50 protein-coding genes (2 of these 50 running past the window's edge) are annotated in these 57267 nt (G+C 65.6%); 21 read left to right on the top strand and 29 right to left on the bottom strand.

Going from position 1 to position 57267, the window contains the following annotated elements; all coding sequences use genetic code 11:
* Positions 1-720, bottom strand: the 5' portion of a protein-coding gene (locus QM741_RS04135) for a helix-turn-helix transcriptional regulator (protein ID WP_415206475.1). The gene continues 267 nt to the left of window position 1, outside the view; only the first 720 of its 987 coding nucleotides appear in the window; the start codon lies at positions 718-720; the stop codon falls past the left edge of the window.
* A gap of 280 nt (positions 721-1000) precedes the next feature.
* Between QM741_RS04135 and QM741_RS04130 the strand changes: the two genes are divergently transcribed.
* From QM741_RS04130 to QM741_RS04120, 3 genes are all read left to right on the top strand, one after another.
* On the top strand, positions 1001-1837 hold the full coding sequence (locus QM741_RS04130; protein WP_415206474.1) for a YdiY family protein: 837 nt from the start codon (positions 1001-1003) through the stop codon (positions 1835-1837).
* A 61-nt stretch (positions 1838-1898) separates the two neighbouring features.
* The gene (locus QM741_RS04125) at positions 1899-2666 is read left to right on the top strand and encodes a type 1 glutamine amidotransferase (RefSeq protein WP_415206473.1); all 768 of its coding nucleotides are present in this window, start codon (positions 1899-1901) and stop codon (positions 2664-2666) included.
* A 33-nt stretch (positions 2667-2699) separates the two neighbouring features.
* Positions 2700-4244 (top strand): ArnT family glycosyltransferase, encoded by a 1545-nt coding sequence (locus QM741_RS04120; RefSeq protein ID WP_415206472.1) that lies wholly within the window; start codon positions 2700-2702, stop codon positions 4242-4244.
* A gap of 129 nt (positions 4245-4373) precedes the next feature.
* On the opposite strand, the gene QM741_RS04115 is transcribed toward QM741_RS04120, so the two are convergent.
* Positions 4374-6008: an FMN-binding glutamate synthase family protein gene (locus QM741_RS04115; RefSeq protein ID WP_415206471.1), complete on the bottom strand. Its 1635-nt coding sequence runs from the start codon at positions 6006-6008 to the stop codon at positions 4374-4376.
* Between the two features lie 349 nt (positions 6009-6357).
* On the opposite strand from QM741_RS04115, the gene ubiA reads away from it, so the two are divergent.
* The 4 genes from ubiA to QM741_RS04095 all read left to right on the top strand — a co-directional run bounded on the left by ubiA (position 6358) and on the right by QM741_RS04095 (position 9674).
* Positions 6358-7215 carry a 4-hydroxybenzoate octaprenyltransferase gene (gene ubiA / locus QM741_RS04110; RefSeq protein WP_415209072.1) on the top strand — a complete coding sequence of 286 codons (858 nt, stop codon included), beginning with the start codon at positions 6358-6360 and terminating at the stop codon, positions 7213-7215.
* Positions 7216-7223: 8 nt separating this feature from the next.
* Positions 7224-8177 carry a PhzF family phenazine biosynthesis protein gene (locus QM741_RS04105; RefSeq protein WP_415209071.1) on the top strand — a complete coding sequence of 318 codons (954 nt, stop codon included), beginning with the start codon at positions 7224-7226 and terminating at the stop codon, positions 8175-8177.
* A gap of 117 nt (positions 8178-8294) precedes the next feature.
* Entirely contained in the window at positions 8295-9176 is an 882-nt protein-coding gene (locus QM741_RS04100) for a hypothetical protein (RefSeq protein ID WP_415206470.1), read from the top strand.
* A gap of 9 nt (positions 9177-9185) precedes the next feature.
* Positions 9186-9674 (top strand): DUF456 domain-containing protein, encoded by a 489-nt coding sequence (locus QM741_RS04095; RefSeq protein WP_415206469.1) that lies wholly within the window; start codon positions 9186-9188, stop codon positions 9672-9674.
* Positions 9675-9682: 8 nt separating this feature from the next.
* Here the strand turns inward: QM741_RS04095 and QM741_RS04090 are convergent, their stop codons facing one another.
* The 15 genes from QM741_RS04090 to QM741_RS04020 all read right to left on the bottom strand — a co-directional run bounded on the left by QM741_RS04090 (position 9683) and on the right by QM741_RS04020 (position 28252).
* On the bottom strand, positions 9683-10075 hold the full coding sequence (locus tag QM741_RS04090; protein ID WP_415206468.1) for a GFA family protein: 393 nt from the start codon (positions 10073-10075) through the stop codon (positions 9683-9685).
* Entirely contained in the window at positions 10072-10746 is a 675-nt protein-coding gene (gene trhA / locus QM741_RS04085) for a PAQR family membrane homeostasis protein TrhA (protein ID WP_415206467.1), read from the bottom strand. The genes QM741_RS04090 and trhA overlap by 4 nt, the downstream gene beginning before the upstream one ends.
* Positions 10747-10958: 212 nt before the next feature.
* A complete protein-coding gene (locus tag QM741_RS04080) occupies positions 10959-12161 on the bottom strand; it encodes an efflux RND transporter periplasmic adaptor subunit (protein ID WP_415206466.1) in 1203 nt (400 codons plus the stop codon).
* A 147-nt stretch (positions 12162-12308) separates the two neighbouring features.
* Positions 12309-15557, bottom strand: a complete 3249-nt coding sequence (locus QM741_RS04075; RefSeq protein WP_415206465.1) for an efflux RND transporter permease subunit — start codon at positions 15555-15557, stop codon at positions 12309-12311.
* A gap of 185 nt (positions 15558-15742) precedes the next feature.
* A complete protein-coding gene (locus tag QM741_RS04070; RefSeq protein ID WP_415206464.1) occupies positions 15743-15967 on the bottom strand; it encodes a hypothetical protein in 225 nt (74 codons plus the stop codon).
* Between the two features lie 41 nt (positions 15968-16008).
* Positions 16009-16425, bottom strand: a complete 417-nt coding sequence (locus QM741_RS04065; RefSeq protein WP_415206463.1) for a putative toxin-antitoxin system toxin component, PIN family — start codon at positions 16423-16425, stop codon at positions 16009-16011.
* A 93-nt stretch (positions 16426-16518) separates the two neighbouring features.
* Complete coding sequence (locus QM741_RS04060) at positions 16519-16926, bottom strand: PIN domain-containing protein (protein ID WP_415206462.1); 408 nt, start codon at positions 16924-16926, stop codon at positions 16519-16521.
* Positions 16919-17146, bottom strand: coding sequence for a hypothetical protein (locus tag QM741_RS04055; RefSeq protein WP_415206461.1), 228 nt, complete (start codon positions 17144-17146; stop codon positions 16919-16921). The genes QM741_RS04060 and QM741_RS04055 overlap by 8 nt, the downstream gene beginning before the upstream one ends.
* A 226-nt stretch (positions 17147-17372) precedes the next feature.
* Positions 17373-20396, bottom strand: a complete 3024-nt coding sequence (locus QM741_RS04050) for a TonB-dependent receptor domain-containing protein (RefSeq protein ID WP_415206460.1) — start codon at positions 20394-20396, stop codon at positions 17373-17375.
* Between the two features lie 96 nt (positions 20397-20492).
* Entirely contained in the window at positions 20493-21500 is a 1008-nt protein-coding gene (locus QM741_RS04045; RefSeq protein ID WP_415206459.1) for a LacI family DNA-binding transcriptional regulator, read from the bottom strand.
* 290 nt (positions 21501-21790) lie between these two features.
* The gene (gene msrA, locus QM741_RS04040; protein WP_415206458.1) at positions 21791-22372 is read right to left on the bottom strand and encodes a peptide-methionine (S)-S-oxide reductase MsrA; all 582 of its coding nucleotides are present in this window, start codon (positions 22370-22372) and stop codon (positions 21791-21793) included.
* A gap of 115 nt (positions 22373-22487) precedes the next feature.
* Positions 22488-24269: an acyl-CoA dehydrogenase gene (locus tag QM741_RS04035; protein WP_415206457.1), complete on the bottom strand. Its 1782-nt coding sequence runs from the start codon at positions 24267-24269 to the stop codon at positions 22488-22490.
* Positions 24270-24395: 126 nt separating this feature from the next.
* On the bottom strand, positions 24396-25226 hold the full coding sequence (locus QM741_RS04030; RefSeq protein ID WP_415206456.1) for an NrdJb: 831 nt from the start codon (positions 25224-25226) through the stop codon (positions 24396-24398).
* Positions 25227-25349: 123 nt separating this feature from the next.
* Positions 25350-25955 carry a hypothetical protein gene (locus tag QM741_RS04025; RefSeq protein WP_415206455.1) on the bottom strand — a complete coding sequence of 202 codons (606 nt, stop codon included), beginning with the start codon at positions 25953-25955 and terminating at the stop codon, positions 25350-25352.
* 149 nt (positions 25956-26104) lie between these two features.
* Positions 26105-28252, bottom strand: a complete 2148-nt coding sequence (locus QM741_RS04020; protein ID WP_415206454.1) for an adenosylcobalamin-dependent ribonucleoside-diphosphate reductase — start codon at positions 28250-28252, stop codon at positions 26105-26107.
* A gap of 561 nt (positions 28253-28813) precedes the next feature.
* Here QM741_RS04020 and QM741_RS04015 point away from each other — a divergent pair.
* From QM741_RS04015 to QM741_RS04005, 3 genes are all read left to right on the top strand, one after another.
* Positions 28814-30187 (top strand): DegQ family serine endoprotease, encoded by a 1374-nt coding sequence (locus QM741_RS04015; protein ID WP_415206453.1) that lies wholly within the window; start codon positions 28814-28816, stop codon positions 30185-30187.
* A 65-nt stretch (positions 30188-30252) separates the two neighbouring features.
* Positions 30253-31497 carry a substrate-binding domain-containing protein gene (locus tag QM741_RS04010; RefSeq protein WP_415206452.1) on the top strand — a complete coding sequence of 415 codons (1245 nt, stop codon included), beginning with the start codon at positions 30253-30255 and terminating at the stop codon, positions 31495-31497.
* 18 nt (positions 31498-31515) lie between these two features.
* Positions 31516-32220 (top strand): HAD family hydrolase, encoded by a 705-nt coding sequence (locus tag QM741_RS04005; protein ID WP_415206451.1) that lies wholly within the window; start codon positions 31516-31518, stop codon positions 32218-32220.
* A gap of 23 nt (positions 32221-32243) precedes the next feature.
* Here the strand turns inward: QM741_RS04005 and QM741_RS04000 are convergent, their stop codons facing one another.
* Both QM741_RS04000 and QM741_RS03995 read right to left on the bottom strand, forming a co-directional pair.
* Positions 32244-34418 (bottom strand): S9 family peptidase, encoded by a 2175-nt coding sequence (locus tag QM741_RS04000; RefSeq protein WP_415206450.1) that lies wholly within the window; start codon positions 34416-34418, stop codon positions 32244-32246.
* A 125-nt stretch (positions 34419-34543) separates the two neighbouring features.
* Positions 34544-35008 carry a GNAT family N-acetyltransferase gene (locus QM741_RS03995; protein WP_415206449.1) on the bottom strand — a complete coding sequence of 155 codons (465 nt, stop codon included), beginning with the start codon at positions 35006-35008 and terminating at the stop codon, positions 34544-34546.
* A 183-nt stretch (positions 35009-35191) separates the two neighbouring features.
* Between QM741_RS03995 and QM741_RS03990 the strand changes: the two genes are divergently transcribed.
* The 3 genes from QM741_RS03990 to QM741_RS03980 are packed head-to-tail and all read left to right on the top strand — an operon-like array spanning position 35192 to position 37511.
* Positions 35192-36676, top strand: coding sequence for a RimK family protein (locus QM741_RS03990; protein WP_415206448.1), 1485 nt, complete (start codon positions 35192-35194; stop codon positions 36674-36676).
* Positions 36677-36736: 60 nt separating this feature from the next.
* Positions 36737-37006, top strand: coding sequence for a DUF1778 domain-containing protein (locus tag QM741_RS03985; protein ID WP_415206447.1), 270 nt, complete (start codon positions 36737-36739; stop codon positions 37004-37006).
* A 10-nt stretch (positions 37007-37016) separates the two neighbouring features.
* A complete protein-coding gene (locus tag QM741_RS03980) occupies positions 37017-37511 on the top strand; it encodes a GNAT family N-acetyltransferase (RefSeq protein ID WP_415206446.1) in 495 nt (164 codons plus the stop codon).
* A gap of 59 nt (positions 37512-37570) precedes the next feature.
* On the opposite strand, the gene QM741_RS03975 is transcribed toward QM741_RS03980, so the two are convergent.
* Complete coding sequence (locus tag QM741_RS03975) at positions 37571-37930, bottom strand: hypothetical protein (RefSeq protein WP_415206445.1); 360 nt, start codon at positions 37928-37930, stop codon at positions 37571-37573.
* A gap of 148 nt (positions 37931-38078) precedes the next feature.
* On the opposite strand from QM741_RS03975, the gene QM741_RS03970 reads away from it, so the two are divergent.
* Entirely contained in the window at positions 38079-39917 is a 1839-nt protein-coding gene (locus QM741_RS03970) for a monovalent cation:proton antiporter-2 (CPA2) family protein (RefSeq protein ID WP_415206444.1), read from the top strand.
* Between the two features lie 135 nt (positions 39918-40052).
* Complete coding sequence (locus QM741_RS03965) at positions 40053-40256, top strand: hypothetical protein (RefSeq protein WP_415206443.1); 204 nt, start codon at positions 40053-40055, stop codon at positions 40254-40256.
* 119 nt (positions 40257-40375) lie between these two features.
* On the opposite strand, the gene QM741_RS03960 is transcribed toward QM741_RS03965, so the two are convergent.
* From QM741_RS03960 to QM741_RS03950, 3 genes are all read right to left on the bottom strand, one after another.
* Positions 40376-41137: a response regulator gene (locus tag QM741_RS03960; RefSeq protein WP_415206442.1), complete on the bottom strand. Its 762-nt coding sequence runs from the start codon at positions 41135-41137 to the stop codon at positions 40376-40378.
* Positions 41134-42651 carry an ATP-binding protein gene (locus tag QM741_RS03955; protein WP_415206441.1) on the bottom strand — a complete coding sequence of 506 codons (1518 nt, stop codon included), beginning with the start codon at positions 42649-42651 and terminating at the stop codon, positions 41134-41136. Before QM741_RS03955 ends, QM741_RS03960 begins: the two co-directional genes overlap by 4 nt.
* Positions 42652-42744: 93 nt before the next feature.
* A complete protein-coding gene (locus tag QM741_RS03950; protein ID WP_415206440.1) occupies positions 42745-43794 on the bottom strand; it encodes a LysR family transcriptional regulator in 1050 nt (349 codons plus the stop codon).
* A 129-nt stretch (positions 43795-43923) separates the two neighbouring features.
* On the opposite strand from QM741_RS03950, the gene QM741_RS03945 reads away from it, so the two are divergent.
* From QM741_RS03945 to QM741_RS03925, 5 genes are all read left to right on the top strand, one after another.
* Positions 43924-44268 (top strand): hypothetical protein, encoded by a 345-nt coding sequence (locus tag QM741_RS03945; RefSeq protein WP_415206439.1) that lies wholly within the window; start codon positions 43924-43926, stop codon positions 44266-44268.
* A 67-nt stretch (positions 44269-44335) separates the two neighbouring features.
* Positions 44336-45631: an isocitrate lyase gene (gene aceA / locus QM741_RS03940; RefSeq protein WP_415206438.1), complete on the top strand. Its 1296-nt coding sequence runs from the start codon at positions 44336-44338 to the stop codon at positions 45629-45631.
* A gap of 289 nt (positions 45632-45920) precedes the next feature.
* Positions 45921-46460, top strand: a complete 540-nt coding sequence (gene hslV, locus QM741_RS03935) for an ATP-dependent protease subunit HslV (protein WP_415206437.1) — start codon at positions 45921-45923, stop codon at positions 46458-46460.
* Between the two features lie 181 nt (positions 46461-46641).
* Positions 46642-47970 carry an ATP-dependent protease ATPase subunit HslU gene (gene hslU / locus QM741_RS03930; protein ID WP_415206436.1) on the top strand — a complete coding sequence of 443 codons (1329 nt, stop codon included), beginning with the start codon at positions 46642-46644 and terminating at the stop codon, positions 47968-47970.
* 66 nt (positions 47971-48036) lie between these two features.
* Positions 48037-48672 carry a hypothetical protein gene (locus QM741_RS03925; protein ID WP_415206435.1) on the top strand — a complete coding sequence of 212 codons (636 nt, stop codon included), beginning with the start codon at positions 48037-48039 and terminating at the stop codon, positions 48670-48672.
* 34 nt (positions 48673-48706) lie between these two features.
* Here QM741_RS03925 and accC read toward each other — a convergent pair whose 3' ends face one another.
* The 6 genes from accC to QM741_RS03895 form a co-directional block, all read right to left on the bottom strand.
* On the bottom strand, positions 48707-50068 hold the full coding sequence (accC, locus tag QM741_RS03920) for an acetyl-CoA carboxylase biotin carboxylase subunit (RefSeq protein WP_415206434.1): 1362 nt from the start codon (positions 50066-50068) through the stop codon (positions 48707-48709).
* A gap of 10 nt (positions 50069-50078) precedes the next feature.
* Positions 50079-50546, bottom strand: coding sequence for an acetyl-CoA carboxylase biotin carboxyl carrier protein (gene accB, locus QM741_RS03915; protein ID WP_415206433.1), 468 nt, complete (start codon positions 50544-50546; stop codon positions 50079-50081).
* A gap of 24 nt (positions 50547-50570) precedes the next feature.
* A complete protein-coding gene (aroQ, locus tag QM741_RS03910) occupies positions 50571-51041 on the bottom strand; it encodes a type II 3-dehydroquinate dehydratase (protein WP_415206432.1) in 471 nt (156 codons plus the stop codon).
* A gap of 175 nt (positions 51042-51216) precedes the next feature.
* Complete coding sequence (locus QM741_RS03905) at positions 51217-51768, bottom strand: TlpA family protein disulfide reductase (RefSeq protein WP_415206431.1); 552 nt, start codon at positions 51766-51768, stop codon at positions 51217-51219.
* The gene (locus QM741_RS03900; RefSeq protein ID WP_415206430.1) at positions 51765-53882 is read right to left on the bottom strand and encodes a protein-disulfide reductase DsbD family protein; all 2118 of its coding nucleotides are present in this window, start codon (positions 53880-53882) and stop codon (positions 51765-51767) included. The genes QM741_RS03905 and QM741_RS03900 overlap by 4 nt, the downstream gene beginning before the upstream one ends.
* A gap of 88 nt (positions 53883-53970) precedes the next feature.
* The gene (locus QM741_RS03895; protein WP_415206429.1) at positions 53971-54813 is read right to left on the bottom strand and encodes a 2OG-Fe(II) oxygenase; all 843 of its coding nucleotides are present in this window, start codon (positions 54811-54813) and stop codon (positions 53971-53973) included.
* Between the two features lie 322 nt (positions 54814-55135).
* Between QM741_RS03895 and glnE the strand changes: the two genes are divergently transcribed.
* On the top strand, positions 55136-57267 hold the 5' portion of the coding sequence (glnE, locus tag QM741_RS03890; RefSeq protein ID WP_415206428.1) for a bifunctional [glutamate--ammonia ligase]-adenylyl-L-tyrosine phosphorylase/[glutamate--ammonia-ligase] adenylyltransferase. Its footprint extends 700 nt past the window's final position; 2132 of the gene's 2832 nt are visible here — the first part of the coding sequence; its start codon is at positions 55136-55138; its stop codon lies off the right edge, out of view.

Below are 57267 nucleotides of genomic sequence, written 5' to 3'. Positions count from 1 at the left end.
GCCGGAGAAAATGCCGTAGCTCGAAGCGAGATGCCGGTTCAGTTCTTCCTCGTCGCGATCGGTCGCGGCCGCATCGAGCACCTGCGCGTCCTTGATGCGGTCGACCGCGAAGCTGCGCAGCGCCTCGCGGCTCTCGTCCCAGGCGTCGAGATACCAGTTGTCGCGATAATGGGTCAGGCGCTGCGGCGAGACGTCGCGCTGCGTGGCCTGGTCGGTTGAGCGCGCGCGGTATTGGAATTTCAGCCGCTTGCGTTCGAGCACGGCGCTGGCGACATGTCGAAACGTCGCCTCGTCGATCTTGCGCGTGCCGTAGCCGATCACGCGGATGCGTTCGAGCGGCGCCTTGCGCGCGGCGCCGTCGGCCTGGCTCGTCAGCAGCTTGTCGATGCGCGAACGGAACGGCGCAAGCGCGGAAGCGAGCACGCCGGGTCCGGTGCGGCCGACCAGTTCGTTGAGCGCGAGCAGGGCCTGCAGTTCCTCGCTCGTCAACCACAGCCCGGGCAGTTCGAAACGCTCGCCCTCCTCGACGGCGTAGCTGTAGGCCGCGCTCTCGCCGTCGCTCTCGATCGGCGCGCCGAGCGCGTCGCGCAGGAAGGCGATGTCGCGATAGGCCGTCGCGCGCGAGCATTCGAGCTCGTCGAGCAGGCGCGCCAGCGGCACCGGCCGGCGCGACGCCTTGAGGATGCGGTGCAGGGTCAGAATGCGTTCGTAGCGATCCATGCGGCTATGGTACGCGAACTCGCCGCCGGCGCGGGTTGCCGGTCCACGAACGGCTTCGCCTGTCCGCCGTTTCGCGTCCGGCGCCCGGGTCGGGGTTGTTCGGAAAAACAGGTAAAAAGCAACAAATATAAATTGCGAATTTGCGACAAAGAGTACTTGTTAACCTTTTTCTGATTCTTTCCTGAATGAACGGACGCTGACGTAGAGGTGGGCGCGGAATCGTGGGACATAATGCGCCGCCCTTTGCGAATGAATCGCAAAACCCACAAGGAGACCCGACATGAACAAGACCATTCTCGCCTGCGCGCTGGCGCTGGCGCTCCCCGTCGCCGTGTACGCCGCCGACCCCGCTCCGACGCCCGCAGACGGCCAGTGGCATGGCTCGGGCGAAGCCGGCCTCGCGCTCGCGAGCGGCAACGCCAAGTCGCAGAACGTCAACGCCAAGCTGACGCTGAAAAAAGAGGACGATCTCTGGAAGTACGACTTCTTCCTCGAAGCCCAACGCAACAAAGCCAACGTCACCACTGCGACGGTCGGTTACGACGCTTCCGGCAATCCGGTGGTCCAGAACACGACCCAGTACAACCTGACCGCCAACCGCTACGACGCAGGCGCCTCCGCCGGCTACAAGTTCGACGACCGCAGCTACATCGTCGGCGCGCTGCGTTACGAGCACGATGCGTTCTCGCCGTACCAGTACCAGTACACCGCCTCGATCGGCTACGGCTATCAGGTGCTGAAGAACGCTTCCGACGAGCTTTCGCTCGAAATCGGCCCGGGCTACAAGGTGCAGCAGCCCAAGGGCGCGTACGACTACAGCGTCGATCCGCCGGTCTATTTCAAGGCCGACTCGGACAGCTACGTCGTCGCGCGCGGCCTCGTCAACTACAAGCACAATTTCAACGAGACCACCTCGCTGGTCGACACCCTTCTCGTCGAAGCGGGCAGCGAAAATACCTTCATCCAGAACGACCTCGGCCTGCAGGTGAAGATGAGCGACCGTCTGGCGCTCAAGGCCGGCTACCAGGTTCGCCACAACACGGACATCCCGCCGGGTTCCGCGTACACCAAGAAGACTGACCAGTTGCTGACCACCAACCTCGTCTACGGCTTCTGATCGCCATCGACAGCGTGGCGTGATTGAAGTAAAACGGGCTCTTCCACGAGCCCGTTTTTTTATGTCCCGGATTCTTGTTTTTCAACATGTCGCCGCTGAGCCGCTGGGCACGCTCGATCCGCTGATCCGCCGGCGCGGGCATCGGGTCAAGTTCGTCAATTTCGAGCGTCAGCCCGATGCGCGGCCGCGGCTCGACCGCTACAAGGGCCTGATCGTGCTCGGTGGACCGATGAACGTCGAGGACCGGGGCGAACGTACGCACCTGCAAACCGAGATCGACGTGATTCGGCAGGCGCTCGACGAAGACAAGCCCGTGCTCGGCATCTGCCTCGGTGCGCAACTGCTCGCGCACGCGCTCGGCGGCGAAGTACGGCGCCATCGCGTCAGCGAGATCGGCTGGTACGACCTGGCCACGACCGATGCGGGCCGCGGCGATCCCGTGCTCGCGCCGCTCGGCGATGCCGCGCCGGTATTCCAGTGGCACGGCTATACCTTCGACATTCCCGCCGGCGCCACGCACCTCGCGCGCACGGGTACCTGCGAGAACCAGGCGTTCCGCCACGGCAGCAACGCCTACGGTTTCCAGTTCCATCTCGAGATGGACAAACCGCTGATCGAACGCTGGCTCGCGTTGCCGGACTATCGCGACGAACTGATCGCCGCCGGCCTCGGCCGCGACGCCGAGTCGATTCGCGCCGACACGTTCGCTCATATCGATGCGATGCAAGGCAAGGCGTTTGATGTCTTCAACAACTTCCTCGACATGCTCGGGGCGCCACGTAAACATCGACAACGGGCCGGCGCCGTAACTGCGGTCGACCTGCGATAGACTGCGGAATTCCAGCGAAGGCATGGGGAATCGATGACCGCGTTGCGCAAGACCTCGGCGCTCGAATGGATATTCCTGCTGCTCGCGCTTGGCGTCGGCGCTGCCGTCAATTTCGTCGGACTGGGTCGGTCCAGTTTGTGGAGCGATGAGGCGATTTACGCTGTGGCTGCGCACAATGCCGTGGCGAACGGAAATTGGTACCCGCTGAAGTTCCAAGGGCGGCGCTATTCGTGGAAACCGCCGCTGGCGGTGTGGCCAGTCGCCGTGTCGTTTGCGGCGTTCGGCGAAAGCGAGTTTTCGGATCGTCTTCCCAGCGCCGTGTTCGCCACGCTGACCGTCGCGATGGTGTTCATCGTCAGTGCCTGGATGCTCGATGTGTGGTCGGGGCTGTTTGCGGCGCTGTTGCTTGCGACGATCAGCCCGTGGCTCGATATTCACGGTGCGAGAGCTGGAGTGACCGAGCCGTTGCTCTGTTTCTGCCTGATCTGCGCGCTTGCTTCGTATCATCTCTACCGGATCGAACATGCCAGGCGATGGTTGGTCGTGGCATGTGGGGCGGCCTGCCTGAGCGGTTTGTACAAAGGCTTGCTCGGGCCGACACTCCTGTTTCTCGCAACGCTTGCCGACGAGTTGACCGGTTTCGTCTGCTCGATGAAAAAGAGCGGCGAAAGCAGATCTGCGCCGCTCGATTCATGGGCATCATGCTTCAAGGCCCCATCTTTGTTGCTGTTGTCCGGGCTATCCGCCTATCTGCTGTGGGTCATCGAAAACCTCCTGCACGCCCCCGGATTTCTGCATCAGCTGTTCCGGGACGTGGTGGTTCGCATGACGAGCGGTGTCGATGCCGGTCATTTGCAAGGGCACGTCTATTATCTGCAGTTGCTTTACCGTGGCATGGGATATTTGTGGGTGCCCTTGGCCATCGGCACGGTCGTCGCGTTGACCACAGGACAGGGCGCACGCGGCCAGGCCCTGCGACTCACGGCCGTTTTCGCGATTGTGGCAATGGCACTGATACATTGCTCCGTTTCCAAGCTGCCGTGGTACATCACGCCGGCGCTGCCGGCCCTCGCCGTTCTCGTCGCGGCCGGCGTGCGCTGGATCATCTTCCGCCCGGTGTCGGTCCAATGGATGCACGCATCGGCATATGCGCTATTCGGGCTTGTCGTCCTGGTGCCGCGCATATCCGCTGCCTGGGCGATTGCCAACAAGCCGCCGGTCACGATCGATATGCAGCGCATAGCCCGGGTGATCCGGAATACTCCGGAAGCACGTTTTCATCTGGATATTCCGAGTGAACATCACCCCATCGCCGCGGGGGACTGGAACTGGAAAGTGCGTGAGTGGAACGAATACTACTTACTGCAAACGGAGGCCGTGGCGGTTCCTTTGCCTGCGGATTTTCAATCTTCCGGATGCGATGTCGTGCTGACGGACCAAGCGCCGGATTTGATTTCCCGCCCGGCTTTTGCCGGAGCCGAGGTCTTCAAGTTGAGGAAGTACGAACCGAGGGAATCCGATCTGGCCGTTCTGGATCTCTGCAAGGGCCGCATCCGAAGCCAGCTTCAGTCCGGTTGAGCTGGATTGCGCTGCGCGGGATCGGACTTGCTCGGCACATCGAGCTGCTTCCAGCGCCGCGGATCCTGGGTTGCGACGCCGGCCGGGCAGCGGTCGGTGCGGCAGTTCTGCTTTGTGCCAACAATGTATCTAACGTGACTTGGTTTGCCGCCGGTCGCGCAACGCACTTGGCGCCGCGAACGTGTCGGAGCGCGCGTCGTTCCAGAACGACTGGAACACGGCATGGTTCGGAATGCCGCCGTTCAACAGTGCGCCCGGCTCGACGTATTGATAGAGCGCAGCGAGCGAGCGCACTTCGGTCGAGGACACGCGGCGGATGATGTGTTCCGGGCCGAGCTGCGCAGGATGGGTCAGGCCGGCCGCGGCGATGAGTTCCTTGAGCGCCTTCAACGTGTTGTCGTGGAAGTTCTTCACGCGCTCGGCCTTGTCGGGCACGTCGAGTTTCTTCCAGCGCCCCGGATCCTGCGTGGCGATGCCGGTCGGACAGCGGTCGGTGTGGCAGTGCTGCGACTGGATGCAACCCAGAGCGAACATGAAGCCGCGCGCGGCGTTGCACCAGTCGGCGCCGAGCGCGAGCGTGCGCGCGAGGTCGAATGCGGTGATCACCTTGCCGCTGGCGCCGAGGCTGATCTTGTCGCGCAGGTTTAGGCCCACGAGCGTGTTGTGGATCAGCAGTAACGCTTCGCGCAGCGGCACGCCGACGTGGTCGGTGAATTCGAGCGGTGCCGCGCCGGTGCCGCCTTCGCCGCCGTCGACGACGATGAAGTCGGGCAGGATGCCGGATTCCTGCATTGCCTTGGCGATGCCGAACCATTCCCAAGGATGGCCCAGCGCCAGCTTGAAGCCGGTCGGCTTGCCGCCGGACTTCTCGCGCAGCAGGGCGACGAACTCGAGCAGGCCGAGCGGCGTCGAGAACGCCGAATGCGCGGCCGGCGAGACGCAGTCCTGGCCGACCGGCACGCCGCGCGCCTCAGCGATCTCGGGGCTGACCTTAACGCCCGGCAGCACGCCGCCATGGCCCGGCTTGGCGCCCTGCGAGAGCTTGATCTCGACCATTTTCACTTGTGGATTTTTTGCATTTTCCACAAATTTATCGAGGCTGAAGCTGCCGTCGCCGTTGCGGCAGCCGAAATAGCCGGAGCCGATTTCCCAGCAGATGTCCCCGCCCATCTCGCGGTGGTAGCGCGACATCGAGCCCTCGCCCGTGTCGTGGTAGAAGTCGCCGCGGCGCGCGCCTTCGTTGAGCGCGCGGATCGCGTTCGCGCTCAGCGCGCCGAAGCTCATCGCCGAGATGTTGAACACGCTGGCCGAGTACGGCTGCGCGCACTGCGCGCCGCCGATCGTGATGCGGAAGTCGTGGCTGGTTATCTTCGCCGGCGCGAGCGAGTGGTTGATCCATTCGTACTGGGTGCGGTAGACGTCTTGCTCCGTGCCGAACGGGCGCTTGTCCTCGACGTTCTTCGCGCGCTGGTAGACGATCGAACGCTGCGCGTACGAGAACGGCACCTCGTCGGTGTCGGACTCGACCACGTACTGGCGCAGCATCGGCCGGAAGAACTCGAAGAAGCTGCGGATGTGGGCCGTGATCGGAAAATTCCGCCACAGCGTGTGCCGGGTTTGCGCCATGTCGCAAACGCCGACCAGCGAAAGCGCGCCGAAGACCGCCGTGGCCCAGCGCCACAGCGGACCATCCCAGAGCATCGCGACCGAGAGAACGAGCAGCAGCAGGCAAACGGCGAACGGCACGTAGCGCGAAGGCAGCATGATCGGGCGTCCCGGCAAGGAAATCCGCGCGAGCATACGCCGGGCGCGATGACGAATGCGAGCGGCAACGCGGCTGGCGTACACTTGGCGGGTGGATCAGGAAATCACGCCGCAAAAACCCCGCCGTCCGCGCACCAGGCCGAATCCCGTCGAACAGGGTTCGCTGCCGCTCGCCGCGCCGAAACGGAAGTCGACGAAAACGGCGGCATCGACGCCCGCGGCGAAGGCCGGGCGCGCCGACCTCACCGCGCGCCCGAAGATTTCGGTGCCGCCGGTCGGCGCGGTCAAGCGGCCGCCCGGCAAGGCGAAGGTCGAGCAGAAATCGCCGCCGCGCTTCGACTGGCCGCGCTTGCGCGATCGCTTGATCGAATACGCCAAACTTGCGCGCATGCACCGGCCGATCGGCGCGGCGTTGCTGCTGTGGCCGACCTGGTGGGCGCTGTGGCTTGCGGCGGGCGATTTCCCGCCGTGGAGCGCACTCGTGATCTTCACGCTCGGCGTGTTCCTGACGCGCTCGGCCGGCTGCGCGATCAACGACTATGCCGACCGCAAGCTCGATCCCCAAGTGAAGCGCACGCGCGAACGTCCGCTCGCGGCCGGCAAGGTATCGCCGCACGAAGCGCTGGCCGTATTTTTCGTCTTGCTCGCGCTGGCATTCGTGCTCGTGCTGTTCACCAACCGGCTGACGATCGAGCTGTCGTTCGTCGGCGCTTTCCTCGCCGCGACGTATCCGTTCACCAAACGTTACACGCATCTGCCGCAGGTCTACCTCGGTGCCGCGTTCGGCTGGGGCATCCCGATGGCGTTCGCCGCGGTGACGAATGCGACGCCGCCGCTGTGCTGGCTGCTGTTCCTCGCCAACGTGCTGTTCTCGACGATCTACGACACCGAATACGCAATGGTCGACCGCGACGACGACCTGCGCGTCGGCGCCAAGTCGACCGCGATCCTGTTCGGCGACGCGGACCTGCCCATCCTCGGCGTGCTGATGGCCACGTTTCTCGGCGCGATGGCGCTGGTCGCGCAGCGTGGCCATCTGCACTGGCCCTACTTCGCCGGCGTTGCCGTCGCCGCGTCGCTGTTCGCCTGGCAGCTATGGATCATGCGCGGCCGCGGCCGCGACGCGTGCTTCGCCGCGTTCCGCAACAACAACTGGGTCGGCATGGCGCTGTGGGTGGGCATGGTCGTGTCGCTGGCGATGAAGTGATCGAATACATGACCGACGACCACGGCGACGCAGACGCCATTCGCTATTTGCAAGTCGATGTATTCGCCGAACGCGCCGGCGGCGGCAACCCGCTCGGCGTGGTGTTCGGCGCGGATGCGTGGAGCGAGGCCGACATGCAGCGCTTCGCGAAATGGACCAACCTCGTCGAAACGACATTCGTGCTCGCGCCGGGCGACGCGCGCGCGAGCTACCGCCTGCGCATCTTCACGCCGACCAGGGAAATCCCGTTCGCCGGACATCCGTCGATAGGCAGCGCGCATGCGGCGCTCGAAACCGGCCGTGCATGCGCGCGCGCCGGCGAGTTGCTGCAGGAATGCGGCGCGGGCCTGTTGCCGATCCGCGTCGGGGGCGAAGGGACGTGCAGACGTCTATTCGTCCGATCGCCCGCTGCGCGCGTGGTGCGCGAAGGCGGCGACGATGCCCTGCTACGCGCCGCACTCGGCGGCATGAGACTCGGCGCACTGCCGCCGGCCTTCATCGACGGCGGCCGGCGCTGGTGGGTGGCCGAACTCGCGGACGAGGCATCGCTGCGCGCGTGGAAGCCCGACCATGCCGCGATCCTCGCGCTGGCGCGCGCGGGCGACGGCATGGGCCTGTGCGTATTCGCCCGTGCGGACACGGCCGCCGTGCCACCGCCGCCCAATCCCGAATCTCCCGGCTACGATCTCGTCGTGCGCGCGTTCCCGGCCGGTGTCGGCATCGGCGAAGACCCTGCTTCGGGTGCGGCCAACGGTTTGATCGCGGCGTATATCGCGCAGCGCGAACCGCATGGCGCGCTCGCGCGGGGTTATCGCGTCAGCCAGGGCCGCGAGACCGGCCACGACGCCACGCTCGACGTGCGCATCGACGGCAGCTCCGCCGCCGCCGTCATCTGGGTCGGCGGACGTTCGCACACGATCGTCGACGGCACGATCAGGTGCCGCATCGGCGACGCACGCTGATGTGAGAAATGTGGGTTAAGGAATCGTCGGCCTTGCGCGAATCCGGCGGGAATCGTGGAACGGCATGGACGCAGCGACTACACTGGCAGCCATCGAGTCCGTGTCCGTGCCGTATCCATGAAGTCCATTCCGAATTTTCGCGCCCTGCCGCGCGACCGGCGACTGTTGTCGGCATTCGTCCTTGCGCTGATCTGCGCGGCCTGCGGCGAAGCGCCGCCGCCGGCTGCGCCGGCTCTCCCGACGCCTTCGATCCCGCGCATCAGCGACAAGGTCGAGGCCGCGGGCACCGACGGCGTCGAAGTCGCTGCGCGCTATCCGGCCATGCGCAGCGAACTGGCGCCGCTCGACGCGGCGATGCACGCCTACACCGAGACGCAACAGGCCGCGCTCGCCGCACGCATTAAGAAACTCAAACTCGAAGCCGAGCGCGCCGAGCGGCCCGGCAAGCTCGATCTCGACTTCACCATCGCCACGCAGACCGTCGCCTTCGTCAGCGCGCTGGCGCAAGGGCAGGCCGACGTCGGCGACGGCAAGCCGACGCCGCTGCGCGCCGCGTTCAACCTGCATCTGGCCAGCGGTCGCATCGTCGCTTTGGGCGACCTGTTCACCGATGCCGACGCGGTGCTGAAACTGTTCAGCGACGAGGCGCGCCGCCGCCTTTACGCCGAATACGAGGCGCGCCTGTACAACCAGAACTTGGCGCAGGCCGAACTCACCGCACGCATGAAAGCGATGCACGCGCTCGTCGACAAGGGCACCGAGCCCACAGCGGAGAACTTCGCCTCGTTCCTGGTCGACGGCGTCGACGGCAAGGCGATCGGCATTACCCTGATCTTTCCGCCCGGCCAGGTTGCGGACGAAACCGAGGGTGCGCAGCAGGTCGAAGTGCCGGTCAAACTGTTCGCCGACAAGATCAAGTCCGAATACGGCGATGCGTTCGACCAGGACAGCGCCGCGCCTAATGCGCAGCCGACCTCCGATTCTCCGAGCTCGCGCTGAGCGCAGCGGATGGCCACCGGGCAGATCCTGTATTTCGTCCTCAGCGCGGCGCTGATCCTCGCCGGCCTCGCCGGCACCGTGCTGCCCGCGCTGCCCGGCGTGCCGCTGGTGTTCGCGGGCATGCTGCTCGCGGCCTGGGCCGATCATTTCGCGCACGTCGGCACGTTCACGCTGATCGTGCTCGGTGCGTTGTCGCTGCTCGCGCTCGCGGTCGATTTTCTCGCCGGCCTGCTCGGCGCGAAGCGCGTCGGCGCCAGCGCGCATGCGCTCTGGGGCGCGATGCTCGGCACCGTCGTCGGCTTGTTCCTCGGCCTGCCGGGCATCGTGCTCGGGCCGTTCCTCGGCGCGGTCGCGGGCGAGTTGCTCGTCGGCAGCGCGCTCGGTCGCGCCACGCACGTCGGCATCGGCACCTGGCTCGGCCTGTTGTTCGGCACGCTGGCGAAGATCGCGCTGTGCTTCACCATGCTCGGCGTGTTCGCACTCGCGTTTGTGCTGTAGCAATAGGATCAGCGCGACAGATGCGCGATCGCCGCAGTAGCTGCCTCGCGATCCGCATCGTCGAACGGCTGCACGTCGACCGCTTCGATCGTCGCCGGATCGAGGCAATGCACATTGACGTCGCAGCCGTCGGGATTCGAGCGTGGTATGTAGAACGACTTGATTCCGCAGACGCGGCAGAAGCGATGCTTCGCGACACCAGTGTTGAACGTGTACTCGGTCAGGGCATCGACACCGGCGAGCAGGCGGAAGCGCGCCGCGGGGACGATCAGGTGCAGGAAGCCCGTCATGCGGCAGATCGAGCAATTGCATTCGAGTGCCGCTATGCGCGCGGGTGCGTCGACCTCGAAGCGCACCGCGCCGCAGTGACAACCACCGCAATGGGTGACGAGTGCGCTCATGCGCGCGGCGGAATCACGTAACGCAGGATCGAGAAGTACTGCAACACGCTGCCGGCGAGCACGAATAGATGCCAGATCGCGTGGTGGTAGCGCAGCGATTTCATCCGGTAGAAAACCACGCCGAGCGTGTAGGCCGCGCCGCCGCCGAACAGCAGCCACAGGCCGGCGGGCGCGAGCGCGGCGACGAGCGGCTTGATCGCGGCGAGGCCGACCCAACCCATGCCGATGTACAGCGCGACCATCGCGCCGCGATAACGGCGCAGGTGGGTCAGCTCGAACAGCGAGCCGAGCGCGGCGAGCGACCAGACGATCGCGAACAGGCTCCAGCCCCAGACGCCGCGCAACGTAACGAGCACGTAGGGCGTGTAGGTGCCGGCGATCAAAAGGAAGATCGCGATGTGGTCGAACGCGCGCAGGCGCGGCCGCGCGGGCATGGCGTCGTTCGCGTGGCGGATGCCGGCGCCGTGATAGAGCGTCGAGGCGAGATAAAGCAACATCATGGTTGCGGCGTAGACGGCGCAGGCGACCGCCGCGTGCGGCGTTGCGCTGACCCGCGCCACCGCGAGCAGCACGACGGCGCCGATCGCGGCGAGCGCGAGACCGAGGCCGTGGGTCAGCGTATTGGCGATTTCCTCGCGGTTGACGTGCGCCGCGGCGATCGTTGCGTTCATGCGGCGACCATATCCGCTGTCGCGTTTGAAAGAAAGCGACCAGTCTGCGCCGCGGTCGAGCTCGTACAGATCGGGGCGAGATCGAGGACGGAAAAGGGAATGCGTCTGCCGGTCATCGTCGGGCCTGATCAGCGCTGAAGCCTCGTCGAGTGGATCGGAATCTCATGGAGGAACCCTTCTCCCGGTGGGAGAAGGGAAGAATTACGTGTTCCTCAGCCTTTTCGCTCCGCCGCCTTTTCCGCCGCCGGCGCGCCTTTCTGCTGTGCGCCGGCGATGCGCACCTGCGTGCCGGTGACGACACCGTCGGGCGGGTTCTCGACGACACGGTCGTCGGCCGCCAGGCCGGAGCCGATCTCGACCGTCTTGCCGAGGTCGCGCGCGATCGTCACCGGCTTGACCACGATCTTGTCGTCCGCGCCGACGGTGGCGACGGCGACGCCCTTGGCGTTGATGATCAGCGCGCTCGCGGGCACGCTGAGCACGTTCGCAACGTTGGCGAGGTTCAGGTGTACGCTGGCGTAGCCGCCGGGCAGCAGTTCGCCGCCGGAGTTGTCGACGACGAGCTGCATCTGGGTCGTGCCCGAGGCGGCGTTGACCGCCTGCGCGGAGGCTTCGACGTCGGCCGTCCAGGTCCTGCCGGTGTGGTCGGGCACGCTCAGCGTCGCCTTGGTGCCCGCCGGCACGCTCGGCACGTAGTTCTGCGGCACGGCGAGGTTGACGCGCAGCTTGTGCGTGTCGGAGACGACGAACAGTTCCGAGCCCGCCGCGCTGCCGGCGTTGACCAGCGCGCCGACGTCGGTGTTGCGCGCGGTGACGGTGCCGTCGAACGGCGCGGCGATGCGCGCGAAGTTCTTCATCGCGACCAGGCGCGCGAGGTTGGCCTGCGCGGAATTCGCGGCGGCCTGCTTGGCGGCGAGGTCGCCGGTCTTCTCGTCGACGTCCTGTTTGGCGACGAGATTGGTCTTGCCCAGCGTCTGCCAGCGCTGCGCCGTGGTGCGCGCGAGATTGGCGTTGGCCTGCGCGGTGGCGAGGTCGGCGCGCGCCTGCGCGAGCTGCTGGTCGAGGTCGGGCGTTTCCAGTTCGGCGAGCACGTCGCCGGCCTTCACCTGCGCGCCGATGTCGTACTTCCACGATTTGACGTAACCCGCCACGCGCGCATAGATCGGCGCGCGCTGCCAGGCTTCGAGGCGGCCCGGCAGTTCGAGTCCGGCCGTGTTCGCGGACGACGAAGGCGGGTCGACCGCGACGGTCGGCAGCGCCTGCGCCTCGGTCCAGTCGCGCAGGCGCGAGGATTCGCCGGCGCGCGTGGTGATGCCGTAGACCACGATCACCGCGGCGACCACGGCCGCGGCGAGGCCGGTCAGGCGCAGGCCGCGGCGCGAAACGGGTTGGTTGGTGGTGACAGACGGTGACATGTGATTCTCCAAGGCTATCAAGGTCAAGAGAGTCGCCACGAAGACACGAAGAACGGCAAAGCAAATATCGGCTCTTTCTTTGGCTTTTCTTCGTGTGCTTCCTTCGTGATCTTCGTGTCTTCGTGGCAACTCTTTTTTGCTTTTGATTTATCCGACGGGTTGGGGTTGTAGTGAAACTTGCGGTGCCGGTTTTTCGCCGTGGCGCCGATGGATGATGCTGAACACGACCGGGACGAAGAACAGCGTGGCGACCGTGGCGAAGACGAGGCCGCCGATCACGGCGCGGCCGAGCGGCGCGTTCTGCTCGCCGCCTTCGCCGAGGCCGAGCGCCATCGGCAGCATGCCGATCACCATCGCCAAGGCCGTCATCAGCACCGGACGCAGGCGCACGAAGCCGGCCTCGAGCGCGGCCGCGGTGGCGTCGCCGAGTTCGTCGAGCTTTTCGCGCGCGAACGAGATCACGAGCACGCTGTTCGCCGTCGCCACGCCCATGCACATGATCGCGCCGGTCAGGGCGGGCACGCTCAACGTGGTGTGCGTGGCGAACAGCATCCAGATGATGCCGGCCAGCGCCGCGGGCAGCGCGGTGATGATGACGAACGGATCGCTCCACGACTGGAAGTTGATCACGATGAGGAAATAGATCAGCGCGATCGCGCCGACGAGGCCGAACAGCAGGCCCGAGAACGCGCCGTTCATCGTCTTCACCTGGCCGAGCAGGACGGCGTTCGCGCCCTTGGGCAGCTCCTTCGCGTTGGCGTCGATGACCTTCTGGATGTCGGCGGCGACGCCGCCGAGGTCGCGGTCCTGCGTCGTCGCGTAGATCTGCACGAGCGGTCGGATGTCGTATTCGCTGAATACGCCGTTGACCTGGGTGCGCGTGATGTCGGCGACGCCGCCGAGCACCGCGGTCGTGCCGCCGGGCGCGTTGATCGGGAGATTGCGCAGTTTCTCCAGCGAGTCGAGGTTGTACTGCGGCGTCTGCATCACGATCGGATAGGTCACGCCGTTGGCCGGGTTGAGCCAGAACGTCGGCGCGACCTGGCTCGAGCCGGCGAGGTTGACGACCAGACTCGAGGTCACGTCGCGCGTGGTCACGCCGGCGTACTGCGCGCGCGTGCGGTCGACGTCGACCTTGAGCGCCGGCGCGCGGCCGGTCTGCTGGATGCGCGCGTCGGCCACGCCGGGCACGTGCTTGATCTGCGCGAGCAGCTTGCTCGCGTAGGCGAAATTCTCGGCGAGGTTGTTGCCGCGCACCTGCAGGTCGATCGGCGCGGGCGCGCCGAAGTTGAGGATCTGGCTGACGATGTCGGCCGGCAGGAAGGCGAAGGTCATGCCCGGGAAGCGCCGCGGCAATTCCTCGCGCAGGCGGCGCATGTGGCCGGCGGTCGGCGCGTGGCCTTCGGCGAGCGCGACCTGGATGTCGCCGTCCTGCTCGCCGATCGTGCCGGTGTTGTTGTAGACCGTGTTGATCGCGGACAGGAACGGCGCGCCGATGTTGTCGGCGATCGTGCCGACCTCGTCGGCAGGAACGATCTCGCGGATCGCCTTTTCGACCTCGGCGAAACGCGCGGAGGTTTCCTCCACGCGCGTGCCGACCGGCGCGCGCACGTGGATCAGGATCTGGCCCGCGTCGACGAACGGGAAGAAGTTGCGGCCGAGGAACGGCACGAGCAGGAACGAGGCGACGACGACGGCGAGGAAGCCGCCGACGAACGCCTTGCGGTGCGCGAGCGCAAGGCCGAGCAGGTCGTGGTAGCCCGCGCGCATGCGCTCGAAGCGCGCTTCGAAGCCGCGCTGGAAGTTGACGAGCGGGTTGTTCGATCCAGGCATGCCTGCCCTCACCCCACCATCGACTCCGTCGATGGCCCCCCCCTCTCCCGCTGCGTGGGCGAGGGACGAATGCGGGTGGCCCTTGGCCGCCAGTAAATGATTGGCCATCGTCGGTACCAGCGTGCGCGAGAGCAGGAACGAACACGCCATCGCCGCCATCACCGCTTCGGCCATCGGCACGAACAGGAAGCGCGCGATGCCCTCGAGGAAGAACATCGGCACGAACACGATGCAGATGCACAGCATCGAGACGAAGGCGGGCGTGACGATCTGTGCGGCGCCGTCGAGGATGGCCGTGCGCACGTCCTTGCCGTGCTCGAGGTGCCAGTTGATGTTCTCGATCGTCACCGTGGCGTCGTCGACGAGGATGCCGACCGCGAGCGCGAGGCCGCCGAGCGTCATGATGTTGAGCGTCTCGCCGAGCGCGGAGAGGGTGATGATCGCGCCGAGAATGGCCAGCGGAATCGAAATCGCGATGATCACGGTCGAGCGCCACGAGCCGAGGAACAGCAGGATCATCAGGCTGGTCAGCACGGCCGCGATCACGCCTTCCTTGGCCACGCCGCCGATCGCGCTGCGCACGAAGATCGACTGGTCGCCGACGAGCTTGACCACGAGCGCGTCTGGCAGCGACGGCTTGACCGCCTCGAGCATCGCCTTGACGCCGTCGACGATCGCCAGCGTCGAGGTCGAGCCGCTCTTGAGCACGTTCATCAGCACCGAGCGGCCGCCGTCGACGTGGACGATGTTGGTCTGCACCGCGTTGCCGTCGCGCACGTTGGCGACGTCGCGGATGTAGACCATGGCGCCGTTGACCGCCTTGATCGGCAGCGCGGCGATGTCCTTGAGGTTCGAGGGTGCGTTGTTGAGGTTGATCGCGTACTCGAACGCGTCGATCTTCTGCACGCCGACCGGCGTGAGCACGTTCTGCGCGGCGAGCGCATTGGCCACGTCCTGGCCGGTGAGTCCGCGCGCCTGCAGCGCCGCCGTGTCGAGGTCGATCTGCACCTGGCGCGCCTTGCCGCCGAACGGATACGGGATCGCCGAGCCCTCCACAGTGACCAAGCGCGTGCGCAGCGAGTTCATCGCGAGGTCGGCGAGGTTGGCTTCGGTGAGGCCTTTGCCCGACAGCGCGAGCTGCAGGATCGGCACGGTCGAGGCGCTGTAGTTGAGCACGAGCGGCGGCGTCGTGCCGGCCGGCATGTTCTTCACCATCGTCTGCGACGCGGCGGTGACCTGCGCGTTCGCCGTGGCGATGTTGACGCCCGGATGGAAGTAGATCTTGACGATGCCGAAACCGGTGTACGAGTTCGCTTCGATGTGCTCGATGTCGTTGACCATCGTCGTCAATGCGCGCTCGAACGGCGTGGTGATGCGCCCGGCCATCTGGTCGGGCGGCAGGCCGGTGTACTGCCAGGCCACGCCGATCACCGGGATGTTGATGTTCGGGAAGATGTCGGTCGGCGTGCGCAACGCCGCGAGCGGGCCGATGATGAGGATGAGCAGCGCCAGCACGACGAACGTGTACGGGCGCGACAGCGCGATGCGAACCAGGGCTTGCATGTCGAATAGATACCGGAGCGAAAAACTTGCCGAGGCAATTATGCTGCCTCGCCGCAGATTTTCATCGCCGCGTACATGAAGATTTGTTTAGGGAAACTTTGCGCTTGGCAGGATTTTTCGATTCACGGGCGCCGCCGTCATTCAGCCGGCGGTGTCGCCGCCGATGCTCCTGATGCAAGGGCCGGTCATGGCCGCGCGTGCTTGCGGACAACCGTGTCGTCTGCGCGCGGCGGTTCGCCGCCGCGACGACGCATGAGGCGATCGAATGCCTTGAAATCGGCGCGGGCGCGACGTTCGGCAAAGAATGCGGCCGTGTTCATCACGGCCAGTTTCTCGGCGACGGCGGTTGCGACGAATTGATTGACGCTGACGCCCTCGATTTTGGCCAGCCGGGCCACCTCGGTTTTCACCGAACGCGGCAGGCGAAGCGGGTAAGTGCTTTGCGACTCTTTCATGTGGAAATCCTGTGCAATGCCTTTGCAGGCGCGAGTACCTCGACCCCGAACCGCAACGGGGCTTCGCCGAAATCCCTTCGATTGAACGTGACGATCGCCTGCGCGCGACCGTTGACCGCGGCTTCGAGCACCAGTTCGTCGGACGGATCGCGCAATTGCGGCCGCCATATGAAATGACTTTCCACCGGTTCGACCATCGCCAGCAACGCATCCACGAACACGACGACATCGGATTCGGCCAGCCCGGAAGCCAGTCGGTGCTCGGCGCGCCGGCAGGTCGCTTCGTACTCCAAAGCCAGGGCGACGTTGGCGAGCAGTACCGCATCGCCTTTGCGCGCCGCCCGCAACAATGCCGCCGATGCCCCCGTCGGGCTTCGCATCGCCGCAACGACCGCACTCGTGTCCAGCACCATTCTCACATCGCCTACGATATCACACTATCAGCGATGCCTCGCCGCCGCCGGTGTACTTGATGCGCAGGCCATTCCTGCCGTTTCCCCGCCTGGTCAGGCGAACGGATTGACTATCCGGACTTGCGCCAACACTTCGCCAGCCTGCATGTCTTCGCTGTAAAGCACTCCGCAGCCACCGCATTGCGCGGCGACGACGATCAGCGCGTCGTAGAACGCGATACTGCGCGTCTGGTGCAGGTCGAGCGCCGCCTGGATCATCTCGCCGTCGATCTGCACCACGTCGAACTGTTGCAGCGAGGCGAGCTGCAGGCGCAGGTGCGCGGAGCTCAACTTCAGTTTGCGCAGGCCGACGTTGCAGTATTCCTGCAGCACCTGGGTGGAGACCACGCCCTCGCCGGAAAGCTTCAATTCGCGCAGCAGGCGCAGCGCTTTCTTCTGCTTGACCTTCTCGTCGCTCGCCTCGGCGTAGACGATGACGTTGGAGTCGACGAAGCTACGCACGCCGGTTCGCTTCCTCGCGGTCGAACTTCCAGCCGCGCAGCTTCGCCTTGCCGGCCAGCGCGCGCTTCTCGAAGGCGGCGTGATCGGCCTCGCGCTGCGAAGCTCCGGCCAATTGTTCCAGATGATCGCGCACCGCCTGATTGAGGCTCTTGCCCATGCGCTTCGCTGCGGCGCGCGCCCGCTCGGCCAGTTTTTCATCGATGGCGAGGGTGATGTTCATGGCAGTCTCCGCGTGTTCCACGCAGAATATGTGTACACGGATGACGTGTCAAATCCGGGTGTGTCGATCGAATTCCAAGCCCGCCGGATGGCGGAAAATTCGACCGGCACTCATTCGCGAAACATCAATGACGCCTGCGATCCGTGTTTCGCTTTCCGACCACCAAGGACAAGGCCCGCATGAGCGGACCCTGTCGTGACTCAAGCGGGTTTCGGGATGGAACGCCCTACCATTTGAAGCCCATCGAGAACTTGAACGTCCGCGGATAACCGGTGATGTTCCCGGTCGTATTGTAGGAAAGCGGATAGAACGTCGGATATGCAGAATCCACGTCGGTGAGGTTCTTGAAGTTCAACGCATTGATCAGGTCGGCGCGCAGATAGAAGCTCATGCCGCGGGTCAGGTCGAAGCTCTTGGTCGCCTGCAGGTCGATCGAGCGATAGCCGAAGATCGGACCGCCGATCAGGAAGCGTTTGCCGCCCGAAGGGATGCCGGCCACGGGCAGATTGTTTGCCCCGTTCGGCGCCGTCTCCGGATAGTCGTAGTACAGGAACCCGTTGTCCGGATACGGCGTCGACAGCGTCAGCTTGCCGCCGAAGGTGATGTCCCAGAAGCCGTCGTAGGATCCGGTGACGACGAGGCGATGCTTGGGCGCCGCATTCGAGGTGATGAACCGGTACTGCTGGATCGTCTCTTGATCGAACGAGTAGTGCTCGTTGATGTCGCGATTCTGCGTCGCGTTCGTGTAGGTGTACGCGAACGACACGCCCCAGCCCGAGTCCTTGGTGTACGGTTTTTCGACGGACAGCAGCACTTGCGTGGAGCGCGTCTCGATGCCGTTGCTGCCGAGAATCAGGGCGCCGAAGCCCGGAATGGCGTCACCCCAGGGCTGGCCGCCGTTCTGCCAGAACGCGCCGTTCGGATAGCGGTTGCCGAGCGTGAACACGAAGCCGTCCTTGCTGACGACCCGTGCAATGGTGGCGTCGGTATTCCAGTCGCCGACCTTGTTGCGCATGCCGATCGAGAACTGATCGGAATACGGCACCTTGAGGTTGTTGCTGAGCGCGTCGTATTCCTGGCCGGCATTGCTGCCCTGAACCAGAGCCTGCAGCGCGGAGACAGTCGTATAGCTCGGATCCCACGCCACGCACGGAGTGCCCTTGCAAGGCTGGGTAGCGCTGCTGAAGTAGATTTTCGGTTCCGACAACGCGAACTTGGTCTGTTCGAGTTGCAGATAGTCGTAGAGGTCGCGATCGTAGGAGCGCCCGGCACCGCCGAAGATCACGTGTTCCTCATCGCCGTTCAGATCGTAGGAAAAACCCAAGCGCGGTTGCCATTCGTTCTTTTGAGCGCTGCGGTTGTGACCGTTACTGATGTAGTCGTTGATGTTGACGCCGCCCGCCGCAAGTTGCTGCGCGTAGGTCACGCCGTCCGGCGCATTCGGGTCATGCCCGTTGAGCAGGGCATCGACCACGTTCGCGGGCGTCACCCAGTTGAGATAGGACGGATTTTTCTCCATGTCCCAGCGCACGCCGAGGTTCAACGTCAGATGATCGTTGACCGCCCAGTCGTCCTGGATGTACGCGCCATACTGCTTGTCCTTGGAGGTGACGAGCGGGCTGAAGCCCACGGAAGGCGTTGCAAAGACGGCCGCATAAGGCGTGGTGCCTGTGCCCGGCGGGCAGGTGGGGTCGGTGCTCGTGAGCGGACAGACGTTGTAGTACAACTGCGCCGTCGCATCACCGGCATCCTGGGAGACGAGCTTCACATCCTTGATCTTGAAACCCATCTTGACGGTGTGATCACCCATCCAGCTGAGATTGTTGAAGGTCAGGTTGTCCGCAATCGCCGGACCCTTCTGACCCTTGTTCTGCGCTGCGCGCGGGTCCGGCGCGCCGACATTGAGGATCGTTCCGTCATTGGTCGGACCGTAGGTGTAGACCGCACCCACTCCGGAGGTGATTGCCTGGGGAACATTGAAGGCGTTTTCATAAGTGAAGAGCAGTTCGTTGAACCAACTGTCCGCCGTGTGCTCCCAGCGCAAATCGAAGCGCTTGTCGGTGTTCTTGGTGACGATGCCTGCCGATGCGGTCGTCTGGTCGCCAACATTGTCCACCGCGTTTTCATCGCGATATTGGCCGCTGAACTCGATGCGGTCGCGATCGGAAAATTCCCAGTCGATCTTGCCGAAGTACAGATTTTCGGTGAACGGATTGCTGGCGGGGCCCAACTGCGACTCGACGCTCGATGGCAACAGGTCGGTGATGCCGCTCACTCCCGGGACTACCGTAACAGGGCTGTTGAACGTCTTGCGCTCGTAGGTGAAGAAATAGTGCAGCTGGTCCTGGATGATCGGGCCGCCGGCGGCGAAGCCGTATTCTTTCTGCACCGATGGGACTTTGCCATTGCCGGAGGTTTGTTCCGATGGCGTTTCGGCGCGATAGTCCTGATCGGTGAAGTTGTAGAACACCTCGCCGTGGAACTCGTTCGTGCCCGATTTGGTCACTGCGGTTACGGCGGCGCTGGATACCTGGTCGTATTCGGCCTTGTAGTTGGACGTGATGACCTTGTATTCGCCGATCGCCAACTGCGAGAAGGGGTTTCCCTGGCTGGAAAATTGGCCGCTGACGCCGCCCTGCTTCACATAGCTCTTCTGGCCGACGCCGTCGATGTAGACGTTGACCGAACTGGTGTTCTGCGCGCCGCCCTGCAGCGAGGTGTGGCCCGACGAGTCGGTGGTGAAAATCATGCCGGGTACCGCGTCGGCGAATTCGAGGAAGTTGCGCGTCGACTGCGGAACCGTGGCGATATCGTGCAGCGAGACGGTGCCGCCGATTTCCGAGGTCTTCACTTCGGCCAAGGCCGTTCCCGTCACGGTGATGCCTTCGAGCGTTGCCGCGCCGGCCGTCGTGGCGTTGCCTGCCGCGGCTGGCGCAGCAATATCCAGAGTACCGGTCGAGGCGACGCTCAATGTCACGGTCTTCTCCGTGCCCGGCCCGGCATCGACCTGATACGTGCCCGGCGGCAATCCGACCAGCGCATAGCTACCGTCCTTGCTGCTCATCGTCGTGCGACGCAAGCCGGTGGCGACGTTTTTGGCTGTGATCTGCATCTCCGGCGGCGCCTTGCCGCGCAGCCCGGCATCCGAAGATTGCGCCCAACTCATCGCAGGCATCGTCATCGTCGTGACGACAGCGGTGCGGATCAGCGAGGCGAGCAGTTTTTTCTTGAAGGGCAGTGATTTTTTCATCGTTCTCCTCCCAAAGGTAACGGTGTGTTATGCGGATTTTTGTTTGCGGCGAATTCGGTCGAGCGGTTTCCGGGCTTCTTTTTCATTTCATCGGGTTCAGTGTTTCTGCGTACCTCCACTGCTGGCGCGCACGACGACCTCGCAGCCCAGGGTCTGCGTTTCGTGGCAGGTGCGGCCGGGTTTTTCGATCGTCGTCGCAAGGCGTTCGAGCGCGTCGCGGCCGAGGTCGGCGATGCGCACGCGCACGGTGGTGAGCGCGGGCGTGATGTAGTGCGCGACGGGGATGTCGTCGAAGCCGGCGAGGGCGACGTCGTGCGGCACGCGCAGGCCGCTTTGCGCGAACGCGCGCAGGCAGCCGACGGCCATCATGTCGTTGGCGGCGAACACCGCGCGCGGCGGTTTGCCGCCCTTGGCGAGCGAGAGGCCCGCGCGATAGCCGGATTCTTCGCTGAAATCGCCTTTCACGATCCGGGCCGCGGCCTTCGGCGCGAACGTCGCCATCGCATCGACGTAGCCGCGTTCGCGCTGCTGCGCGTCGAAGTTGTCCCCGGGGCCGCTGACGAAGGCGATGCTGGCGTGTCCCGCATCGAGCAGGTGGCGCGTCATCGCGTGGGCGCCGCCGTAGTTGTCGATGTTGAGCACGTCGAATTGCGGGCTTTCGAGCGCGCTGTTGAGCAGCACGGCGGGAATCGACTCGGGCAGGTTGGCGCGCAGGAAGGCGGCGTCGACGTGCGGCGAGAGGATCAGCATGCCGTCGACGCGGCCCTGCATCGCGCGCAGCGCGGCGGCGGCCTCGTCGGCGTCGCCGTGCGAGGACGACACGAGCAGATGCAGCCCGTGCGCACGGGCGGCGAGGTCGATGCCGCGGATCAGCTCGGAGAAGAATTCCCCGTAGAGGTCGGGCAGCAGCGCGCCGACGGTCTGCGTGCGCTTGGTGATCAGGCTGCGCGCGGCGCTGTGCGGTACGTAGCGCAGGCGCTGGGCGATGCGGGAGATGCGGGCGCGCGTTTCGTCGGTCACCGCCGGCGATCCGTTGAGCGCGCGCGACACCGAAGCCACGGATACCCGTGCCTCGCGCGCGACATCCCGAATGGTTACCGCCATGCCTCGACGCCCTCCCGCGCAGTGCATACGACGCGTGCTCTCCGTTGCGGCGTTTATGCCTACGCTTTGCAAACGGTTACATGGTCTTGCCGGCGGAATGTAAACGTTTTCATCACGGTTTGCAAAAGCGGTGCAGCAAGAGGTCATTCTCGTATGCACGGGATGACGGCGTTTTGAATCTGGATTCCCGATCAATGCACATCCCAGTGCTGTTCGGGACGACCTATTTTGAATCTGCATCCCGTGTCATCGCACATCCCCGTGCTGCACGGGATGACGGCATCCTGGCGTCACTTGAGGAAATCATGGAATTTCTTGCGGAATTTCGCCACCTTCGGCGCGACGACGAGCTGGCAGTACGGCTGCTCGCCGTGCAGTTTGAAGTATTCCTGGTGGTAGTTTTCGGCCTTGTAGAACACCGTGAACGGCTGGACTTCGGTGACGATGGCGCCGTTCCACTCGTGGCTGTCGGCGGTCTCGCGAATCGCCTTTTCGATCGCCGCTTTCTGCGCGTCGTTGCGGTAGAAGGCGATCGAGCGGTATTGCGTGCCGACGTCGTTGCCCTGGCGGTTCAGCGTGGTCGGATCGTGGATCGTGAAGTAGGCGCGCAGGATCGTGTCGAGCGTGACGACGCCCGGATCGAACGTGATCTGCACGACTTCGGCATGGCCGGTGTCGCCGTCGGAGACTTGGGCATAGGTCGGGTTGGCGACGTGGCCGCCGGCGTAGCCGGACTCGACTTTCGTCACGCCTTTCAATTCGGTGAACACCGCTTCGAGGCACCAGAAGCAACCGCCGCCGAGCGTGATCGTCTCGCTCGCGGCGGGCGTTGCGGCCGGCGTCGTCGCGGCCACGGCAAAGGTCGTCGTCATGAGGATTCCAAGGACAAGGGTCGAGAGTCGGCGCAGCATGGTGTGTTCCGATGGGGGTCTATCGAAACAGACGCATGCAGCGGACAAAACCTTACGCTCGATGCAGGACCGGCCTTCAGAACGCCTCGATCGGCATCGCGAGCACGCTGCCGCCGCCGTCGACGATCACGTCGCGCTGGGCCGGCACCTGGCTGAGCAGATGTTCGGCGTGGAACCGCGCCGTGGCGATCTTGGCCGCGTCGAACGTGGCGTCGCCGGACGAACCTTGGGCGACGAGCAGCGCGCGCGCGAGCTGCCAGCCGGCCACGGTCGTCGCGGCCAGCATCAGATAGGGCACGGAACCGGCGAACACGGCGTTGACCTGCGGCTTCGCGTGGGCGACCACGTAGTCGACGACCTGCTCGAATGCTTCACGCGCAGGCTTGAGATACTTGAGCACGGCTTTCGCCTCGGCGCTGCCGGATTTGCCAAGCTCGGCTTCGGTCGCCGCGATCTGCGCCGCGATGGCCTTGGCCGTGCGGCCGCCGTCGCGCAGCGTCTTGCGGCCGACGAGGTCGTTGGCCTGGATCGCGGTCGTGCCTTCGTAGATCGTGAGGATGCGCGAGTCGCGATAGTGCTGCGCTGCACCGGTCTCCTCGATGAAGCCCATGCCGCCGTGCACCTGCACGCCGAGGCTCGTGGCGAGCAGGCTCATTTCCGTGGCGTAGCCCTTGAACAGCGGCACGAGGAATTCGTAGAGCGCCTGGTTCTGCTGGCGCACGGCCGCGTCGGGATGCGCATGCGCGCGGTCGTGCGCGCCCGCGGTGAGGTAACCGAGCGAGCGAGCGCCTTCGATGTGGGCGCGCATCGTCATCAGCATGCGGCGCACGTCGGGGTGGTGTACGATCGTGACGCTGTTCGGCGCGGAACCGTCGACCGGCCGCGATTGCACGCGCTCGCGCGCGTAGGCGACGGCCTTCTGGTAGGCGCGCTCCGCCACGGCGATGCCCTGCATGCCGACCGCGTAGCGCGCCGCGTTCATCATGACGAACATGTATTCGAGGCCGCGGTTCTCCTCGCCGACGAGGTAGCCGACCGCGCCGCCGTGGTCGCCGAACTGCAGCACCGCGGTCGGACTGGCCTTGATGCCGAGCTTGTGTTCGATGCTCGTGCAGTAGACGTCGTTGCGCGCGCCGAGGCTGCCGTCGGCGTCGAGCAGGAACTTCGGCACGACGAACAGCGAAATCCCCTTCACGCCTTCGGGCGCGCCCGCAACGCGCGCGAGCACGAGATGGACGATGTTCTCGGCCAGGTCGTGCTCGCCGTAGGTGATGAAGATCTTGGTGCCGAAGACCTTGTAGGTGCCGTCGCCCTGCGGCTCGGCGCGCGAACGCACGAGGGCGAGATCGGAGCCGGCCTGCGGCTCGGTCAGGTTCATCGTGCCGGTCCAGGTGCCTTCGATCATCTTCGGCAGCCAGGTTGCTTTGAGGTCGTCGCTGCCGGCGGTCAGCAGCGCCTCGATCGCGCCGTCGGTCAGCAGGGGGCAGAGCGCGAACGAAAGATTCGCGCTGTTGACGATTTCGAGCGCGGCGGCGAAGAAGGTCTTGGGCAATCCCTGCCCGCCGTGGTCGACCGGATGCTGCAATCCCTGCCAGCCGCCCTCGACGTACTGGCGGTAGGCGTCCTTGAAGCCGGGCGCCGTGGTGACGGCGTGGTCGTGCCAGCTCGCGGCGGCGACGTCGCCCGGCTGGTTCATCGGTGCGAGCACCGATTCGGAAAAACGCCCGGCTTCCTCGACGACGGCCTGCGCCATGTCGGCGTCGGCATGCTCGAAGCCGGGCAATGCGACGACCTCCTCGAGGCCGGCATGGTGGCGCATGCAGAAAAGCAGCTCTTTGACGGGCGCGCGGTAGGTCATGGTTTTTCGTTGCCGTATCGGGAATGGGCGGAGGGTTCCGTCGCCGCAGGCGTTCGGTCGCAGGTTCGCTGCGTTATTTGCGCGGATGCGGCACGCGCGAGCCGCCCGGCAGCCGCGCCCTGGGCGTCAACCGCATTTGGAATAGCCGCAGTTAAGGCAGGTGGCGCAGCCGTCCATCAGGATCACCGCTTGGGTGTTGCACTTGTTGCACATCGTCGCGCCGGGCGGGAAGGCGCTGACAGCGGGTTCGGTTTCGCCGTGCTTGCGCGCCGATTCGACGCCGGCGCCGGCGAGATCGGTGCTCAGGTCCTGCGGCGTGAGCCTGGCTTCGGCCTTGGCGGCGGCGGCGTCAGGCTTTTTTTTTGCGTCGCGGCCGGCCGCGCGCGCCTCGTAGGCGGCGCGCTTCTCGGCAATCAGGCGGCGCTGCTCGGGATCGAGTTCGGGATCGTGCAGCAGGCCGATCATCTTCAGGTGCTGCTCGACGATCGCGCCGAGCTCGGCCACGATCGAGGGCATGTAGACGCCGCCGGCCTTGAAGTAGCCGCCGCGCGGGTCGAACACGGCCTTCAGCTCGTCGACGAGGAAGGTGATGTCGCCGCCCTTGCGGAACACCGCCGACATGATCCGGGTCAGCGCGACGATCCACTGGAAGTGGTCCATGTTCTTCGAGTTGATGAAGATCTCGAACGGCCGGCGCAGCTCGTGCTCGGTGTCGGCATTGAGCACAATATCGTTGATCGTCACGTACAGCGCGTGCTCGAACAACGGCGATTTGATCTTGTAGGTCGCGCCGATCAGCGTGTCCGGACGCTCGACTTTCTCGTGCATCTGGATCACTTCGGCCTTGGACGGCACCTCGATCGCGTCGCGCGGATCGGGGCCGACGGTGGGAATCGCGCCGTCGTCGGGTTTGCCGACGCTGTAGCCTTTTATTTTTTTCGAGATCTTGATCGCCATGTCGAAGTGAAACGTTTCTGCGGTTGAAAAGTGCGGCCGGGACGATGCCTTTTGATCTTCGCGTCGGGGATGAACGCAAAGGCGACGGTCGACGAAGCCGCTCTCGCGGCTTCGCCGGCATGGTTACTTCTTCTTCGTTTTCGCGGCCTTCTTCGCCTTGGCGGCGAGCTCGGCCTTGGACTTGCGCTTCATGTCCATCGCATGGGCGCGCTTGTAGGTCTGGATGTCCTTGAAATGACCCTTGGCGTCGCGCACGGCGTAAAGCTTCTTGCCCTTGCTCGAATACAGCACGGTGCGGCGGGCTTTCTTCTTTGCCGCCTTCTTTGCCGTTTTCTTCGCGGCTTTCTTCGGAGCAGCCTTCTTCGCCACCTTCTTGGCGGCCTTCTTCGGCGCGGCTTTCTTTGCGACTTTCTTTGCGACTTTCTTGGCCGCTTTCTTCGCTGCGGCCTTCTTCGCGACCTTCTTGGCCGCCGCCTTGACCGTCTTCACGGCGGCGGCGGCTTTCTTCGCCACGGCTTTCTTCACGGCGGCCGCTTTTTTCACCACGGCGCTCTTCGCGGCGGCGGCGGTATTGCCCGCCGCGGCGGCGGTGTTGGCGACGGCGGTTTTCACTTCCGCCACGACCGCGCCGGTCTTCTCGACCGCGGCCTGGCCGACTTCCTGCGCTTTCTCTACGACGGCTTCGACCGCATTGCTCGCGGCTTCGCCGATGGACTCAACGCTCTGCATAAATTCCTCCGAGTTCGTAAGCACTAGATCTGAAGATTCAACGGCAACCACCCGAACGACGAGATGCGATTCGGTCCTGCGAATTTACCCTTTGCGCGGCGGCGTGCAAGTGCTTTTTTCTTTCCTTCTCCCGGGAGAAGGAAAGCAGGTCAGAATTTACCGTAGTAACCCTCTTTGAGCGCATCGAACAGGTTCGCGGCGGTATGCGTCTCGCCGTCGTATTCGATTTCCTCGTTGCCCTTGACCTCGACCACGCTGCCGTCCTCGAGCTCGAAGCGGTAGAGCGTGTTCTCGAGGTCCGACTCCTTGACGAGAACGCCCTGGAACGCGGCCGGATTGAAGCGGAACGTGGTGCAGCCCTTCAAGCCCTGCTTGTGCGCGTAGCGGTAGATGTCCTTGAAGTCCTCGTACGGATAGTCGGTCGGCACGTTCGCGGTCTTCGAGATCGACGAATCGACCCAGCGCTGCGCCGCGGCCTGAATGTCGACGTGCTCGGTCGGCGTGACGTTGTCGGCGGCGATGAAATAGTCCGGCAGCTTGGCCTCGGCGTCGTCGCTGAACGGCATCGCCTTGGCGTTGATCAACTCGCGGTAGGCGAGCAGTTCGTAGCTGAACACCTCGACTTTTTCCTTGGTTTTCTTGCCTTCGCGGATCACGTTGCGGCTGTAGTGGTGGGCGAAGCTCGGCTCGATGCCGTTCGAGGCGTTGTTCGCGAGCGACAACGAAATCGTGCCGGTCGGCGCGATCGAGGAATGGTGGGTAAAGCGCGCGCCGACCTCGGCCAGTTCGTTGACCAGTTCCGGCGCCACTTCAGCCACACGCTGCATGTAGCGGCTGTACTTCGCGTGCAGCACCTTGCCCGCGATCCTGTCGCCGGCCTGGTAGCCGTCGCGCGCCATTTCCGGGCGCTGGCGCAGCATCTTCGCCGTCACCTCGAATTCCTGGGTCATGATCGGCGCCGGGCCCTTCTCTTTGGCCAGCGAGGCGGCGACTTCCCAGCCCGCGATGGCCATCTCGCGCGCGATCTGCTCGGTGAATTCGCACGATTCCTTCGAGCCGTATTTCATTTTCAGCATCGTGATCGTCGAGCCCAGGCCGAGGAAGCCCATGCCGTGACGGCGCTTGGACAGGATCTCCTCGCGCTGCTGCGCCAGCGGCAGGCCGTTGATCTCGACCACGTTGTCGAGCATGCGCGTGAACACGCGCACGACTTCCTTGTACTCGTCCCAGTCGAAACGCGCCTTCGGCCCGAACGGATCGCGCACGAAAGTGGTGAGATTCACCGAGCCGAGCAGGCAGGAACCGTAGGGCGGAAGCGGCTGCTCGCCACACGGGTTGGTCGCGCGGATATTCTCGCACCACCAGTTGTTGTTCATCTCGTTGACGCGGTCGATCAGGATGAAGCCCGGCTCGGCGTAGTCGTACGTCGAGGTCATGATCATGTCCCACAGGTGCTTGGCGCGGATGTGGCCGTACACCTTGCACGCGACGAGGCCGTCCTCGCGCGTGACGTAGTTCTTCGTCGTCGGCCAGTCGCGCCAGATCACCTTGGCCGGGTCGGCGAGGTCGATTTCGTCCTTTTCCTTGACGTTGATCGGGAACACCAGCGGCCAGTCGGCGTCGTTCTCGACCGCCTGCATGAAGCCGTCGGTGATCAGCAGCGACAGGTTGAACTGGCGCAGGCGGCCGTCCTCGCGCTTGGCGCGGACAAAGTCCTTGACGTCGGGATGGCCGATCTCGAACGTGCCCATCTGCGCGCCGCGGCGGCCGCCGGCGCTGGACACGGTGAAGCACATCTTGTCGTAGATATCCATGAACGACATCGGCCCCGACGTGTACGCGCCCGCGCCCGAGACGTAGGCGCCGCGCGGGCGCAGCGTCGAGAATTCATAGCCGATGCCGCAGCCGGCCTTGAGCGTCAATCCCGCCTCGTGGACCTTTTCCAGAATCCCGTCCATCGAATCCTCGATCGTGCCCGAGACGGTGCAGTTGATCGTCGAGGTGGCCGGCTTGTGCTCCAGAGCGCCGGCGTTCGAGGTCACGCGTCCGGCCGGGATCGCGCCGCGGCGCAGCGCCCAGAGAAAGCGCTCGTACCAGTATTTCTGTTTTTCCGGCGTCGCCTCCGGCTCGGCCAGCGCGCGCGCGACGCGCTGGTAGGTGCCGTCAATGCTCGCGTCGACCGCCTCGCCCTTCTTCGACTTCAGGCGATACTTCTTGTCCCAGATGTCGTAGGAAGCCGGTTGCAGCGGGATTGTCGCCTCGCCGCGATCCAGGGCTTCGACACGTACGGTACTCATCGTTGGCGTTCTCTCTGATCCTGTTAAGGTTGCGGCATTCCGTGCAGCGAAACCTACCCCTTTCATTGACCGCGCTTTGTGCTTCCGTTGCCAAATCCAAAGGAAAGCTCCCCTGCGGCGCCTTTCCCGGTTCGACCCGGTTCTACGGCACCCGATTTTCGTGTTGCTTGAATTGTCGCGTCTGTTGCCTCGTCCAGCGCTCGATGCGCCGTCTTGCATGTTCGCCTCGTCGCCGAACCCCAATCCCTTGGGGATACAATGTTGCAAAGTACACAACATCTTGTGGCTGCGAAGCGGAAGCAACCCTACCCCTTGAAAATTTGCTTGTCAAAGGATTTTTTTAACTTCGAATAATCAACGAGTTGCAACGCTCAATTATGATGGAGCATGAATTTCCGGTTCGGCCTGCGCGAAACCGCGACAGAACGCCGTTTTCGCTGTTCCACCGGCCTTGAAACGGGAACGTGCGATCAAACTTGCGGTCTTTGCAAAGCACACGAACCCAGTCAAAAGAAGGAACTCATGCGCCGCTTCTTCCGTTCCGCCCGCCTCGCCGACCCTATGCGTAAATTCAGCCTCTCCCTGGCCGTTCTCGTCGCGGCGTTCGCCGCATGCGGCCGCCTCGCGACCAGTCACGCCGCCCTGCCTGCCGCCGTCGACGGTCAACCGCTGCCCTCGCTCGCACCGATGCTCGAGCGCGTCGTCCCGGCGGTGGTCAACATCAATTCGAAGACGCACGTGCGGGTCAACAACCCGTTCATGAACGATCCGTTCTTCCGCCAGTTCTTCGGCATGCAGAACATGCCGCGCGAGCGCGTCGAGCAGTCGCTCGGTTCGGGCGTGATCATCGACGCGGGCAAGGGCTACGTGCTGACCAACAACCATGTGATCGACGGCGCCGACGACATCTCCGTCACCCTGCACGACGGACGCACGCTCAAGGCGAAGCTGATCGGCAACGACCCCGATACCGACGTGGCGGTGATCCAGATTCCCGCGGAGAACCTCGTCACGCTGCCGCTCGCCGATTCGAGCCAGTTGCGCATCGGCGATTTCGTCGTCGCGATCGGCAATCCGTTCGGCGTCGGCCAGACCGCCACCTCGGGCATCGTCTCGGGCCTCAACCGCACCGGCCTGCGCGGCCTCGGCATCCAGAACTTCATCCAGACCGACGCGTCGATCAATCCCGGCAACTCGGGCGGCGCGCTCGTCAACCTGCGCGGCGAACTGGTCGGCATCAACTCGGCGATCTTCTCGCCGTCGGGCGGCAACGTCGGCATCGGCTTTGCGATTCCGTCCAACCTCGCCAGCAACGTGATGGGCCAGCTCATTGCGACCGGCAGCGTGCGCCACGGCTCTCTCGGCGCGCAGGTGCAGAGCGTCAATGCGGAGATCGCGCGCATGCTCGGCGTCAAGGAGGACCAGCAGGGCGCGGTCGTCACCCAGGTGCGCGACGGCTCGCCTGCGGCCAGCGCCGGCCTGCAGACGGGCGACGTGATCGTCGCCGCGAACGGCCGTCCGGTGCAGAACGAGGCCGATCTCTACAATGCCGAAGGCCTCGCCGCAATCGGCTCGACGATCGATCTCAAGCTGCTGCGCGAGGGCAAGCCGCTGACGGTGAGCGCGCGCATCGAGGCCGAGAAGGTGGCGTCGAGCGACGGCGCCAGGCTCGACGCGCGCCTCGCCGGCGCGACGTTCGCCGACGTGAGCGAACGCGCGCGCGCCGACGGCAAGAGCGGCGTCGGCGTCGCGAACGTCGCGCCGGGCAGCCGCGCGGCGCAGCTCGGGCTCAAGGCCGGCGACGTCGTCTTCGGCGTCGGCCGCCTGCGCGTGAACACGCTCGCCGAACTGACCCAGTTGATGAAGCGCGGCCTGCGCCAAGTCCAACTCGTGGTCGCGCGCGGCGGCGATACGTTCGTGGTCACGCTGCAGTAATGTTCCCTGGCCGAGACTTCGGCGATAATCAACGTTTCTTCCCGAAACCACTGGATTGCCGCCCTGTGTCAAATGCACATAAATATACTTTTACCGCCGCCGCCTGCGCGCTCGGCCTGATGTTCGGCGCGGGTTGCGTCGTTTTCGCCTTCGCCCAGGACGCGGCGCAGAAGCCCAAGGCCGCGAATTTCTCGGACGTCCAGACCACGGCCAAGACCGCGCCGGAGAAACCGGCGAAGGCTCCCTCCGCCGCGAAGCCCGCGACCCCCGCAAAAACCGAGGCCGCCGCCAAGCCCGCGGCGAAGAAAGCGGTCGCCGTCAAGACGGTCGGCAAGGTGCCGTCGGGCATCATCTGGCGCGGCGACCGCGCGACCGAGCGCGGCTTCGTCGCCGACCTGGCCAAACAGTACGAGCTGTCCAGGCTCGGCAAGGTCACGATGCAGCCGTTCAGCACGATCTCGGGCATCGACGCGGTCAACGACGGCACGGCCGACGTCGCCGGCAGCGCGCGTCCGGCCATGCCGGGACGCGCGGAAGAGGCGAACCTGACGTTCTACCCGGTCGCCTGGGAAGCGATGGTGCCGATCACCTCGCCGAAGAACCCGGCCGACAACGTCACCCTCAAGCAGCTCTACGACATCTACAGCGGCCAGCTCAAGACCTGGAAGGACCTGGGCGGCCCGGACGAGCCGATCAATCTTTACGCGATCGCCGCGCCGCTCGACGGCGTCGACTACGTGCTGCGCAAGTACATCTACAACAAGGGCGACCAGGCAGTGTGGGCGCAGCGCCAGTACATGAACACGGCCAAGCTCGAGGAGGGCGTAACGATCGATCCGCACGGCCTCGGCTTCACCACGCTGTCCTCGGTCTGGAACAACAAGGCGATCAAGATCCTCAAGGTCGAAGGCGTCGCCGCGAGCACGGCGACGATCAAGGACGGCAGCTATCCGCTCTACGCGCCGCTCTATCTCGCCGCGAAGAAGGACGGCAAGAATTTCGAGGCGACCGAGAAGTTCATCAAGTACGCCGGTTCCGACGCGGGCAAGGCGATCATCCGCAAGCACCAACTGGTGCCGATCGACGACGCGCCGGTGCTGGCCGACGAGCTCGAAAAGAATTCGGCCTGGGTCGCCCAGCGCGTTCTCGGCCAGGGCACGCCGCGGCCGATGGCAGCGCCGAATGCGACGGCTGATTTCCTGCTGCGTACGCAGCCGAACTCGATCGAAGCGCGGTCCGCCAAGGCGCAGGCGGCCGAAATCGCGGCGCAAAAAAAGGCCGCCGCTTCAGGCGCGACCGGAAAGCCGTAGCCGGCCTGCGGCTCTGCGATGCGCCTGACCGCGATCCGCGCGATCACGTTCGATCTCGACGACACGCTGTGGCCGATCGAGCCGGTGATGCAGCGCGCCGAGCAGCGGCTCGACGCGTGGCTGCGCGCGCACTGTCCGCGCGCAGCCAAGGCATATCCGGTCGAGGCGATGCGTGTGCTGCGCGACCGCGTCGCCGGCGAAAACCCGCAACTTGCCCACGATTTCAGCGCACAGCGGCGGCTGTCGCTGCGTGAAGCATTGCTGCCGCACGGCTACCGCGACGATCACGTCGATGCGGCCTTCACCGCGTTCTATGCCGAACGCAACCGCGTGGAGTGCTACGCCGACGCGCTGCCCGCGCTCGAACGCCTTGGCGGGCGCTATCCGCTCGCGGCGATCAGCAACGGCAACGCCGATCTCGGCGCGATCGGCCTCGTCGCGCATTTCCGCTTTGCCCTGCACGCGAGCGCGTTCGGCACGGCCAAGCCCGCCGCGGACATTTTCCATGCGGCCTGCGAAAGACTGTCGTTCGCACCGGAGGAAGTGCTGCATGTCGGCGACGATCCCGCGCTCGACGTGATCGGCGCGCATCGCGCCGGCCTGCGCAGCGTCTGGTTGCATCGCGGCACGATGGGTTGGGACGAGGCATCGGGACAATCCGATATCCGGCCCGACCTGATCGTGCGCGACCTGGCCGAACTCGCCGACCTGCTCGAACGATAGCCTCGCGCCTGCCGTGGCTACGGCTATTTCTTCGCTCTGGTTGCTGTCGCGCTCGGCAACTGGTCGAGCAGGAAGGCATACGCCTCGGCGGTTTCGCGCCAGTGCGTGTAGCGGCCGCTCTGGCCGCCGTGGCCGGCTTCCATGTTGATCTTGAACAGCAGCGGATTGGCGTCGGTCTTCGTCGCGCGCAGCTTGGCGACCCATTTCGCCGGCTCGTAGTACTGCACCTGCGAGTCGTTGAGTCCGGTGCTGACGAACATCGCCGGATACGCCTGCGCCTTGACGTTGTCGTAGGGCGAATACGCGAGCATGGTCTTGTAGAACTTCGTGTCCTGCGGATTGCCCCATTCGTCGAATTCGTTGGTCGTCAGCGGAATCGAGTCGTCGAGCATCGTCGTCACCACGTCGACGAACGGCACCTGGGCGAAGATGCCGCGGTAGTCCTGCGGCGCCATGTTGGCGACCGCGCCCATCAGCAGGCCGCCTGCGCTGCGGCCGAACGCGAACACCTTGTCCTTCGCTGCGATTTTCTGCGCGACGAGATACTCGGTCGTGTCGATGAAGTCGGTGAACGTGTTCTTCTTCTTCAGCAGCTTGCCGTCCTCGTACCAGGCGCGGCCCATTTCGCCGCCGCCGCGTATATGCGCGATCGCGACGACGAAGCCGCGATCGAGCAGCGAAACGTACGCGGGCGAAAAGTGCGGATCGTACTGCGCGCCGTAGGCGCCGTAGCCGATCTGGAACATCGGCGCGGTGCCGTCGCGCTTCGTGTCTTTTCGATACGCGATCGACACGGGAATCTTCGTGCCGTCGCGCGCGACGGCCCAGACCCGCTCGGTCGCGTAGTTCGCGGCGTCGTAGCCGACCACCGCGTCGCGCTTGCGCTCCTCGCGCTTGCCGGTGCGCATATCGAGGTCATAGACCGTTTTCGGCGTGACCAGCGAAGTGACCTCGTAACGCAGCACGTCGGTGTCCGTTTCGCGGTTGTCGCCGATCGTCGCCGCATAGTCGGCTTCGTCGACTTCGACGAGGTGCGACGCGCCCGCGCGCCACGGCTTGATGCGCACGCGCGCGAGGCCCTCGCTGTGCTCGCCGACGACGAGGTAATCGCGGAACACGGCGATGTCGTCGATGGTCGCATCGCCGCGCGCGGGAACGATCTCGTGCCAGCGTTTCCTGTCGCCGACCGCCGCGTCGTCGACCTGCATCACGCGGTAGTTCTTCGCCTGCCAGTTGGTGCGGATCACCCAGCGCCGGTCGATGTGCGCGGCGTGGTATTCGAAGTCGTGCTCGCGCGGCGCGAGCACCTTGAAGCGCGCCTTCGGCTGGCTTGCGGGAATGAAGCGGATTTCGCTCGACAGCGTGGAGTGCGATTGGATCGCGATGAACTTGTCGTCGCGCGTGCGCTCGAGGTCGAGATAGTAGCTGTGGTCGCGCTCCTCGTAGACGACCGGATCGCGCTTCGCGTCGGTGCCGAGCACGTGCTTCTTCACGCGTACGGTGAGCAGGGTCACCGGATCGTTCTCGACGTAGAACAGCGTGCGGTTGTCGTCGGCCCAGGCCATCGCGCCGGACGTGTTCTTCAGCTCGTCGGGCAGCGTCTTGCCGCTGGCGAGATCCTTGAAGCGGATCGTGAACTGCAAACGTCCGGCCGTGTCGTCGGCCCAGGCGATCAGCTTTTCGCCGGGGCTGACCTCGTAGCCGCGGATCTGGAAGAAGCCGTGGCCGTGCGCGAGTTCCGGGCCGTCGAGCAGGATCTGCTCGCTTGCGTCGACGCTGCCGCAGCGGCGCACGCTGACCGGATACTCCGCGCCCTGCGCGTAGCGCGTCTGGTACCGGCAATGGCGGTACTTCACCGGCACGCTGGCATCGTCGGGCGCGATGCGAGCGGTGATCTCGCGGTACAGCGCGTCCTGCAGGCCCTGCGTGTGCTGCGTCATCTGCGCGTAGTAGGCGTTTTCGGCCTTGAGGTAGTTCAGCACTTCGGGCTTGCTGCGCGTGTCGTCGCGCAGCCAGTAGTAATTGTCGATGCGCGTGCCGTTCGGCGAGGGCACGGCATACGGGTGTACCGCCGCGACGGGCGGCTGCGGCGCGGGCGGGGGCGCCTCGCGCGGCGGCACCGCGCAGCCGGCGAGCAGCAGTCCGGCCAGCAGCGGCACGGCAGAAAAACGGATTCCGGAAAACGGGATCGCGGACATGGAGGGCGCAGCCATTTCGATGCGATGCGCGATGGTAGACAGCCGTGCAGCGGGAAACAATGCACGAGCGGCGGGCTAACGGAATTCAAACGTTTCGCCGCCTGCGGATTCGCTTCGACCGAAGCTCATGGCAGCGGCTTCTCGTAGCGCCACGCATCGGCGCCGTCCTCGTAGAAGCCGGGCTTCTCGCCGAAACGATGGAAGCCGAGGCGCTCGTACAGCGCGATCGCGGCGGCGTTGTCCTTGCGCACTTCCAGGCGCAGGCGGGTGCGGGCATGGGCGCGCGCCGCCGCCTCGACCGCGGCCACGAGCGCCTTGGCGACGCCGCGGCCGCGCGCTCGCGCCTCGACCGCGATCGAATACAGCCGCGCGATATCGCTGCCCGCGCGATGGAACACGACGGCCTTGCCGAGCAGGCCGCCGGCATCGACCGCGGCGAGCACCGTCGCCGTCGCGCTGTGCAGGTGCCGGCGGTATTGCCGACGCGAGAGATGGTCGGTCGTGAACGCGGCGCGCTCGAGCGCGAGCAGGGCGTCGAGGTCGCTGGCGGACGCGGGACGGATCGAGAAATCGGAATGCGCGGCGGACATGCCTCCAGCCTAAGCCACCGGCGCCAGCCGGGGCAACGACACGTCGCGATGAACTCGGCGTAAACGCCCCGCAATTCTTAAATTCCGTCAGCGGGCGGGCATTGCAATTGTGGCAAACTGCGCGGCGCTTCGCCGCCCTCCTTCCCGGACCAGCGACCCACCGCCGCCGCAGTTCAAACAAGCATGAGCCGCCTCGTCATCGTCGTGGAAAAAGCCTCGGACTGGGGCTCGTACTATCCGTCGGACAACGTCGTCGTCGCGCAGGATTACCTGAAGGAGCCGATCGACGCCGACGACGAGCGCGTGCAGGTCATCAATCTCTGCCGCAGCTACAAGTATCTCGGCATCGGCTACTACGTTTCGTTGCTGGCCGAGGCGCGCGGGCACAAGGTCATTCCGTCGGTGCGCACGATCAACGACCTGCGCAAGCGTGCGCTGTACGGCCTCGACATCGAGGACCTCAACCAGAAGCTGATCAAGTTCCTGCCCGAGGGCGGGCGCGACGCGACCGATTTCGGCGTGCTCGTCTACTTCGGCGAGACCAGCTATGCGCCGCTGTCCGACCTCGTGCGCCAGGTGTTCGAGACGTTTCCGTGCCCGATCCTGCGCCTCGAATTCGAACGCGAGAAAGTCTGGCAGATCGCCGCGATCAAGCCGGCCGGCCTGCACACGCTGACCGACCAGCAGGAGGACTCGTTCGCGGCCTCGCTCGACAAGTTCTCGAAGAAGCTCTGGCGCAAGCCGCGCGCGCGCAGGAGCTACCGCTACGACATCGCGATGCTGGCCGATCCGAACGAGGCGATGCCGCCGTCGAACAAGCGCGCGCTGAAGTCCTTCGTCGAAGCCGGCAAGGAGATCGGCATCGAAGTCGAGATCGTCGGCAGGAACGACTACACGCGCCTCGCCGAATACGACGGCCTGTTCGTCCGCGAGACGACCGCGATCGACAACCACACCTACCGTTTCGCCAACAAGGCGGAGAAGGAAGGCATGGTCGTCATCGACGATCCGGGCTCGATCCTCAAGTGCACGAACAAGATCTACCTGCACGACCTGCTCAAGTCGCGCAAGCTGGCCACGCCGAAGACCGAGATCCTCTACCGCGACGACGCCTCGAGGCTCGCCGAGCTGCCCGACCTGCTCGGCTTCCCGATCGTGCTGAAGATTCCGGACGGATCCTTTTCGCGCGGCATCGTCAAGGTGGAAACGGTCGAGGAATTGAAGAAAGCTGCCGACGACCTGTTCCAGCACACCGCACTCGTGCTCGCGCAGGAGTTCATGTTCACCGAATTCGACTGGCGCATCGGCGTGCTCGACGGCGAAGCGCTGTACGCCTGCCAGTACTTCATGTCGCGCGGGCACTGGCAGATTTACAACCACGGGCCGAACGCGTCGCAGAAATCCGGCGGCTTCAAGACCCTGCCCGTGCGCGACGCGCCGGGCGAGGTGGTCAAGCTCGCGCTCAAGGCCACCGCGTCGATCGGCGACGGCCTCTACGGCGTCGATCTCAAGCAGAACGGCAACCGTACCGTCGTCATCGAAGTCAACGACAATCCCTCGATCGACGCCGGCGTCGAAGACGACTACCTCGGCGAGGACTTGTACCGCCGCATCATGGAGGAATTCCTGCGCCGGCTCGAACGCAAGCGGCTCGGCATCACGGATTGATCGGCTGACCGCGACAACTCCCTCTTGGCGACGGAACTCATGTACGGCATAATACCGTACATGAGTTCCGTCGCCGACCGCCTCGAAGTTCGCACCAGCGAGCAGGACAAGAAGATCGTCGCCCGCGCCGCCGAGTTGCGCGGCGAAACGGTCTCTTCCTTCGCGCGCGCCGTGCTCGTGCGCGAGGCAAGGAAGATCCTCGAGTCGGAGGAGGTCGTGACGCTTTCCGCTGCCGCCTCGCGTCGTTTCGTGCAGGCTCTGGATCGTCCGTTCGCCCCGAACGCGGCATTGCGCAAGGCCATGGCCAAGGCCGACAAGCTCGGCTTGTAATTTCCGCGCCGTGGCGCTTGCGATCGAAAAGCTGCAAGCGGCGCGCCATGATCGGACGCGTTTTCGTTGTGGCGCGGCCGAACTCGATCGCTTCCTCAAGGAACTCGCTGGCCAGCATCAGCGCAAACATTTTTCCACCACGTACGTGCTCGTCGACGACATGACGCCGGCCGGGATTCTCGGCTTCTATTGCCTGAGTTTCGGCGCAATGAACCTCGTGGATTTGTCGCCTGCGGAGCAAAAGAAGCTGCCCAGGCATCCTGTACCGGTAGCGCGTATGGGGCGACTCGCCGTGGACGAAAGCTGCCGTGGCAAAGGGTACGGCGCGCTGTTGCTACAGAACGCCGTCAAGCGCTGTCTCAACGTGCGCGAGGAAATCGCGCACTACGCGCTGGTCGTGGACGCGAAGAACGAAACGGCCGCCCGTTTCTATGAGCACTTCGGTTTCATGCCCTGCACCGGCGACGAGGCGCAGTGGTATTTGCCGCTCGGCAAAACGCCTTAGGATCGGACTTTCGCCAAGCACATACTTCCGAAAAAAGGGGCCATCCTTGGCCCTACCAACTAGCGGAACAGGAAAGCGGCGAGCAGGGTGCCGTGTCGGTGGCTCGAACGGCGCGATGCGGACGATTTGCGCACGCGGCGCGGGGCAGGCTGTGCATGCAAGCGACGCAAACGTCCCAGCACTTTGGTCGATGCGGCGAACAACGCGCGCCGACGCAGGATCGCAAGCTGCGCGGCAGGAACGATCACGAGCCAGAGCGGCAGCCAGCCGATCCATTCGCTGCGCCCGCGCAATGCCGGCAGAAACAGCACGGCAAAGCAGCCGACAACGAGCCAAACCTGCGCGATGCGCACGGCAATGGCAGGTTCTCCCTTGCCGAACAATGGCAGCACACTTGAATACGAAACGGTTGCACGCATGATCTACTCCTCGTCACGTTGCATGCGAGGATGCGGCAGGGTCATCTCAGCGGTTGAGATTGCTCCGTTCCGCGTGCGGGGCGCGCTTGCACGGTAGGCGAACGCTTTGCCAGCCCGCATAATGCAATCCCATCCGGAGGACAGCGGAATGGAAGCTTCGCACTTCCTGCAATACATGGTGATGTTCCTCGCCGCGGCGGTGGTCGCGGTGGCGCTGTCCAAGCGCGCCGGACTCGGCGCCGTGCTCGGCTATCTCGGCGCGGGCGCGCTGATCGGTCCGAGCTTCCTCGATCTCGCGCCGGACATGAGCCAGGCCAACGAGCTGTCCGAACTCGGCGTGATCCTGCTGCTGTTCGTGATCGGCCTTGAACTTTCGCCCGCGCGCCTGTGGCTGATGCGCCGCGCGGTGTTCGGCGCGGGTCTGGTCCAGGTGGTGTTGTCCGCGCTGATCCTCGGCGGCATCGCGGTCGCGTTCGGCGTCGCCGCGTCGAGCGCGGTCATCATCGGCCTCGCCCTGGCGCTGTCGTCGACCGCGATCGGCCTGCAGATCCTCGCGGAGCGCAAGGAGATCGGCGAGCCGCACGGGCGCCTCGCGTTCGCGATCCTGCTGTTCCAGGACCTGGCTGCGATCCCGATCCTCGCGCTCGTGCCGTTGCTCGGCGTGCACGATGCGGTCGCGGCCGGCGGCAACACCTGGATCGCCGCCGCCAAGGCGATCGGCATCCTCGCGCTGGTCGCGGTCGGCGGCCGCTATTTGCTGCGCCCGGTCTTCCGCGCGGTCGCGAAGACGCAGATTCCCGAAGTGTTCACCGCGATGTCCCTGCTCGTCGTGTTCGGCGCGGCGTGGCTGATGCAGCTCGCCGGGATGCAGATGTCGCTCGGCGCGTTCCTAGCCGGCGTGCTGCTCGCCGATTCGGAATTCCGCCACGAGATCGAAGCGCAGATCGACCCGTTCCGCGGATTGCTGCTCGGCTTGTTCTTCGTCGGCGTCGGCATTTCGCTCGACCTGCAGCTGGTCAGGCAGCAGCCGCTGGCGGTCGGGTTGATCGTGCTCTGCATCCTCGCGGTCAAGGGTGCCGTGCTGCTCGCCATCGGCCGTTTCTTCAGGAAGAAGCTCGACTTCAACGAAACGGTCAGGCTCGCGCTCGTGCTCGCCGGCGGCGGCGAGTTCGCTTTCGTCGTGCTCAATCTCGCGCGCGATCATGAACTGCTCGAAACGGGTCAGCACAGTCTGCTCGCCGTTTCGGTCACCTTGTCGATGGCTTTGATCCCGCTGCTTGTGGTCGGCGGCGGCCGCCTGTTCACGGGGCAGAAGAAAAAGCCGCAGCGCGAATTCGACGTCATCACGGACCAGCATCCGCGCGTCATCATCGCCGGTTACGGCCGCGTCGGCCAGATCGTCGCGCGCGTGCTGCGCGCGCAGAAGATTCCGTTCACCGCGCTGGAAAGCTCGGTTGAACAGGTCGAGTTCGTGCGTCGCTTCAACCAGAACATCTACTTCGGCGATTCGAGCCGGCCGGAGTTGCTGCGCGCCGCGGGCATTGAGAAGGCCGAGATCTTCGTGCTGACCACCGACGATCCCGAGCTCAACATCCGCACGGCGCGCATCGTCAAGCGCCTGTACCCGCACATCAAGATCATCGCGCGCGCGCGCAACCGCCAGCACGTCTGGCGGCTGATGGACTTGAACATCGACGGCATCGTGCGCGACACGTTCTATTCGAGCCTAGCCATGGCCAAGGGCGTGCTCATCGACCTCGGCATCGCCCCCGAAATCGCCAAGGCGCGCATCGACATCTTCCGCAAGCGCGACGAACAACTGCTGCGCGACCAGCATCTCGTCTACGACGACGAGGCTGCGCTGCGGCAGACCGCGCAGGAAGCGCTCGCCGACCTCGACCGGCTGTTCGAAGCCGACGAGCGCCCGGTGCAAATCAGGAACGACGAGGACGACGAAGACAAAGCCATGATTGCGGACACGACTTGAGCGGTTTCGTCGGCGCTATTGGCGTTTCGTCGCATTCTCTCGGCATCCATGCCATTGGGCACTCCCGCGGCGGCTTGAACAGGCATAGAGTGGTCCCCAGATGGGCCTTATTCCAAGGTCATCGCGAGGTCGACGATGCTGACTTTCATCCTCTGGCTGTTGCTGTTCGTGTTCTGCTGGCCGGTCGCGCTGCTTGCGCTGATCCTCTACCCGATCCTCTGGTTGCTGTTGCTGCCGTTCCGCCTCGTCGGCATCGCGCTCGAAGGCGTGTTCGAATTCCTGCGCGCGCTGCTGCTCTTGCCCGCGCGCGCGCTTGGCGGACAGCCGGCGGCGCGTTGAGCCGGCGCGGCGCCGGCTCAAGCTCTTTTCTTGCGGCTGCGGCGCGGCCGACGCTTGCGCATTCGGCCATGGCCATTTGCCTTGCAAACCCCGCGTCGTAGATCCCCGGAACATTCCCCTCAGGATGCGGCCTCCTCGCTCCATTCGAAGCGGTAGCCCAAGCCGTAGATCGAAGCGATCGGATCGACGCCGACGTCGGCGAGCTTGCGCCGCAGGTTCTTGACGTGGCTGTCGACGGTGCGGTCGCTGACGACGCGATGGTCGTTGTACAAGGCGTCCATGAGCTGCTGGCGCGAATAGACGCGCCTGGGTTGCGAAGCAAGCTTGCGCAGCAGGCGGAATTCGACCGGCGTCAGCGCGATCGGCGTGCCGCGCACGCGCACCTCGAAACGCGCTTCGTCAAGATCGATCGCGGACGGCGCGCCGGGTGCGGCCGGCGCCGTTCGCCGCAGCACGGCCCTGACGCGCGCAACGACCTCGCGAGGGCTGAACGGCTTGCAGATATAGTCGTCGGCGCCGAGTTCGAGGCCGAGCAGGCGATCGATCTCCTCCACGCGCGCGGTCAGCATCAGCACGGGCACGTTGGCGATGCGCGCATCGGGCAGCGCGCGCAGCGCGCGGCAGATGTCGAGACCGTCGATGCCGGGCAACATCAGGTCGAGCAGGACGACGTCGGGCGCGTGCTCGCGAATCCACTCGACCGTGCCCGCGCCCATCTCGCGCACGCTGACGTGGAAGGCCGCCGCGGCGAGATAGTCCCGCAGCAACGCGGCGATCTTTGGCTCGTCTTCGACGACGAGAATGTGCTTGGCCGAATCGGGCTTGATCGAATCGGCTTTAGCCGCCGCTTTCCCTGCCTGATCGTTCATCGTTGCGTTCATGCAAGTGGCTCCGTGGCGTTCGGAAGATCGACGAGGATGCGCAGACCGCCGAGTTTCGATGCCTCGGCGCGAATCGTGCCGCCGTGCGCTTCGACGATCGCGCGGCAGATCGAAAGGCCCAGGCCAGCCCCGCCGCTCGCGCGCCCGCGCGCCGCGTCGACACGATACAGCCGTTCGAACAGAAACGGCAACGAGGCGGCCGGCACGCCGGGCGGCGTGTCGTCGATGCTGGCGCGCACGCAATCGGACGTACGCGTCAGCGCGATGCGGATGCGACCCGGCGCGTCGGTATAGCGGCGCGCGTTGGCGATCAGGTTGTCGAACAACTGGCCCAGGCGCCGCGCGTCGCCGCGCACGGCGAGAGCATCGCCGGGGAGATCGAGATCGAGCGCAAGGCCCCCATCCGCGCAGGCGCGCTTCTGCAACTGCGCGGCATCGCGCACGGTTTCGACGAGATCGAGCGTCTCGAAACGGTATTCGAGCGCGCCCGCGTCCGCGAGCGAAAGCTGGTAGAGATCCTCGATCAGACCCGAGAGGCGACCTCCCTCCGCGGCGAGCGAGTCGAATGCGGCCGGCGTCGGCGCGCGCACGCCGTCCTGCAGCGCCGCGATTTCGCCACGCAACACGGAGAGCGGTGTGCGCAGTTCGTGGGCGATGTCCGCACCCCAGCGCCGGCGCGCCTCACGGTGCGCCTCGAGCGTCTGCGCGAGGCGGTTGAAGTCGCGCGCGAGCGCACCGAGTTCGGCGCTGCCCGTCGGCGCGATGCGCTGGGCGTAGTCGCCCGCGGTCAGCGCGTGTACGCCTTGGGTCAGCGCGCGCACGGGTGCGAGCAGCCACCGCGCGATCGCGAAGGCAAAGCCAAGCGCGACGAGCAGCGCCACGACTCCGGCCGCCATCGCCGCGTGGCGCTGGGCGAGCGCGAAGGCGAGGTCGGGCCCGCCGAAGGCGCGTGCGGGAGTCTTGCGCGTGAGCAGGCTGCCGACGTCCTTGCCGCCGTACTGGAGCGGCACACGCAACAGATCGCGATCGTCGGCGAGGTGCGGGTCGCCGACAACGATCGTTCCCGCCGCGTCGACCAGCAACACCCGGCTCGACGGGCCTTCGCGCGGTGGCGGCGCGCCGTGCGGCGGTTCGGGGCTGCCGTCCAAATGCGGTTCGCGCGGCGGTGGCATGTCGCGGGGTGGCTTCGTTTCGTCTTCGCGTGACGGTGGCGCATCGTCGGGGCCACGCGGCGGCTCCTCGTCCACGGCTTTGCGCTCGAGGCGAAATGGATCGATGTAGGTGTCGAACGTGCGTGCGTCGCCGCGCAGAAAGTCCCAGGAAGCGCCGTGTTCCGCATAGACTCCGGCGAGCCGCCGTGCCGCGGATTGCAGCCGCTGCAGCGAGACGGCGTCGAGATAATTCGAAAAACCTTCGCGGAAATTGCGCTGCTGCCAGACGACGAAGCCGACGATGATCGCCACGCTCAGCACGGCAAACGCGAGGAACAGGCGATGCCACAGCCGCAAACGCATCGGGATCGTACGCAATGGGAAACGGCACCCACGATAGCGCGCCGGGCTCGTCCGCGGAACCACGGCACCTGCGGTTCCACCGTTTTTCCACAGTTATCGTTTCGAATGTCCCGTGTCGTAATAGTCGCGGCGGCCGAACAGATCGGGCTTGATCAAGTCGATGAACGCACGCGACTGTTCGGACAGGTATTTGCCCTTGCGCACCACCACGCCATAGCTGCGCTGCGGGAAGTAGCGGCGCAAATTGCGCGCGACGAGGCGCTGCTCGTCGCTCGGCGCGATGCAAATGCCGGTGACGATCGAAATGCCCTGGCCCATGCCGACGTACTGCTTGATCACTTCCCAGCCGCCGACCTCGATCGCGACGTGGTATGGCACCTTGCGCTGCTGGAAAACGAGATCGACCATGCGATAGGTCGTCAGGCGCTGCGGCGGCAGGATCAGCCCCCAGGGCGAGATGTCCTCGAGCGTGATTTCCGCCTTGTCGGCCAGCGGATGGCCGTGCGGCACGATCAGCATCGGATCGAACCAGCGCACGGGCTCGTATTCGATGTCGTGCGGCACGTCGAGCATCGAGCCGACCGCGAAATCGACCTTGTCCGAACGCAGCAGGGCGAGGCCGTCGATGCCGGTGACGTTGGCGAGTTCCAGGCGCACGTCGGGAAACTGCTCGCGATAGGCGCGCACCCATTCGGGCAGCAGGTACTGGATCGTCGAATTGCCGCAGGCGATGTGGATTTCGCGCGCGGGCTCGCCGGTGCGGCGGTTGCGGAACTGGTGGTCGAGGTTCTCCATGCCTTCGACCAGCGGCCGGGCGAGGTCGTAGAGCAGTTGGCCGTCGGCGGTCAGCGCGAGGCGCGGGCGCGTGCGCTCGAGCAGGCGCGCGCCGAAGTCCGATTCGAGCGCGGACAACTGCAGGCTGACCGACGACGGCGACAGGAATAGCGACTCCGCCGCGCGCACGACCGTGCCGAATTTGACCGCGTAGCAGAACGCGCGCAGCTGCTTGAGGCGGCTGCCCTTGTAGTAGAACCGCGCCGATTCCGCGTCCGCGCCGCGCTTGACCGCCGCTCGCGGCTTGCCCGGGCGGCGCCTGCCGGCAGCGGTCTTGCCCCCTCTGGTGACCGAATTCGTGGGTGTCATCCGTTTGCAAATCAATGAAATAGATAATTTTTGACAATTTCAAATTATTGCGTTGAAACATTTGGTTTGTCAAACAGGCCGATCAAGCCTAGGGTGCTGCCATGCAACAAAGTTTGCCGGAGCAGAACGATGGCTTGCAGTGCAATGACGGGCTTGGACGGCCGCGCCGCCCCGAGCGGAACGCCGGCGACGCGTTCGGACTTCGCCGCCTGCGTCGATCGTTGTGTGCGTGCGCTGATCGACGGCCGGCAATCGGCCGCGCTCAACGCGCAGACGCAGTTGAGCCGCTGGCTGGGCGACGACGCGGTCACGCTCGCCGACGGTTCGCCGATCGACCATGCGCTGTTCGACGAGGCGATCCTCAGCGTGCAGGAACGTGTCGCGCCCGCCGACGGAACTCCCGGCCTCGCCCGCCTGCTGCGCGCCTCGCGCGAGGTGGCCGAAACGATCTACGCGCAACACCGACCGCTCTGACTTGCGCGCAAACCGGAAAGACCGTCATCCCTTCCCCAACCCAACCTCATCAACGCAGGATCCGAGCATGAAACCGAGCCTCCCCACCGCCGAACAGATCAAGCTGGACTGGGCCAACAACCCGCGCTGGGCCGGCATCAAGCGCAACTACACGGCCGAGGACGTCGTGCGCCTGCGCGGCACCGTGCACGTCGAGCACTCGCTCGCGCGCCTCGGCGCCGAGAAGCTGTGGAAGTCGCTGCACAACGAGGATTTCGTCAACGCGCTCGGCGCCCTGACCGGCAACCAGGCGATGCAGCAGGTCAAGGCCGGCCTCAAGGCGATCTATCTCTCCGGCTGGCAGGTCGCGGCCGATGCCAACCTCGCGGGCCAGATGTATCCGGACCAGTCGTTGTATCCGGCCGACTCGGTGCCGGCCGTGGTCAAGCGCATCAACAACGCGCTGCTGCGCGCCGACCAGCTCTATCACGCCGAGGGCGACGACTCGGTCGACTTCCTGCAGCCGATCGTCGCCGACGCCGAGGCTGGCTTCGGCGGCGTGCTCAACGCGTTCGAACTGATGAAGGCGATGATCGAGGCCGGCGCTGCCGGCGTGCATTTCGAGGATCAGCTCGCTTCGGTGAAGAAGTGCGGGCACATGGGCGGCAAGGTGCTCGTGCCGACGCGCGAAGCGGTCGAGAAACTCAACGCCGCGCGCCTCGCCGCCGACGTGTTCGGCGTGCCGACGATTCTCGTCGCGCGCACCGACGCGGAAGCCGCCGACCTGCTCACGAGCGACGTCGACGCGAACGACAAGCCCTTCACCACGGGCGAGCGCACGGTCGAAGGCTTCTACAAGACCAAGAACGGTCTCGACCAGGCGATCTCGCGCGGCCTCGCCTACGCGCCGTATGCCGATCTCGTCTGGTGCGAAACCGGCAAGCCCGATCTCGAATTCGCGCGCAAGTTCGCCGAGGCGATCCACAAGAAATTCCCGGGCAAACTGCTCGCCTACAACTGCTCGCCGTCGTTCAACTGGAAGAAGAACCTTGACGACGCGACGATCGCCAGGTTCCAGAAGGAAATCGCCGGCTACGGCTACAAGTTCCAGTTCATCACGCTGGCCGGCTTCCACGCGCTGAACTACTCGATGTTCAACCTCGCCCACGGCTACGCGCGCCGCCAGATGAGCGCCTTCGTCGAACTGCAGGAAGCCGAGTTCGCCGCGGCCGACAAGGGCTTCACCGCGGTCAAGCACCAGCGCGAAGTCGGCACGGGCTACTTCGATGCGGTCACGCAGACGATCCAGCAGGGCCAGTCGTCGACGACCGCGCTCAAGGGCTCGACCGAGGAAGAGCAGTTCCACGGCCACAAGGCAGCGTAAATCCGGCGCTGCGGTCGGGCGATGTGGAGCACAGGCGGCTCCGCATCGCGTATTGCCGGACAGCCTTTGTGTAACCGAAGCGCGTTACGTCGTCGCCGATGAACTCGAGTTCGCGGCCAATGCCGCGATCGCACTGCGGCGGCCGCTGTTGATCAAGGGCGAGCCGCACGGGCAGGACCCTGCTCGCCGTGGAGTCGGCGCGTGGCCGGATCTCTGCCGACACGGCACAAACTTGGATTTCCCCCGCGTGGCCCCATAATGTCGAATCCTTCGACCGCCTGGATGTGCCATGCAGGAAAGTTTCCACGCCACGACCATCGTCTCCGTGCGCCGCGACGGCAAGGTCGTGATCGGCGGCGACGGTCAGGTCACGCTCGGCGCGACCGTGGTCAAGGCCAACGCGCGCAAGGTGCGCCGGCTCGGCGCCAAGGGCGAGGTGCTCGCAGGTTTCGCCGGCGCGACTGCCGATGCGTTCACCCTGTTCGAGCTGTTCGAGCAGAAGCTCGACAAGCACGGCAACAACCTCACGCGCGCCGCGGTCGAACTGGCGAAGGACTGGCGCACCGATCGCCGCCTCGGCCGCCTCGAGGCGATGCTCGCCGTCGCCGACAGGGATGCCTCGCTGCTGATCTCCGGCAACGGCGACGTGCTCGAACCCGAGCACGGCCTCATCGCGATCGGCTCGGGCGGCCCGTATGCGCAGGCGGCCGCGCGTGCACTGCTCCAGCATTCGCAACTCGGTGCGCGCGAGATCGTGGAGAAGGCGCTCGGCATCGCTGGCGACATCTGCATCTACACCAACCACAACGTCACGATCGAAGAGCTATAGCTGTTCCCTTCTCCCTCCGGGAGAAGGTGGCGCGAAGCGCCGGATGAGGGAAGGTCCTGGCCGATTGGTCATGTCCTCGAAGTTGAAAACACCTTTCCCTCACCCGCCGCGCTACGCGCGCCGACCTCTCCCGGCGGGAGAGGTGAAGATGATTTCCTCTCACGTACCACCAGCGATCCCCATGTCTTCACTCACTCCCCGCGAAATCGTCAACGAACTCGACCGCTACATCATTGGGCAGAACGCGGCCAAGCGCGCGGTCGCGATCGCGCTGCGCAACCGCTGGCGGCGCATGCAGCTCGAACCGGCACTGCGCAACGAAGTCACGCCGAAGAACATCTTGATGATCGGGCCGACCGGCGTCGGCAAAACCGAAATAGCGCGTCGGCTCGCGGCGCTTGCCAACGCCCCTTTCATCAAGGTCGAGGCGACCAAGTTCACCGAAGTGGGCTACGTCGGCAAGGATGTCGAACAGATCATCCGCGATCTTGCCGACGCGGCCGTAAAGATGGCGCGCGAGGCGGCGAAGGACCAGGTGCGCTCGCAGGCCGAGGATCGCGCCGAGGAGCGCATCCTCGACGCGCTGATCCCGCGCCGCGCCTCGAGCTGGGACCAGCCGCCGCCCGAGTCGCTCGACACCGACACGCGCCAGAAGCTGCGCAAGCAGTTGCGCGAGGGCGCGCTCGAGGAGCGCGAGATCGAGATCGAGACGCAGGTCAACGTCGGCGTCGAGATCATGGCGCCGCCGGGCATGGAGGAAATGACCAATCAGCTGCGCGGCATGTTCTCGCAGATGGCCGGCAACAAGACGCAGAAGCGCAAGCTCGCGATCAAGGCCGCGCGCCCGCTGCTCGTCGAAGAAGAAGCGGCGCAACTCGTCAACGACGAGGAAATCAAGCAGCAGGCGCTGGAGTCGGCCGAGCAGAACGGCATCGTTTTCATCGACGAGATCGACAAGGTCGCGCAGCGCGGCGAATGGGGCGGCGCGGGCGTGAGCCGCGAAGGCGTGCAGCGCGACCTGCTGCCGCTGGTCGAAGGCTCGACCGTATCGACCAAGCACGGCCTGGTCAAGACCGACCACATTCTTTTCATCGCCTCGGGCGCGTTTTCGCTGGCCAAACCGTCGGACCTGATTCCCGAATTGCAGGGCCGCTTCCCGATCCGCGTCGAACTCTCTGCGCTGTCGGCGGGCGACTTCGAGCGCATCCTGCGCGAGCCGCACAGCGCGTTGACCAAGCAGTACAGCGCGCTGCTCGCGACCGAGAACGTCAAGCTCGATTTCAGCGACGATGGCGTGCGTCGCCTTGCCGAAATCGCGTTCCAGGTCAATGAACGCACCGAGAACATCGGCGCGCGCCGGCTGCACACGGTTTTGGAGCGGCTGCTCGATACGATATCCTATGAAGCTCCCGACCACGGCGGACGGAGCTTCGCCGTCGATGCGAAGTACGTCGACGAGCATCTGGCCGCACTGGTGCAGGACCAGGATTTGAGCCGGTATATCCTGTAGCTCCGGCTCGTCATTCCCGCGAAAGCGGGAATGACGGCAAGAAAGCATATTTATAAAAATATAGAAATGGCAACCATCAACCACCACCGCGAAGGCGGCAACAACGTCCTCCAGTTCCGCGGTCGCGGCGCGCGCGCGCAGATGCGCGAGGCGCTCGACGCGCGCGTGCCCGTGCGCGTGCTGCGCGAGAAGATCTCGGTCGGCTGGACGCACGGCTACGTGATCGGCATGTCGGCCGAGTTCGCGCTGATCGCGGAAGTCTCCGACGCGATGCGCTTCGACGGCTTTCTCGCGATCGCTTTGTCCGACGTCAGCCATGTCGAGGAAGACCCGGGCCGCGAGTTCGTCGAGCGCGCGCTCAAGCTCAACGAGGAGACGATTCCGTCGTTTCCGCAAATCGACCTCGCCGACTGGCAGACGATCGCCGAGTCGGCTTCGAAGGAAACCCCGCTGATCTCGCTGAACATGCTCGACGAGGAGACCGGCGAGGTCAGCTACGTCGGCCGCCTCACTGGCGCCGAGCCCGACGCGCTGCTGCTGCAGGAAGTCGACCCGAACGCGAACTGGTATCCCGACACGGGCGCCTACGAGTTCCTCGCGATCGGCTCGATCGCGTTCGGTACCGCCTACATGCTGCTGCTCGCGCGCATCGCCGGCGTGCCGCCGATTCCGCTGCCGCCCGAGGCGCTGCCGGCGTCATAAAAGCCGGGGACGGCGAATCGAAGTCCCCGTCCCCTCAGCCTTTGCTCTTTTCCCGCTGCTCCGCGATGCGCTTTTCGAGGTAGTGGATGTTCTGGCCGCCGCGCTGGAAGCCGCCGTCGGCCATGATGCGCTGCTGCAGCGGGATGTTGGTCTTCACGCCGTCGATGACAAGTTCGCCGAGCGCCACGCGCATGCGCGCGATCGCGGTCTCGCGGTCGCGGCCGTGCGCGATCAGCTTGCCGATCATCGAATCGTAGTTCGGCGGAATCCGGTAGCCGTCGTAGATGTGCGTGTCCATGCGCACGCCGGGGCCGCCGGCGGCGAGAAAGCGCTTCACCATGCCGGGCGAAGGCATGAACGTCTCCGGATCCTCGGCGTTGATGCGGCACTCGATAGCGTGGCCGCCGATCTCGACGTCGCTCTGCTTGATCGACAGCTTCTCGCCGGCCGCGATCAGAAGCTGTTCGCGCACGAGATCGACGCCGGTGATCATTTCGGTGACCGGATGCTCGACCTGGATGCGGGTGTTCATCTCGATGAAGTAGAAGCGGCCGTTCTCGTAGAGGAACTCGAACGTACCCGCGCCGCGGTAGCCGATGCGGATGCAGGCCTCGACGCAGACGCGGCCGATTTCCTCGCGCTGCACCGCGGTGATGCCCGGTGCGGGTGCTTCCTCGACCACTTTCTGGTGACGGCGCTGCATCGAGCAGTCGCGCTCGCCGAGATGGATCGCGTTGCCCTGGCCGTCGGCGAGCACCTGGATCTCCACGTGGCGCGGATTCTCCAGGAATTTCTCCATGTAGACCTGATCGTTGTTGAACGCGGCTTTGGCTTCGGATTTGGTCAGCGTGATGGCATTGTTGAGATGCGCTTCGGTGTGCACCACGCGCATGCCGCGCCCGCCGCCGCCGCCCGCGGCCTTGATGATGACCGGGTAGCCGATCTCGCGCGCGATCTTCGCGTTGGTCGTTGCGTCGTCGCCGAGCGGGCCGCCCGAACCGGGCACGCACGGCACGCCGGCGGACTTCATCGCCTTGATGGCTTCGACCTTGTCGCCCATCAGGCGGATCACGTCCGCGGTCGGGCCGATGAAGACGAAGCCGGATTGTTCGACGCGCTCGGCGAAGTCGGCGTTCTCGGACAGGAAGCCGTAACCCGGATGGATCGCCTGCGCGTCGGTCACTTCGGCCGCAGCAATGATGGCCGGCGTCGACAGGTAACTTTCCGCCGCGGGCGCGGGGCCTATGCAGACCGACTCGTCGGCCATGCCGACGTGTTTCAAATTGCGATCGACCGTGGAATGCACGGCCACGGTCTTGATGCCGAGCGTGGCGCAGGCGCGCAGGATGCGCAGCGCGATTTCGCCGCGGTTGGCGATGACGACTTTGTCGAGCATGGGGCGCGCGTCAGCCGATCACGAACAGCGGTTCGTCGAACTCGACTGGCTGGCCGCTCGTGGCGAGCACCGCCAGCACCGTGCCGGCCGCGTCGGCCTCGATCTGGTTGAACATCTTCATCGCCTCGATGATGCCGAGCGTATCGCCGACCTTGACCGTCTGGCCCACTTTGACGAACGGTGGCGCCTCGGGACTGGCTGATGCGTAGAACGTGCCCACCATCGGCGAGCGCAGGACGTGGCCCGGTGGCAGCTCTTTGCCGCCCGCAACCGGCGTCGCAGCCGGCGTGCTCACGGCGGGCGCGGAGATCGGCGCGGGTGCGGCGGCGGGAACCTGGACGTGGGTCGCCGGTGCAGCGACGGAACCCTTCGGCACGCGCGACAGGCGCACCGACTCCTCGCCTTCCTTGATTTCGAGCTCGGCGAGGTTGGATTCCTCGAGGATGTCGATCAGTTTTTTTATCTTGCGCAAATCCATATATAAACCTGCTTCTGGTTCCGATTATCTTTGCTTCTGCTTTTCGCCGGCGTTGCCAGAATCGAGTCGTTGCATCGCAGCCGCCAGTGCCAGCCCATAGCCGACCGGCCCCAGTCCGCAGATCACGCCGACGGCGATATCGGAAAGATAACTCTGGCGCCGGAACGCCTCGCGCGCATGAACGTTCGACAGGTGCACTTCGATGAACGGGATCGCCACCGCGGCGAACGCATCGCGCAGGGCGATGCTGGTATGGGTGAACGCACCGGGGTTGATCAGGATGAACGCCGTGCCGTCCGCGCGCGCGCGTTGCACGCGCTCGACCAACTCGTGCTCGGCGTTGGACTGGAAGGATTCCAATTCATGTCCGGCGGCCTTGGCACGTGCGGCCAGGTCGGCGTTGATCTCGTCCAGCGTCGCGCGCCCGTAGATCTCCGGCTCGCGCGTGCCGAGCAGGTTCAGGTTGGGGCCGTGCAGGACGAGGATTTTCGCCACGTTAAAAGCAAGTCCGGCGGGCCGGCGGCCCGTTCAAGGCGCGGAAGTCTGCGCCGTCGATGCCGGCTTGTCCAGTGCGATGTGCTCAAATTCGGCGAAGATGGCCGATGTTGGAGGAAAAGCAGGGCGAAAGGCAGGGATAAGGGGCAAGGAAGGGGGTGCCGTCATTCTCCCCCTACAAATGGGGTTCCAGCCACGCGCTCAGGCTGGCTTCGGTGAAATAGCCGGCGCGCCGGGCGAGGATCTTGCCGTCGCGGCCGATCAGCACGCTATAGGGCAGCACGCTCCTGGTATCGCCGAAACGCAGGCTCGCGTCTTCGTCTTCGTCGCCGCCGAGCAGGATCGGATAGCGCACCGGGGAATCCTTGAGAAACTCGCGCACCGCCTCGGCATCGTCGATTGCGACGCCGACCACGCGCAGGCCGCGACCGGCGAGTTTCTCGGAGCTGGCGTCGAGCAGCGGCATTTCCTCGCGACAGGGCCCGCACCAGCTCGCCCAGAAGTTCAGCAGTACGAGTTGGCCGTCGAACTCGGACAGGCGGCGCGGCTTGCCGTCGAGGTCGACCAGTTCGAGGTCGGCGCGTTGGTCGCCGATCTGGAGCACGCGTACGCCGGGAGGCACCGGCTTTTCGGCGAAACCGCCCATCCATGTCGACGCGAGCAGGCCGAGCAACGCGCCGAGGATCGCCACCGCGACGATGGCGAGATGGGAGCGGTCGAGCGTCATTGTCTGCCTTCCAGCGCCGATTCGACGATGCCCTGGGTCAGCACCGTCGGTAGAGGACGGCCTTCTTCGCCCTTGCGGAACACGACGTAGAGCGGCACGCCGACCGAGTGGAATCGCGCGAGGAACGCCTCGATGTCGCGATCGGGATTGGTCCAGTCCGCCACCATGAGCGTGGTGTCGGTGCGCTTGAGCAGTTCGCGGAACGCGTCGGTGTACAGCACGGCGCGTTCGTTGACCTTGCAGGTCGTGCACCAGTCCGCGCCGACGTCGACGAACACCGCCTTGCCGTCCTTGCGCAATTCATCGAGCCTGGACGGACTGAATGCCACTTGTCCGGAAACTTCCGTGGCCGCCGCGGCAGTACGTTTGAGCCGGGAGATCGCGTAGAGCGGCGGTAGCGCGAGCAGCAGCGCGATTAGCGCGAACACACGTCCCGTGCCGCTGCCGTAGCGGCTGCGTTCGAACCACCACAGCGCGAGCGCGAGCGCGATCACGCCAACGAGCACGAGACCGATCGCATCGACGCCGCGCTGGTTGCCGAGCACCCAGACCAGCCACGCTGCCGTCAGGTACATCGGAAACGCGAGCAGTTGCTTGAGCGTTTCCATCCACGCACCGGGCTTCGGCAGCAGGCGGCCGAGCGCCGGCGCGAAGCCGATCGCCAGAAACGGCAGCGCAAGACCCAGGCCGAGCGCGACGAAGACGAGGAACGCGGTCGACGTCGAACTCGCGAAGGCGAACGCGAGCGCCGTGCCCATGAACGGCGCCGTGCACGGACTCGCCACGACCACGGCGAGCACGCCGGTGAAGAAGTCGCCCGCCGGCCCCGAACGCGCGGCGAGGCCCTGTCCCGCGTTCGTCAGGCCGGCGCCGAACTGCACGACGCCCGACAGCGACAGGCCGATCGCGACGATCACGTAGACCAGAACGGCGACGATCAGCGGATGCTGCAACTGGTAGCCCCAACCGTAGGCGAGGCCCGCGCGCCGCAGCGCGATCACGGCGAGGCCGACCGCGGCGAACGAAAGCAGCACGCCGGCGGTGTACCAGAGCACGTGCCGGCGCGCCTTCCGCGGCGACTCGCCGCCTTCGAGGATGGCGATCGCCTTGAGCGAGAGCACCGGCAGCACGCACGGCATCAGGTTGAGGATCAGGCCGCCGAGCAGCGCGCCGAATAGCGCTGTGAGCAACGAGCCCGAAGCCGCCGCATCGGGTCGCGGCTGCTGCTGGGCGGTGTCCACGCCGCCGCCGCCCGGGCCCGCGGGCAGGGCGACGTCGAGACTGCGCATCGTCGGCGGATAGCAGACGCTGCCTTCGAGGCAGCCCTGGAACGTCGAAGTCAGATGCAGCGACTGGCCCGCGGCGAGGTTCGACACGGCGATCGGCACGTCGACCTGGTCGAAATACACCGTGGTCTGGCCGAAGCTCGCATCCTCGTGCAGCCTGCCCTCGGGCCAGTGCGGCGCACCCAGCGTGGCGTTGTCCGCGTGGAACGACGTCTTGTCGCGGTAGAGATAATAGCCTTTCGGCATCGTGAAGCGCACGAGCACTTCGCCGGGATTCGTCGCGATGGCTTCGAACACGTAGGCCTTGTCGACCGGCAGCGCCTCGCCGTCGAGCAACGTGCCGGCGGATGCGCTGCTCCTCAACAGATCGTCGCCTTCCGCCATTGCCGGCGGCAGCGCAACCGCGAGTTTCACCGTATGCGGCGGATAGCAGATTTTCGGATCGACCTCGTGGCAGCCCTGATAGCGCATCGCGAGCGTCACCTGAGCCGCGTCGGCCGGCACGGTCAACGTCTGCGTCGAGGAGAAGTCCTTGTGGTAGACCTCGACGTCGCCGAGGAACTCGTCGTGCTTCTTCTCGCCTGCGGGCAGCGCGTGCGCGCCGAGCGCGACGTCGGCGCTCGTCACCTTGATGCGGTCGCGGTAGAGGTAGTAGTGCTCGGCGAGCTTCCAGTCGAGCCGCACGGTTGCCCGGTCCAGCGCCGTGGCCTCGACGGCAAAGGCCTTTTCCACCGGCAACAGATCGTCGGCGTCGGCGCCGCGCGCGGCGTGCGGCGCGAGCAGGCAGGCGAGGGCGGCAAGGGCAACCAGGCGGTACGGGAATGTCATCGGCGGATTGTCGCAGAGTTGCAGTCGGCAGACAGCGAAGACCGGTCATGACCGTCCACGCTTGCACGGCTGCCGCGGCGCGACCGCATCATGCCTCGTAGCGATATTGCCGCATCCATTTCGTCGCGATCCATTTCTCGCCCTTGAGCACGAGCGCGCCGCCGTGCAGCGTCGCCGGATCGACCTCGCCGCGGCTGTTGCAGTATTCGAAGTACACCGCCGCGCCCTTCTTCGGACCGACGGCGAGGTTAAGCCTGGGAAATACGGTCGCGCCGCCGTCCTCGACGTCGTTGAGATAGAGGATGAGGCTCGCCACGCGCTGGCCGCCCTGCGCGAGATGCGGCGCGCTGCCCGCATCGCCGGGCGGGAAATAGTCGTAGTGCGGCGTGTACTCGCCGCCGGTGCGGTAGTGCAGGATCTGCAGGCCCTCGCCGTTTTCGAGCGGCCGGTTCATCAGCGCGGCGATGCGGCGATCGAGACGCGCGATGAATGCGTCGGCCTCGAGCGGGAACCAGGTGCCCTCGCTCGAGCGTCCGGCGATCACCTCGGCGCTGCCGCGCTCGCGGTCGACGATGGTCGAGCGCACCAGCTTCTGCGCCGACCGGCGCACGAGCTCGTCGCACTCCTGCGCGTCGAGCACGTTGTCGAGGAAGGCGACGGTCGGCCGCTCGATGCGCAGCACGACGCGCACGTCGCGGTCCGGCAAGCGGATCAGGTTGCCCGCGGGCAGGCGCGACGCTTCGTGCGCGTAACCCGTGCCCGGCGCCGCGGCATTGCCGCCGGCGAGTTCGAACAGCGCGGCCTGCGCCGTCTGCGTGTCGAAGCCGGCGCGCAGCATATCCGCGATCATCGTCCGCGCATCGCAGCCGCGCGCGAGGTTGTGCGCGATCCACTCGCGCCACTCCACCGGTATCCGGGTTGCCGCATTCATTGCATGCGCCTGCGTTTTTTGTCGAGGATGCGTCGAGTTTAACGGCAGGACAGGGCGGCCGGAAAACGCATACGCAAGCGAATTGATGCGGCGCGACGTGCGCGCATGAAGAATTTGTAATTCAATGCGCGCCACACAAAGCCCTGAGGCTTGTGGGGGAGGGTAGCCCGTCGCGAGCAATCGCGGCGGGCTTTTTATTTGCTTCGGGCCATTCCTCGTCGCTGCAGGCCGGCTGCGTCGTTCGCACCGCCCTGTGGCATCGATCTTGCGTCACGGACGCGGTTTGCCGAACATGCACGCCCCGTTTGCGCCGTGCCGATCCATGCCCGAGGCGATTTTCTCCAGCCGCGAATTCGTCGCCGATCGCTACGCGCGCCTGCTCGCGCGTTGCCGCGAAGCGAACGTCGTGCTGCACGACGATGCCGGCGTGGACGAGCGCGTGCGCCGCGTGCTGCTCGCGAGCGACTTCGCCTGGGAGAGTTTCCGCAAGGAGCCCGAACTGCTCTGCGCCGACGGCCTGCTGCTGATGGCCAATCCGCATCACGCCGACACGCGGCCGCTCGCGCTCGACGCGGCGCTCGACGAAACCGAGGCGCTGCGCGCGCTGCGCCGTTACCGCCGCCGCGAGGCGGTGCGGTTGATCTGGCGTGACGTCAACGGTCTCGACGGCGTCGAGCAGACGTTGGCCGGTTCGACCGCGCTCGCCGAATCCTGCCTCGCCGCGGCGCACGATTTCGGCGAACGCGCGCTGATCCACCGCCACGGCGTACCTCGCGCACGCAACGGCGCGCCGCAGCGCCTCGTCGTCATCGGCATGGGCAAGCTCGGCGGCGCGGATTTGAACTTCTCGTCCGACATCGACCTCATCCTCGCCTTCGACGAGAACGGCGAAACCGATGGCGTGCGGCCGCTTGCCAACGAAACGTTCTTCGCGCGGCTCGGGCAGATCCTGGTCAAGCTGCTTGCCGAGATCACGGTCGACGGCTACGTCTACCGCGTCGACCTGCGCCTGCGTCCGTTCGGCAGCGCCGGCCGCGTCGCGCTCTCGTTCGCGGCGATGGAACAGTACTACCAGCGCGAAGGCCGCGATTGGGAACGCTACGCTTGGATCAAGGCGCGACCGGTCGCGGGCGATCTGCGCGCCGGCAAGCACCTGATCGAAGCGCTGCGTCCGTTCGTCTACCGGCGTTATCTCGACTACACCGCGTTCGCCGGCCTGCGCGAGATGAAGGCGTTGATCGACGCCGAGGTCGCGCGCAACGATCTCGCGGACAATCTCAAGCTCGGCCCCGGTGGCATCCGCGAGATCGAGTTCATCGTGCAGTTGTTGCAGTTGATCCGCGGCGGACGCGAACCCGCATTGCGCGAACGCGGCCTGCTGCCTTCGCTTGCCGCCTGCGAACAGCTCGGCGTGATCGCGACCGACCGCGCCCGGCGCCTGCGTGCCGCCTACCGGCTGTTGCGCAAGATCGAGAATCGCGTGCAGATGTTCCGCGACGAGCAAACGCATGTGCTGCCCGACGAAATCGAGGCGCGCCTGCGCATCGTGCAGGCGCTCGGCTACGCCAACCTCGCGGCGCTGGACGACGAACTGGCGCAGGCACGCGCCGACGTCGGCGCGATCTTCGCCGAAGTGATGGCGCCGCTGCAGGTCGATGCGCGGCCCGCCGCCTTGGCGGCGGAGAGCTACGTGCAGCGCGTCGCCGGGAACGGCGCCGACGCCACGATGTTGCGTGCGCTCGGTTACGGCGATGCCGAACCGCTGCATGCCAAGGTCGTCGCGCTCGTGCAGGCTGCGCGCACCATGTCCGCGCGCGGCCATGCGCGCCTCGACGCGCTGCTGCCGGTGCTGCTCGACGAGGCCGCGCGCAGCGTGCAGCCGGACGTGTGCCTGGATCGCCTGCTGCGCCTGCTGCACGGCGTGATCCGCCGCTCCGCGTATCTCGCCCTGCTCGAGGAACAGGCCGGCGCGCGCCGCCGCCTCGTCGCGCTGTTCGCCGACAGCGCGCTGCTCGCCGAGCGCGTCATCGCGCATCCGCTGCTGCTCGACGACCTGCTCGACGTGCGCCTCGAGACGCAGGCGCCGAGCCACGAAGAACTGGTCGCGCAATTGCGCCGCCACCTGGCCAACGTGGCCGACGACGACCCCGAAGCGCGCCTGGTCGTGCTGCAGGAGGAGAAGAACAGCGCCGCGTTCCGCGTCGGCCTCGCCTACCGCGGCGGCCATCTCGGCGCGGCGGCGACGGCGCGCGGTTTGTCGAACACCGCGGAATTCGTCGTCGCCGAACTGCTCGCGATGGCCACGCGCGAGATGCGGCGCCAGCACGGCCGCCTCGGCGACGGCGACGATCTCGGCGTGATCGGCTACGGCAGCCTCGGTGGCGCCGAACTCGGCTTCGGTTCCGACCTCGACCTCGTCTTCGTCTACGACGAGAAGTTCGCACAGGTCGAAAG

The sequence above is a fragment of the Rudaea sp. genome (genome assembly GCF_047601565.1).
GTDB lineage: Bacteria > Pseudomonadota > Gammaproteobacteria > Xanthomonadales > Rhodanobacteraceae > Rudaea.
Note: the sequence above shows the minus strand (reverse complement) of the source record. Positions and strands in the feature narration are given on the sequence as shown.

Coding starts and splice junctions, on each gene's coding strand:
- QM741_RS04075 (WP_415206465.1), bottom strand. CDS start 15,557: ATGCAAGCCCTGGTTCGCATCGCGCTGTCGCGCCCGTACACGTTCGTC.
- msrA (WP_415206458.1), bottom strand. CDS start 22,372: ATGACGACGACCTTTGCCGTGGCCGCGACGACGCCGGCCGCAACGCCC.
- QM741_RS04125 (WP_415206473.1), top strand. CDS start 1,899: ATGTCCCGGATTCTTGTTTTTCAACATGTCGCCGCTGAGCCGCTGGGC.
- QM741_RS03900 (WP_415206430.1), bottom strand. CDS start 53,882: ATGACATTCCCGTACCGCCTGGTTGCCCTTGCCGCCCTCGCCTGCCTG.
- QM741_RS03945 (WP_415206439.1), top strand. CDS start 43,924: ATGGCTTGCAGTGCAATGACGGGCTTGGACGGCCGCGCCGCCCCGAGC.
- QM741_RS04030 (WP_415206456.1), bottom strand. CDS start 25,226: ATGGCGATCAAGATCTCGAAAAAAATAAAAGGCTACAGCGTCGGCAAA.
- hslU (WP_415206436.1), top strand. CDS start 46,642: ATGTCTTCACTCACTCCCCGCGAAATCGTCAACGAACTCGACCGCTAC.
- QM741_RS04035 (WP_415206457.1), bottom strand. CDS start 24,269: ATGACCTACCGCGCGCCCGTCAAAGAGCTGCTTTTCTGCATGCGCCAC.
- QM741_RS03950 (WP_415206440.1), bottom strand. CDS start 43,794: ATGACACCCACGAATTCGGTCACCAGAGGGGGCAAGACCGCTGCCGGC.
- QM741_RS04090 (WP_415206468.1), bottom strand. CDS start 10,075: ATGAGCGCACTCGTCACCCATTGCGGTGGTTGTCACTGCGGCGCGGTG.
- QM741_RS03925 (WP_415206435.1), top strand. CDS start 48,037: ATGGCAACCATCAACCACCACCGCGAAGGCGGCAACAACGTCCTCCAG.
- QM741_RS04115 (WP_415206471.1), bottom strand. CDS start 6,008: ATGCTGCCTTCGCGCTACGTGCCGTTCGCCGTTTGCCTGCTGCTGCTC.
- accC (WP_415206434.1), bottom strand. CDS start 50,068: ATGCTCGACAAAGTCGTCATCGCCAACCGCGGCGAAATCGCGCTGCGC.
- QM741_RS03970 (WP_415206444.1), top strand. CDS start 38,079: ATGGAAGCTTCGCACTTCCTGCAATACATGGTGATGTTCCTCGCCGCG.
- hslV (WP_415206437.1), top strand. CDS start 45,921: ATGCAGGAAAGTTTCCACGCCACGACCATCGTCTCCGTGCGCCGCGAC.
- QM741_RS03895 (WP_415206429.1), bottom strand. CDS start 54,813: ATGAATGCGGCAACCCGGATACCGGTGGAGTGGCGCGAGTGGATCGCG.
- accB (WP_415206433.1), bottom strand. CDS start 50,546: ATGGATTTGCGCAAGATAAAAAAACTGATCGACATCCTCGAGGAATCC.
- QM741_RS03905 (WP_415206431.1), bottom strand. CDS start 51,768: ATGACGCTCGACCGCTCCCATCTCGCCATCGTCGCGGTGGCGATCCTC.
- QM741_RS04020 (WP_415206454.1), bottom strand. CDS start 28,252: ATGAGTACCGTACGTGTCGAAGCCCTGGATCGCGGCGAGGCGACAATC.
- trhA (WP_415206467.1), bottom strand. CDS start 10,746: ATGAACGCAACGATCGCCGCGGCGCACGTCAACCGCGAGGAAATCGCC.
- QM741_RS04065 (WP_415206463.1), bottom strand. CDS start 16,425: ATGGTGCTGGACACGAGTGCGGTCGTTGCGGCGATGCGAAGCCCGACG.
- QM741_RS04045 (WP_415206459.1), bottom strand. CDS start 21,500: ATGGCGGTAACCATTCGGGATGTCGCGCGCGAGGCACGGGTATCCGTG.
- QM741_RS03990 (WP_415206448.1), top strand. CDS start 35,192: ATGAGCCGCCTCGTCATCGTCGTGGAAAAAGCCTCGGACTGGGGCTCG.
- QM741_RS04105 (WP_415209071.1), top strand. CDS start 7,224: ATGACCGACGACCACGGCGACGCAGACGCCATTCGCTATTTGCAAGTC.
- QM741_RS03995 (WP_415206449.1), bottom strand. CDS start 35,008: ATGTCCGCCGCGCATTCCGATTTCTCGATCCGTCCCGCGTCCGCCAGC.
- QM741_RS03955 (WP_415206441.1), bottom strand. CDS start 42,651: ATGCGTTTGCGGCTGTGGCATCGCCTGTTCCTCGCGTTTGCCGTGCTG.
- QM741_RS04015 (WP_415206453.1), top strand. CDS start 28,814: ATGCGTAAATTCAGCCTCTCCCTGGCCGTTCTCGTCGCGGCGTTCGCC.
- QM741_RS04055 (WP_415206461.1), bottom strand. CDS start 17,146: ATGAACATCACCCTCGCCATCGATGAAAAACTGGCCGAGCGGGCGCGC.
- QM741_RS04050 (WP_415206460.1), bottom strand. CDS start 20,396: ATGAAAAAATCACTGCCCTTCAAGAAAAAACTGCTCGCCTCGCTGATC.
- QM741_RS04025 (WP_415206455.1), bottom strand. CDS start 25,955: ATGCAGAGCGTTGAGTCCATCGGCGAAGCCGCGAGCAATGCGGTCGAA.
- aceA (WP_415206438.1), top strand. CDS start 44,336: ATGAAACCGAGCCTCCCCACCGCCGAACAGATCAAGCTGGACTGGGCC.
- QM741_RS04095 (WP_415206469.1), top strand. CDS start 9,186: ATGGCCACCGGGCAGATCCTGTATTTCGTCCTCAGCGCGGCGCTGATC.
- QM741_RS03960 (WP_415206442.1), bottom strand. CDS start 41,137: ATGAACGCAACGATGAACGATCAGGCAGGGAAAGCGGCGGCTAAAGCC.
- QM741_RS04080 (WP_415206466.1), bottom strand. CDS start 12,161: ATGTCACCGTCTGTCACCACCAACCAACCCGTTTCGCGCCGCGGCCTG.
- QM741_RS03965 (WP_415206443.1), top strand. CDS start 40,053: ATGCTGACTTTCATCCTCTGGCTGTTGCTGTTCGTGTTCTGCTGGCCG.
- QM741_RS04120 (WP_415206472.1), top strand. CDS start 2,700: ATGACCGCGTTGCGCAAGACCTCGGCGCTCGAATGGATATTCCTGCTG.
- QM741_RS04100 (WP_415206470.1), top strand. CDS start 8,295: ATGAAGTCCATTCCGAATTTTCGCGCCCTGCCGCGCGACCGGCGACTG.
- QM741_RS04000 (WP_415206450.1), bottom strand. CDS start 34,418: ATGTCCGCGATCCCGTTTTCCGGAATCCGTTTTTCTGCCGTGCCGCTG.
- QM741_RS03985 (WP_415206447.1), top strand. CDS start 36,737: ATGAGTTCCGTCGCCGACCGCCTCGAAGTTCGCACCAGCGAGCAGGAC.
- QM741_RS04005 (WP_415206451.1), top strand. CDS start 31,516: ATGCGCCTGACCGCGATCCGCGCGATCACGTTCGATCTCGACGACACG.
- QM741_RS04130 (WP_415206474.1), top strand. CDS start 1,001: ATGAACAAGACCATTCTCGCCTGCGCGCTGGCGCTGGCGCTCCCCGTC.
- QM741_RS03975 (WP_415206445.1), bottom strand. CDS start 37,930: ATGCGTGCAACCGTTTCGTATTCAAGTGTGCTGCCATTGTTCGGCAAG.